General features: G+C 47.5%; 62 protein-coding genes and 2 tRNA genes (2 of these 64 only partly in view). 11 read left to right on the top strand and 53 right to left on the bottom strand.

Going from position 1 to position 57223, the window contains the following annotated elements; all coding sequences use genetic code 11:
• From gltB to CWI78_RS10165, 17 genes are all read right to left on the bottom strand, one after another.
• A protein-coding gene (gene gltB / locus CWI78_RS10245; RefSeq protein ID WP_126782707.1) for a glutamate synthase large subunit crosses the window boundary here: on the bottom strand, nucleotides 1-2128 show its 5' portion. It extends 2339 nt beyond the left edge of the window; 2128 of the gene's 4467 nt are visible here — the first part of the coding sequence; its start codon is at nucleotides 2126-2128; its stop codon lies off the left edge, out of view.
• 139 nt (nucleotides 2129-2267) lie between these two features.
• Nucleotides 2268-3308, bottom strand: coding sequence for a quinolinate synthase NadA (gene nadA, locus CWI78_RS10240; RefSeq protein WP_126782706.1), 1041 nt, complete (start codon nucleotides 3306-3308; stop codon nucleotides 2268-2270).
• A gap of 89 nt (nucleotides 3309-3397) precedes the next feature.
• Nucleotides 3398-3473, bottom strand: a tRNA-Lys gene (locus CWI78_RS10235).
• Between the two features lie 31 nt (nucleotides 3474-3504).
• Nucleotides 3505-3580 (bottom strand) — tRNA-Lys (locus CWI78_RS10230).
• 131 nt (nucleotides 3581-3711) lie between these two features.
• Entirely contained in the window at nucleotides 3712-4422 is a 711-nt protein-coding gene (gene ybgF / locus CWI78_RS10225; RefSeq protein ID WP_244213117.1) for a tol-pal system protein YbgF, read from the bottom strand.
• 69 nt (nucleotides 4423-4491) lie between these two features.
• Entirely contained in the window at nucleotides 4492-5028 is a 537-nt protein-coding gene (gene pal, locus CWI78_RS10220; protein WP_126782704.1) for a peptidoglycan-associated lipoprotein Pal, read from the bottom strand.
• Between the two features lie 50 nt (nucleotides 5029-5078).
• Complete coding sequence (gene tolB / locus CWI78_RS10215) at nucleotides 5079-6428, bottom strand: Tol-Pal system beta propeller repeat protein TolB (protein ID WP_126782703.1); 1350 nt, start codon at nucleotides 6426-6428, stop codon at nucleotides 5079-5081.
• An 11-nt stretch (nucleotides 6429-6439) separates the two neighbouring features.
• A complete protein-coding gene (tolA, locus tag CWI78_RS10210) occupies nucleotides 6440-7357 on the bottom strand; it encodes a cell envelope integrity protein TolA (protein ID WP_244213116.1) in 918 nt (305 codons plus the stop codon).
• A gap of 2 nt (nucleotides 7358-7359) precedes the next feature.
• The gene (gene tolR / locus CWI78_RS10205) at nucleotides 7360-7782 is read right to left on the bottom strand and encodes a protein TolR (protein ID WP_208642048.1); all 423 of its coding nucleotides are present in this window, start codon (nucleotides 7780-7782) and stop codon (nucleotides 7360-7362) included.
• A 2-nt stretch (nucleotides 7783-7784) separates the two neighbouring features.
• Nucleotides 7785-8495 (bottom strand): protein TolQ, encoded by a 711-nt coding sequence (gene tolQ / locus CWI78_RS10200; RefSeq protein WP_126782701.1) that lies wholly within the window; start codon nucleotides 8493-8495, stop codon nucleotides 7785-7787.
• 3 nt (nucleotides 8496-8498) lie between these two features.
• Nucleotides 8499-8909: a tol-pal system-associated acyl-CoA thioesterase gene (gene ybgC, locus CWI78_RS10195; protein ID WP_126782700.1), complete on the bottom strand. Its 411-nt coding sequence runs from the start codon at nucleotides 8907-8909 to the stop codon at nucleotides 8499-8501.
• Between the two features lie 382 nt (nucleotides 8910-9291).
• Nucleotides 9292-10311 carry a Holliday junction branch migration DNA helicase RuvB gene (ruvB, locus tag CWI78_RS10190; RefSeq protein ID WP_126782699.1) on the bottom strand — a complete coding sequence of 340 codons (1020 nt, stop codon included), beginning with the start codon at nucleotides 10309-10311 and terminating at the stop codon, nucleotides 9292-9294.
• Between the two features lie 9 nt (nucleotides 10312-10320).
• Entirely contained in the window at nucleotides 10321-10938 is a 618-nt protein-coding gene (gene ruvA / locus CWI78_RS10185) for a Holliday junction branch migration protein RuvA (RefSeq protein WP_126782698.1), read from the bottom strand.
• A 12-nt stretch (nucleotides 10939-10950) separates the two neighbouring features.
• A complete protein-coding gene (ruvC, locus tag CWI78_RS10180) occupies nucleotides 10951-11487 on the bottom strand; it encodes a crossover junction endodeoxyribonuclease RuvC (RefSeq protein WP_126782697.1) in 537 nt (178 codons plus the stop codon).
• Entirely contained in the window at nucleotides 11488-12237 is a 750-nt protein-coding gene (locus CWI78_RS10175; protein WP_126782696.1) for a YebC/PmpR family DNA-binding transcriptional regulator, read from the bottom strand.
• A 16-nt stretch (nucleotides 12238-12253) separates the two neighbouring features.
• On the bottom strand, nucleotides 12254-14023 hold the full coding sequence (aspS, locus tag CWI78_RS10170) for an aspartate--tRNA ligase (protein ID WP_126782695.1): 1770 nt from the start codon (nucleotides 14021-14023) through the stop codon (nucleotides 12254-12256).
• Between the two features lie 74 nt (nucleotides 14024-14097).
• A complete protein-coding gene (locus CWI78_RS10165; RefSeq protein WP_126782694.1) occupies nucleotides 14098-15528 on the bottom strand; it encodes a diguanylate cyclase domain-containing protein in 1431 nt (476 codons plus the stop codon).
• Nucleotides 15529-15645: 117 nt separating this feature from the next.
• Between CWI78_RS10165 and cmoA the strand changes: the two genes are divergently transcribed.
• From cmoA to CWI78_RS10150, 3 genes are read left to right on the top strand one after another with little or no spacing between them, the layout of a single operon-like run.
• Nucleotides 15646-16377, top strand: coding sequence for a carboxy-S-adenosyl-L-methionine synthase CmoA (gene cmoA / locus CWI78_RS10160; RefSeq protein ID WP_126782693.1), 732 nt, complete (start codon nucleotides 15646-15648; stop codon nucleotides 16375-16377).
• Between the two features lie 8 nt (nucleotides 16378-16385).
• Nucleotides 16386-17357 carry a tRNA 5-methoxyuridine(34)/uridine 5-oxyacetic acid(34) synthase CmoB gene (gene cmoB, locus CWI78_RS10155; protein ID WP_126782692.1) on the top strand — a complete coding sequence of 324 codons (972 nt, stop codon included), beginning with the start codon at nucleotides 16386-16388 and terminating at the stop codon, nucleotides 17355-17357.
• Between the two features lie 21 nt (nucleotides 17358-17378).
• A complete protein-coding gene (locus tag CWI78_RS10150) occupies nucleotides 17379-18272 on the top strand; it encodes a LysR family transcriptional regulator (protein ID WP_126782691.1) in 894 nt (297 codons plus the stop codon).
• Nucleotides 18273-18277: 5 nt separating this feature from the next.
• On the opposite strand, the gene galU is transcribed toward CWI78_RS10150, so the two are convergent.
• Nucleotides 18278-19162, bottom strand: a complete 885-nt coding sequence (gene galU, locus CWI78_RS10145; RefSeq protein WP_126782690.1) for a UTP--glucose-1-phosphate uridylyltransferase GalU — start codon at nucleotides 19160-19162, stop codon at nucleotides 18278-18280.
• Nucleotides 19163-19265: 103 nt separating this feature from the next.
• On the opposite strand from galU, the gene CWI78_RS10140 reads away from it, so the two are divergent.
• Nucleotides 19266-19577, top strand: coding sequence for a DUF6170 family protein (locus tag CWI78_RS10140; protein ID WP_126782689.1), 312 nt, complete (start codon nucleotides 19266-19268; stop codon nucleotides 19575-19577).
• Here the strand turns inward: CWI78_RS10140 and CWI78_RS10135 are convergent.
• Genes CWI78_RS10135 through ccmA form a run of 11 tightly spaced genes read right to left on the bottom strand, consistent with a single transcriptional unit; the run spans nucleotide 19546 to nucleotide 28263 of the window.
• The gene (locus CWI78_RS10135; protein ID WP_126782688.1) at nucleotides 19546-20535 is read right to left on the bottom strand and encodes a response regulator; all 990 of its coding nucleotides are present in this window, start codon (nucleotides 20533-20535) and stop codon (nucleotides 19546-19548) included. The genes CWI78_RS10140 and CWI78_RS10135 overlap by 32 nt on opposite strands.
• Nucleotides 20536-20590: 55 nt before the next feature.
• Nucleotides 20591-21343 carry an MlaA family lipoprotein gene (locus tag CWI78_RS10130; protein ID WP_126782687.1) on the bottom strand — a complete coding sequence of 251 codons (753 nt, stop codon included), beginning with the start codon at nucleotides 21341-21343 and terminating at the stop codon, nucleotides 20591-20593.
• Nucleotides 21340-22548 (bottom strand): c-type cytochrome biogenesis protein CcmI, encoded by a 1209-nt coding sequence (gene ccmI, locus CWI78_RS10125; protein ID WP_126782686.1) that lies wholly within the window; start codon nucleotides 22546-22548, stop codon nucleotides 21340-21342. Before ccmI ends, CWI78_RS10130 begins: the two co-directional genes overlap by 4 nt.
• The gene (locus CWI78_RS10120; protein WP_244213115.1) at nucleotides 22541-22984 is read right to left on the bottom strand and encodes a cytochrome c-type biogenesis protein; all 444 of its coding nucleotides are present in this window, start codon (nucleotides 22982-22984) and stop codon (nucleotides 22541-22543) included. The genes ccmI and CWI78_RS10120 overlap by 8 nt, the downstream gene beginning before the upstream one ends.
• 14 nt (nucleotides 22985-22998) lie before the next feature.
• Nucleotides 22999-23547 (bottom strand): DsbE family thiol:disulfide interchange protein, encoded by a 549-nt coding sequence (locus CWI78_RS10115; RefSeq protein WP_126782684.1) that lies wholly within the window; start codon nucleotides 23545-23547, stop codon nucleotides 22999-23001.
• A complete protein-coding gene (locus CWI78_RS10110) occupies nucleotides 23540-25495 on the bottom strand; it encodes a heme lyase CcmF/NrfE family subunit (protein WP_126782683.1) in 1956 nt (651 codons plus the stop codon). Before CWI78_RS10110 ends, CWI78_RS10115 begins: the two co-directional genes overlap by 8 nt.
• Nucleotides 25492-25974, bottom strand: a complete 483-nt coding sequence (gene ccmE / locus CWI78_RS10105; protein ID WP_126782682.1) for a cytochrome c maturation protein CcmE — start codon at nucleotides 25972-25974, stop codon at nucleotides 25492-25494. Before ccmE ends, CWI78_RS10110 begins: the two co-directional genes overlap by 4 nt.
• Complete coding sequence (ccmD, locus tag CWI78_RS10100) at nucleotides 25958-26188, bottom strand: heme exporter protein CcmD (RefSeq protein WP_126782681.1); 231 nt, start codon at nucleotides 26186-26188, stop codon at nucleotides 25958-25960. Before ccmD ends, ccmE begins: the two co-directional genes overlap by 17 nt.
• Nucleotides 26188-26925, bottom strand: coding sequence for a heme ABC transporter permease (locus CWI78_RS10095; RefSeq protein ID WP_126782680.1), 738 nt, complete (start codon nucleotides 26923-26925; stop codon nucleotides 26188-26190). Before CWI78_RS10095 ends, ccmD begins: the two co-directional genes overlap by 1 nt.
• A gap of 1 nt (nucleotide 26926) precedes the next feature.
• Nucleotides 26927-27610 (bottom strand): heme exporter protein CcmB, encoded by a 684-nt coding sequence (gene ccmB, locus CWI78_RS10090; RefSeq protein ID WP_126782679.1) that lies wholly within the window; start codon nucleotides 27608-27610, stop codon nucleotides 26927-26929.
• A complete protein-coding gene (gene ccmA, locus CWI78_RS10085) occupies nucleotides 27607-28263 on the bottom strand; it encodes a cytochrome c biogenesis heme-transporting ATPase CcmA (RefSeq protein ID WP_126782678.1) in 657 nt (218 codons plus the stop codon). The genes ccmB and ccmA overlap by 4 nt, the downstream gene beginning before the upstream one ends.
• Nucleotides 28264-28341: 78 nt before the next feature.
• Between ccmA and CWI78_RS10080 the strand changes: the two genes are divergently transcribed.
• Nucleotides 28342-29991 carry a YML083C domain-containing protein gene (locus tag CWI78_RS10080; protein ID WP_126782677.1) on the top strand — a complete coding sequence of 550 codons (1650 nt, stop codon included), beginning with the start codon at nucleotides 28342-28344 and terminating at the stop codon, nucleotides 29989-29991.
• Nucleotides 29988-30269, top strand: coding sequence for an EscU/YscU/HrcU family type III secretion system export apparatus switch protein (locus tag CWI78_RS10075; RefSeq protein ID WP_126782676.1), 282 nt, complete (start codon nucleotides 29988-29990; stop codon nucleotides 30267-30269). Before CWI78_RS10080 ends, CWI78_RS10075 begins: the two co-directional genes overlap by 4 nt.
• Before the next feature lie 7 nt (nucleotides 30270-30276).
• Here the strand turns inward: CWI78_RS10075 and CWI78_RS10070 are convergent, their stop codons facing one another.
• From CWI78_RS10070 to flhA, 12 genes are read right to left on the bottom strand one after another with little or no spacing between them, the layout of a single operon-like run.
• Nucleotides 30277-30723: a DUF2802 domain-containing protein gene (locus tag CWI78_RS10070; protein WP_244213114.1), complete on the bottom strand. Its 447-nt coding sequence runs from the start codon at nucleotides 30721-30723 to the stop codon at nucleotides 30277-30279.
• Between the two features lie 3 nt (nucleotides 30724-30726).
• Nucleotides 30727-31230, bottom strand: coding sequence for a chemotaxis protein CheW (locus CWI78_RS10065; protein ID WP_126782674.1), 504 nt, complete (start codon nucleotides 31228-31230; stop codon nucleotides 30727-30729).
• Nucleotides 31231-31251: 21 nt separating this feature from the next.
• Nucleotides 31252-32097, bottom strand: coding sequence for a chemotaxis protein CheW (locus CWI78_RS10060; RefSeq protein WP_126782673.1), 846 nt, complete (start codon nucleotides 32095-32097; stop codon nucleotides 31252-31254).
• 2 nt (nucleotides 32098-32099) lie between these two features.
• A complete protein-coding gene (locus CWI78_RS10055) occupies nucleotides 32100-32876 on the bottom strand; it encodes a ParA family protein (protein WP_126782672.1) in 777 nt (258 codons plus the stop codon).
• A 12-nt stretch (nucleotides 32877-32888) separates the two neighbouring features.
• Nucleotides 32889-34049, bottom strand: a complete 1161-nt coding sequence (locus CWI78_RS10050; protein ID WP_126782671.1) for a protein-glutamate methylesterase/protein-glutamine glutaminase — start codon at nucleotides 34047-34049, stop codon at nucleotides 32889-32891.
• A 15-nt stretch (nucleotides 34050-34064) separates the two neighbouring features.
• Nucleotides 34065-36185, bottom strand: a complete 2121-nt coding sequence (locus CWI78_RS10045; RefSeq protein ID WP_126782670.1) for a chemotaxis protein CheA — start codon at nucleotides 36183-36185, stop codon at nucleotides 34065-34067.
• A gap of 12 nt (nucleotides 36186-36197) precedes the next feature.
• Nucleotides 36198-36947, bottom strand: coding sequence for a protein phosphatase CheZ (locus CWI78_RS10040; RefSeq protein ID WP_126782669.1), 750 nt, complete (start codon nucleotides 36945-36947; stop codon nucleotides 36198-36200).
• A 13-nt stretch (nucleotides 36948-36960) separates the two neighbouring features.
• Nucleotides 36961-37344 carry a chemotaxis response regulator CheY gene (gene cheY, locus CWI78_RS10035; protein WP_126782668.1) on the bottom strand — a complete coding sequence of 128 codons (384 nt, stop codon included), beginning with the start codon at nucleotides 37342-37344 and terminating at the stop codon, nucleotides 36961-36963.
• Nucleotides 37345-37381: 37 nt separating this feature from the next.
• Nucleotides 37382-38107 (bottom strand): RNA polymerase sigma factor FliA, encoded by a 726-nt coding sequence (locus CWI78_RS10030; protein WP_054486787.1) that lies wholly within the window; start codon nucleotides 38105-38107, stop codon nucleotides 37382-37384.
• The gene (locus CWI78_RS10025) at nucleotides 38100-38972 is read right to left on the bottom strand and encodes a MinD/ParA family protein (protein ID WP_126782667.1); all 873 of its coding nucleotides are present in this window, start codon (nucleotides 38970-38972) and stop codon (nucleotides 38100-38102) included. Before CWI78_RS10025 ends, CWI78_RS10030 begins: the two co-directional genes overlap by 8 nt.
• A gap of 57 nt (nucleotides 38973-39029) precedes the next feature.
• Complete coding sequence (gene flhF, locus CWI78_RS10020) at nucleotides 39030-40412, bottom strand: flagellar biosynthesis GTPase FlhF (RefSeq protein ID WP_126782666.1); 1383 nt, start codon at nucleotides 40410-40412, stop codon at nucleotides 39030-39032.
• 12 nt (nucleotides 40413-40424) lie between these two features.
• The gene (gene flhA, locus CWI78_RS10015) at nucleotides 40425-42578 is read right to left on the bottom strand and encodes a flagellar biosynthesis protein FlhA (protein WP_126782665.1); all 2154 of its coding nucleotides are present in this window, start codon (nucleotides 42576-42578) and stop codon (nucleotides 40425-40427) included.
• 169 nt (nucleotides 42579-42747) lie between these two features.
• On the opposite strand from flhA, the gene CWI78_RS10010 reads away from it, so the two are divergent.
• From CWI78_RS10010 to CWI78_RS09995, 4 genes are read left to right on the top strand one after another with little or no spacing between them, the layout of a single operon-like run.
• Nucleotides 42748-43164 carry a prepilin-type N-terminal cleavage/methylation domain-containing protein gene (locus CWI78_RS10010; RefSeq protein WP_244213112.1) on the top strand — a complete coding sequence of 139 codons (417 nt, stop codon included), beginning with the start codon at nucleotides 42748-42750 and terminating at the stop codon, nucleotides 43162-43164.
• Nucleotides 43158-43658, top strand: a complete 501-nt coding sequence (locus tag CWI78_RS10005; protein ID WP_126782664.1) for a prepilin peptidase dependent protein B-like protein — start codon at nucleotides 43158-43160, stop codon at nucleotides 43656-43658. Before CWI78_RS10010 ends, CWI78_RS10005 begins: the two co-directional genes overlap by 7 nt.
• Nucleotides 43659-43675: 17 nt before the next feature.
• Nucleotides 43676-43870, top strand: coding sequence for a Type II secretion pathway-like protein (locus CWI78_RS10000; RefSeq protein WP_126782663.1), 195 nt, complete (start codon nucleotides 43676-43678; stop codon nucleotides 43868-43870).
• Nucleotides 43851-44195: a type IV pilus modification PilV family protein gene (locus tag CWI78_RS09995; protein ID WP_126782662.1), complete on the top strand. Its 345-nt coding sequence runs from the start codon at nucleotides 43851-43853 to the stop codon at nucleotides 44193-44195. The genes CWI78_RS10000 and CWI78_RS09995 overlap by 20 nt, the downstream gene beginning before the upstream one ends.
• A gap of 3 nt (nucleotides 44196-44198) precedes the next feature.
• On the opposite strand, the gene ispH is transcribed toward CWI78_RS09995, so the two are convergent.
• From ispH to murJ, 6 genes are read right to left on the bottom strand one after another with little or no spacing between them, the layout of a single operon-like run.
• Nucleotides 44199-45143 (bottom strand): 4-hydroxy-3-methylbut-2-enyl diphosphate reductase, encoded by a 945-nt coding sequence (gene ispH / locus CWI78_RS09990; RefSeq protein WP_126782770.1) that lies wholly within the window; start codon nucleotides 45141-45143, stop codon nucleotides 44199-44201.
• A gap of 36 nt (nucleotides 45144-45179) precedes the next feature.
• The gene (gene fkpB / locus CWI78_RS09985; protein ID WP_126782661.1) at nucleotides 45180-45620 is read right to left on the bottom strand and encodes an FKBP-type peptidyl-prolyl cis-trans isomerase; all 441 of its coding nucleotides are present in this window, start codon (nucleotides 45618-45620) and stop codon (nucleotides 45180-45182) included.
• A gap of 10 nt (nucleotides 45621-45630) precedes the next feature.
• Nucleotides 45631-46158, bottom strand: a complete 528-nt coding sequence (lspA, locus tag CWI78_RS09980; protein ID WP_126782660.1) for a signal peptidase II — start codon at nucleotides 46156-46158, stop codon at nucleotides 45631-45633.
• Nucleotides 46151-48985 (bottom strand): isoleucine--tRNA ligase, encoded by a 2835-nt coding sequence (gene ileS, locus CWI78_RS09975; protein WP_126782659.1) that lies wholly within the window; start codon nucleotides 48983-48985, stop codon nucleotides 46151-46153. The genes lspA and ileS overlap by 8 nt, the downstream gene beginning before the upstream one ends.
• Before the next feature lie 26 nt (nucleotides 48986-49011).
• Nucleotides 49012-49950 (bottom strand): bifunctional riboflavin kinase/FAD synthetase, encoded by a 939-nt coding sequence (gene ribF / locus CWI78_RS09970; protein ID WP_126782658.1) that lies wholly within the window; start codon nucleotides 49948-49950, stop codon nucleotides 49012-49014.
• 60 nt (nucleotides 49951-50010) lie between these two features.
• Entirely contained in the window at nucleotides 50011-51573 is a 1563-nt protein-coding gene (murJ, locus tag CWI78_RS09965; protein WP_126782657.1) for a murein biosynthesis integral membrane protein MurJ, read from the bottom strand.
• A 193-nt stretch (nucleotides 51574-51766) separates the two neighbouring features.
• Between murJ and rpsT the strand changes: the two genes are divergently transcribed.
• Entirely contained in the window at nucleotides 51767-52027 is a 261-nt protein-coding gene (rpsT, locus tag CWI78_RS09960; RefSeq protein ID WP_126782656.1) for a 30S ribosomal protein S20, read from the top strand.
• 61 nt (nucleotides 52028-52088) lie between these two features.
• Here rpsT and CWI78_RS09955 read toward each other — a convergent pair whose 3' ends face one another.
• From CWI78_RS09955 to flgL, 6 genes are all read right to left on the bottom strand, one after another.
• The gene (locus CWI78_RS09955; RefSeq protein ID WP_126782655.1) at nucleotides 52089-52385 is read right to left on the bottom strand and encodes a hypothetical protein; all 297 of its coding nucleotides are present in this window, start codon (nucleotides 52383-52385) and stop codon (nucleotides 52089-52091) included.
• A gap of 1 nt (nucleotide 52386) precedes the next feature.
• A complete protein-coding gene (gene fliS, locus CWI78_RS09950) occupies nucleotides 52387-52809 on the bottom strand; it encodes a flagellar export chaperone FliS (RefSeq protein ID WP_126782654.1) in 423 nt (140 codons plus the stop codon).
• Between the two features lie 16 nt (nucleotides 52810-52825).
• Nucleotides 52826-54214, bottom strand: coding sequence for a flagellar filament capping protein FliD (gene fliD / locus CWI78_RS09945; protein WP_126782653.1), 1389 nt, complete (start codon nucleotides 54212-54214; stop codon nucleotides 52826-52828).
• A gap of 13 nt (nucleotides 54215-54227) precedes the next feature.
• A complete protein-coding gene (locus CWI78_RS09940; RefSeq protein WP_126782652.1) occupies nucleotides 54228-54629 on the bottom strand; it encodes a flagellar protein FlaG in 402 nt (133 codons plus the stop codon).
• 207 nt (nucleotides 54630-54836) lie between these two features.
• Nucleotides 54837-56294 carry a flagellin gene (locus tag CWI78_RS13000; protein WP_126782651.1) on the bottom strand — a complete coding sequence of 486 codons (1458 nt, stop codon included), beginning with the start codon at nucleotides 56292-56294 and terminating at the stop codon, nucleotides 54837-54839.
• A gap of 240 nt (nucleotides 56295-56534) precedes the next feature.
• On the bottom strand, nucleotides 56535-57223 hold the 3' portion of the coding sequence (flgL, locus tag CWI78_RS09930; RefSeq protein WP_126782650.1) for a flagellar hook-associated protein FlgL. It continues 523 nt past the right edge of the window; the window shows 689 of its 1212 coding nt (coding positions 524-1212); the start codon falls outside the window, past its right edge; the stop codon is at nucleotides 56535-56537.

Genomic DNA, 57223 nt, shown 5'->3' with positions numbered 1-57223 from the left:
TATTCAGACCTTTACGGTAGTTCAGCAACGCTTCTCTAATATCCAGAGTCAATTTACCACAAGCAACCAACTGCTCCACCGTCTCATAAGCCAGATAAGGGTAGACTGCAGTCGCCCCCAAACCCAGCAATACAGCCATGTGATGAGGATCTCTCGCGGAAGCTGTTTCAATAATAATGTTCGAATCGCAGCGCAAGTCATCAGCCACTAAAGCCTGCTGAACAGCACCAACCGCCATAGCAGCCGGTATCATCAGCTGTTCACGCTGCAGACCTCTGTCGCTCAGTATCAGAATAACAGTTTGCTCGTCCTTAACCGCACTTTTTGCATCATCAACAAGGCTTTTTATAGCCTGCTGCAGGTTGTGTTCCTCTGATTTAAACGCCAGCGACAATGTCGTTGCGTGATAATGCTTTTCATCCAGTTCACGTAACTGCTTTAAATCGGTATACATCAGGATAGGTGATTCGAACACCACCCTATCAGCATCACCAGAGGCTTCGTTAAACACATTGTGTTCGCGCCCAATTATGGTCGAAAGAGACATCACGTGCCGCTCGCGAATGGGGTCAATCGCAGGGTTTGTCACCTGCGCAAACTGTTGCCGAAAGTAGTCGTAGAGCAAACGGGGTTGTTTCGAGAGAACCGCGGTCGGTGTATCGTCGCCCATTGAGCCTACAGCTTCCTGACCATCTTTTGCCAAAACGCTGATGATTTGCTGTAATTCTTCTTCTGAGTACAGGTAAGCTTTATGCAAAACCAGCATGGTTTCATCGTCATACAGGCGCTGACCCAGCTTGTCGGCGTGACTGCGTTCAAATGGAATTAAATGACGCCGATGCTGTTCCAGCCACTGCTTATAAGGATGGCGCTGCTTTAACTCATCTTCTATTTCGTCGTTATACCAAATTTTACCGGTATAAGTATCGACCGCCATCATTTGCCCCGGACCTAATCGCCCTTTTTCTACGACTTCCTGTTCGTCGTAATCCCAAATGCCCACTTCAGAAGCAATAGTCAGAACACCAGAACGCGTTAAAACATAGCGGGCCGGCCGCAAACCATTGCGATCCAGGCTACAAGCCACATGTCTGCCGTTACTCATTACCACGCCGGCCGGTCCATCCCAGGGCTCCATGTGCAGCGAGTTAAACTCATAGAAAGCGCGCATTTCATCAGACATTGTCGCGTCGCCTTGCCAGGCAGGTGGAATTAACAGACGCATAGCCCGAAATAGATCCATACCGCCGGCTAACAACAATTCCAGCATATTATCTAACGAAGCAGAGTCGGAGCCAGACAAGCCAACTAACGGTTTGGCATCCTGTAAATCCGGTAGCAAAGGGGTCTGAAATTTATAAGCCCTCGCCTGCGCCCATTGCCGATTGCCCCTTATGGTATTAATTTCGCCGTTATGAGCCAGAAACCGGAAGGGTTGAGCTAAAGGCCAGCGCGGTTCGGTGTTGGTTGAGAAACGTTGATGGAATACGCAGATAGAGGTTTTCATATTGGCATCGGCTAAATCCGCATAGTAGGCGGGCAAATCCGCCGCCATCATCAGTCCTTTATAAACCAGTACCAAACTCGATAACGACGAAATATAGAGCTCTTCCTGGTTAGGAATCAGCTTCTCAATGCGTCTGCGCGCCATGTACAGGCGCCTTTCCAAATCTTTTTTGCGCCAGCCCGGAGGAGCGGACACCAAAACTTGCTCTATAACAGGCTCAGACGATTTAGCACCTTCCCCCAGCACTTGATTGTCGACCGGAACTTTACGCCAACCATTGACGGCTAAGGTCTCTTTCTGAAGTTCCTGCTCAATAAGCTGACGGGCAGTTTCACGCTTATCGTTGTCGCGAGAGAAGAAAACCATACCAACAGCAAATTTTTTGCTCAGTTGCCAGCCTTCTCCTTCTGCAAATTGACGAAAGAACTGTTCAGGCATTTGCAAGAGCAAACCGCAACCATCACCGGTTTTTCCATCCGCACCAATACCACCACGATGTTGCATCCGATCCAAAGCCTTAACCGCTGTGGAAATCAGGCCTTGTTGGGCTTCGCCTTTAACATTAGCAATAATGCCAAAGCCGCAGTTGTCGCGTACTTCAGCCGGATCATAAAACCCCATGAAAATGCCACCCGAATAATTATTCAATAAAGCTAGATTACCATGCAGGCATCTACTTCGGTAGACACCGAGGTTATGATCGTTATAAAAATGTTGTATAGACAGAAAATAAAAAGGCTCCCGAAGGAGCCTGTGTTAATTATTTGAGCGTTGCAGCAAATTCCAGCATTCGATCCAGTGGTACCATAGCTTTTTTACCTAAAGCGTCGTCAACATGGATTTCATGCGCCTCACCGCCATCTTTCAGCGCTTCTTCTATGGCTTTTAGTCCATTCATCGCCATCCAGGGGCAATGTGCACAACTACGGCAAGTTGCACCATTCCCTGCTGTCGGGGCTTCAATAAAGGTTTTGTTCGGTTGCAACTGCTGCATTTTGTAGAAAATACCTTTATCAGTTGCCACAATGAACGTTTCGTTTGACAGCTCCTGGCTCGCTTTAATCAGTTGCGATGTAGAGCCTACCGCATCTGCCATAGCGACAATATTTTCTGGTGATTCAGGGTGCACAAGAATAGCGGCATCCGGATGAAGCTTTTTCATGTCCTCCAGCGCTTTTGCTTTAAACTCATCGTGCACCACACAGGCTCCCTGCCATAACAACATATCTGCGCCGGTTTCACGCGCGATATAACCACCTAAATGACGGTCAGGGGCCCAGAGTATTTTTTCACCTTTAGCATCCAGGTGGTCAACAAGCTCAAGTGCCATACTGGATGTGACCACCCAATCTGCTCGCGCCTTAACAGCTGCAGAGGTATTTGCGTAGACAACGACAGTTCTGTCAGGATGCTGATCACAAAACTCAGCGAACTTCTCAGGGGGACAACCAAGGTCCAGCGAGCACTCAGCTTTTAGCGTTGGCATCAGCACTTGCTTATGAGGCGTTAAAATTTTCGCCGTTTCCCCCATAAAGCGAACACCGGCTACAATCAATTTTTTTGCAGGGTGGTCACGACCAAATCGCGCCATCTCTAATGAATCAGCCACACACCCACCGGTTTCTTCAGCTAATGCTTGAATATCAGGGTCGGTGTAATAATGAGCCACCAAAACAGCTTCTTCATCAATAAGAAGCTGCTTTATGCGTTCAATTGTCTCTGATTTTTCTTCCGCACTTAACGGTTTAGGTTTAAGCGGAAAAGTATAATCAAGGCTATCCAGCGTTTGAATCTCGGTCATGATACTACGGCTTATTTTCCAAGTGTTCTTGATAAGTGGGGCTTATTATAGCTGAATTCAAGATGTGCTTGTAGCTAAGTAATTGGAAGTGGTGGGTTGTGCAGGATTCGAACCTGCGACCAATTGATTAAAAGTCAACTGCTCTACCAACTGAGCTAACAACCCATATTCAGATAGATAATTTTAATTGGCGACGTGGTGGGTTGTGCAGGATTCGAACCTGCGACCAATTGATTAAAAGTCAACTGCTCTACCAACTGAGCTAACAACCCAACGCCAATAATGTTGCCGATTCTGCTTGGCAACGGCGGCATAGTTTACTGAAATAGTGCGCTTATGCAACTTAAAATTGAAAAAAACCGTGCAACTGCTTAATTCACGAACACATGTTGCTGAGTTGTTACTAATTCAGGCGCTGTTTTGCCAAATTAGCTTCGGTACTATCGGGATATTCTTCAATAACTTGCTGGTAATATGCCGTTGCATCTGCCGACTGATCCTGCTCGCTGGCAATAGCACCCAATTTTAATAAACAATCACCACGTTTATTACTGTCGGGATAATCATTTACGACAGTTTCAAACTGTTGTTTTGCTTCGTCGTATTGACGCTTTGCGAAAAACAACTGTCCTAACCAATAGTGAGCATTAGGGGCATACGTCGAATTTGGAAAGTTTTTCAGAAAGGACTGAAATGCAGGTATAGCATCATCATAACGCTTATCTTCAAGCACTAAAGCTATTGCCTTGTCGTAAGCGTCATTCTCACTTAAATTTGGAGAATAACTGCTGCTGTCTGTTTGTGTTGGAACCTGGTTCAGCTCATCGTACTCATCACCAGCATTATTACTCTGGCTATTGTTCTCTTTCAAGTTACTGAAACGACGATCAATTTCCTGATACAGCTCGCGCTGGCGTTCTAACAATTGCTCCAGGCGATATTCATGCTCTTCCGTTATTCCTCTTAATTCAGCAACATCCTGCTGTAGAGAACCTAACTGATTCAGCATTTTCAGCTGAGCATCCGAGCGAGCTTCAAGCATACGCTCAATTTGCTCTAGTCGTTGCTCAACGTCACCTGAAGATGACAATCCAGAAACCGGTGCCTGGGCCATAACAGCTCCAGGCACACACAAACATACAGCTAACAGCGTTTTTCTCATGAACTATCCGTATTTCTTAGATTAGTAAACTAAAACGGCACGACGGTTTTTAGAGTACGCACGTTCGTTTGATTCGTTCACCATCGGCTTCTCTTCACCATATGAAACAGTCGAAGTTTGAGAATCCTGAACACCTAGGTTCTGCAGATAGCTTTCAACCGCTTTAGCACGGCGTTCACCCAGTGCGATGTTGTATTCAGGCGTACCGCGTTCATCGGTATGACCTTCAATAACAACTTTTACAGATGGGTTTTTTACTAAGTAGTCAGCATGCGCTGACAACAGGTCAGTGTATTCTGACTGGATGTTAGATTTATCAAAAGCGAAGTAAATGATGTGTTCTTTACGTAACGCTTCCATTTTTTCCTGACGCTCTTCTTCAGGAGTCTGTGCGCGATCTGCTGCGCCTACTTCAACACCAGAGTCTTGCTCAGCTTGTTGATTGGTCTCTTGACCTGCGCCCGCACCTGAATCGGTTTCTTGGTTTGAGCTACAAGCGGCCAGAGTTGCCATTGGTACAACGATTGCCAGAGCTTTAAAAAGTTTATTAAGCTGCATCCTTTTCGTCCTTATCGTTTTATCGAACAATTCAACCATTCAGGCTTGTTTTACATAAATGGCGACCAAGCTGGTGATTTAACTTCACCATCGGTTGCCGGTAATCGTGCTTTAAAACGTCCATCGATAGAAACCAAAGCCAGTACTTGCATATTGTTATGGGTTGTACTGTAAATGACCATACTGCCATTTGGCGCCACACTGGGTGACTCATCCAATGCCGTTTTAGTTAAAACTTGCATCGTTCCACGCGGGAACTCTTGCTTAGCGATATGATAATTACCACGTGTTCTATTGACTAAAATCATATCTTTGCCAGACGGTGATACTGTACCACCTAAATTCTGTTCACCTTCAAAGGTTAAACGCCGAACCTGACCTGATGATAAATTTACGCTATATAGTTGCGGTCTGCCACCTCTTTCTGAGGTAAACACCAAAGATTCACCATCAGGTGTCCAACTCGGCTCTGTATCAATCCTACGATTACGAGTAATACGTTGCAAGTCCTTAGTATTAATATCAAAGACATAAAGTTCAGGATTCCCATCCTTTGATAAAACCATAGCTAACTTTTCGCCATCTGGCGAGAAAACTGGGCTGCCATTTATTCCTGGAAACGACGTCAGCTTTTCCCGGCGGGTGGTATAAATATCCTGCATGAATATTTCCGCCGTTTTATTTTCAAAGCTGACATACGCAAGCTTACTTCCGTCGGGTGACCATGAAGGTGACATCAAAGGCTCAGGGCTGCGTAAAAGAATTTTCTCATTAGCCCCATCGTAATCCGCTACCGCCAATTTGTACGGATAGCGATCATCGTGGTTCACGGTGACATAAGCAATCTTGGTCATAAAAGCACCGCGCTCTCCCGTTAATGATTCATAAACAACATCCGAAATTCGGTGGGCATATGAGCGGAATTGATCACCATCAATAACACTAGAGCGCGAATCAAGAATATGATCATTACTCTGTACGAGTTCGCCGTTTCGCAGCATTTGCGAATTACCGCCAGTAATTTGACCTCTCAGTACATCAATAACTTCAAACTTGACCATATAGCGATCAACAGAATAAGGTTCTATCGAACCAACCAAAATCGCCTCTACTCCCATTTTAGCCCATGCAGAGTAGTCAATGTCCCCATCGGCTGCAGGCCTTTGTGGCATCGCGCTTGAAGGAATAGGGTTGAACTTGCCGCTGCGCATAAGGTCAGCTGCAATTACATCGGTGAGCTCGCTGGGCGCTTCTCCCTCACCTTTCCACTGAAAAGGCACAACCGCAATTGGACGCGCTGTATCGATACCTTCCGTGATGACGATTTCCAGAACACCCGCGCGAGCAAAAGCCGTTAGCGCGACAAAGAGCAATACGCTGTTAATTAATATTTTTTTCATCGGTCACCTTGTTACAACTGCGGTTTAACAGTCAGTTTTATCGTACTCATCTGTTCATAAATTTCCGGATCTTCAGAAACCGGTAGCGTTGTCGCCTTTAATACCGCGTTTTGCGCGGAGCGGCAGACACTTGCGTCACCACTGCCCGTGTCCACTGACTTAACAAATCCGCTAGGCGCTACGCGGATAGTCAACTCACATGACTTACCCCGCATTGAGTCATCAACATTCCAGTTTCGCTGAATGGTTTGCTGAATTAAAGCCTGATACTTTTCAACTTCGCTTAACACTTGTTGCTGGCGTGCCGCCTGTCGGCGAGCGCGCTCTTCTTCCATTTCTTTTTGCAATTGAGCTTCACGTTCTGCTGCCTCTCGCTGCTCTTGTTCGCGCTTGCGCTGTGCTTCCTCACGCTTACGTCGTTCTTCTTCTGCGCGGCGCTCTGCTTCTTCGGCTTCGCGTTTACGGCGCTCGGCTTCTTTGGCCGCCGCCTCAGCTTTAGCTCGTTCCTGCGCTAAGCGTTCAGCTTCTTTTTTCTCTTGCTGCGCCTGTTTACGAGCTTCCGCAGCTTCTTGTCTTTCTAATTCCTGCTCACGCTCTATTTCTTTTTTGCGCTGCTCTTCGCGTTCACGCGCCTTTCGAGCTTCTGCAGCACGCTGCTCTAGCTGTTCAATTCGACGCTGTTCAGCAGCTTCCTGCTCGGCTTTCTGCTGACGAATCTTATCCGCTTGCTGTTGGACTTTTGATTTATCGACGGTTACCGCACTAACAATTTCGTCCGAGCTATCCAGTTCGCTTTGATCAAGGTTGACTTCCATCGCTTCAGGCGTTGATGGGGTAAACTCAAAACTGATCAGCAACACTCCGGCTATCACAGCGTGTATGACAATCGAATATATCAGCGGTAACGTTAAACTGTCTGATTTTTCCACAACTAATTATCCGACGAGTCTGTCATTAAACCAACGGACGGTACACCTGCTCTTTGCAGTAACACCATCAATTGCACAATTTCATTATAAGACACTGCGCCATCTCCATTGACCATAACCGGCGTGTCCGGTTCAACCTGCAGATGCGCTGCCACTAACGTCGCTAACTCATCCGCCTGCATCGGAGTATCTTTACTATCTCCCTGATTTAAGTAGTACCGACCTTCAGCATCAACAGATGCAACTAAAGGCGGTTTGCTTTCCTCAGAAAGTGGTTCCGCCGTTGCTTTTGGCAAGTCAACTTTAACCCCTTGAGTGATCAAAGGTGCTGTTACCATAAATATGATCAGCAAAACCAACATCACATCGATATAGGGAACCACATTAATTTCCGCAACCGGCTTACGACGCTTGCGCGGCATCACCATCATACCGTTTCACCCTCTGCTTTGCTTTTGCCCGCCTGGGCCGAGGATTGTCGCTGTAAAATCGAGATAAATTCATCAATAAAATTCATATACTGATTATCAACCTTTTCCACACTGGTAGTGAATCGGTTATAAGCAATAACAGCAGGTATCGCAGCGAATAGACCCATAGCGGTTGCTATCAGTGCCTCAGCGATCCCTGGAGCCACCATAGCCAAAGTGGCCTGTTGCACAGCACCTAAAGCGATAAAGGCATTCATAATACCCCAGACGGTCCCAAATAAACCGATGTATGGGCTAATAGAACCGATAGTGGCAAGAATCCCTAAATTGTTATCCAGTTTTTCAGTTTCTCGTGCGTGAGCAACCCGCATGGCGCGAAAGGCGCCTTCCAGCATTGTTTGCGTATTAATAGTGGAGTGATTGCGCAACCGCGCGTACTCTTTAAAGCCTGCGTGAAACAACAGTTCCATCCCACGAGCGTTTTTAGCCCGTGCAGAAATTTCCTGATACAGACGCGCAAGATCAACACCTGACCAGAAGCGATCTTCAAACTTTAACGCGTCATTTCGAGCCTGTTTCAACACTTTTTTGCGCTGAAAAATTAACACCCAGCCCCATACCGACATCGCCAGTAACATAACCATCACCAGCTTGACCAATAAGCTGGCCTGCATGAATAAATCAATAAACGATAATTCTGCTTGCACGCTTTAAACCCCTGACTGAATACGCGAAATTATCGGTTCCGGAATTGCGATAGCCCGCATTGCCTGATTATCAACACAGGCAGCTAACACCGTCGCCTGGCAGTGCACACTGCCATCCTTCGCCAAAACTTGTTGTTCGAAAACCAATGAGGCTTTCTTTATTTTCTGAACTTTGACCGTTACCGTTAGTTCAGCATTAAACTTGGCAGCCTGCCGTAAATCCAATTCAACCTTACGGACAACAAAGGCTATATTGTGAGCCAACCAGGTATCCTGTTCAATCCCTAACGATCTTAACCACTCTGTTCGAGCCCTTTCAATAAACTTGAGATAGTTTGCATAATAAACGATACCACCAGCATCCGTATCTTCGTAGTAAACACGAATAGGCCATTCAAAGTCACAGTGAGACATTACCACCTCAAGTAAAGTTCCGAAAAGTTACAGTTGTGTAATATTTTGTAAAGAAGCCCCTAAAACTGTCACTGGTTACTTTATCAACAGACTTTTTTTTATGACAGAATTGAAACACTAAAATAACAACACAATGTTTTTCATAAACTTTTTTATTTTGTTATAAATATGTTGTGCTTTTTTTAACCGAAAAAAATTGCCGCCGGATTACTTTTAGTAATGCGAACATCTAATTTTTCTTGTTTGATCAGAATCCTATTAGCCTTATAATACCCAGCATATCAGAGACGAAGAGATTGGTTGTCACTTCTTCTTAGATTGTTCCCTGGATTTAACTTCCTTCTTGTTGTTCTATTTGCCCGCACATTGTGCGGGCTTTTTTTTACTTCTCAGGCTGTAACCCAAAATGTTGGTAAGCTCGGGGTGTGGCAATTCGTCCACGCGGCGTACGCTGAAGGAATCCCTGCTGAATAAGGTAAGGTTCCAGCACATCCTCTATTGTGTCTTTTTCTTCACCAATAGCTGCCGCCAAATTATCTAATCCTACAGGCCCACCCATGAATTTTTCCATTATCGCCAATAACAGTTTCCGATCCATATAATCAAAACCGGCCTGATCAACATCCACCATGGTCAAAGCCGCATTTGCGGTGGCTTCATCGACATCTCCATTACCTCTAACCTCAGCATAATCCCTTACTCGGCGCAAAAGCCGATTCGCTATTCGGGGCGTGCCTCTGGAGCGACGCGCGATTTCTCGCGCACCACCGTCAAGCATTCGAACATTCATAAAATGTGCCGACCGTGCCACGATATCCGTCAGTTCGTTCACGTCGTAAAATTCAAGTCGCTGCACTATCCCGAAGCGATCCCGCAACGGCGACGTCAAAGCTCCGGCCCGGGTGGTGGCACCAATCAGCGTAAAAGGCGGTAAATCCAATTTAATGGATCGTGCGGCCGGCCCCTCTCCTATCATAATATCCAGTTGGTAATCTTCCATGGCCGGATACAGGATTTCTTCAACAACGGGGCTTAATCGGTGAATTTCATCAATAAACAACACATCGTGCGCTTCAAGGTTGGTCAATAAAGCCGCTAAATCACCCGCCTTTTCGAGAACCGGACCAGAGGTTGTTTTAATACTAACGTTCAGCTCATTGGCAACAATATTCGCCAGAGTCGTCTTACCCAAGCCCGGAGGGCCAAATATTAAAAGATGGTCGAGTGCTTCCTGACGTTTCCGCGCAGCCTCAATGAAAATGCCCATTTGCTCAACAACGTGCTTCTGGCCTGTATAGTCCGCCAGAGCTTTAGGCCGTATGGCGCGATCAACCGCTTCATCTTCACCCTGTACATCGGGTTCGATGAGCCGCTGAGTTGGTATTTGGTCGGCTTCTATCATCAGGCTTCCTTACGACAGCTGCTTTAACGCCAGTCGAATCAAAGTCTCACTGTTATGCTCTGCAGAGTACACTTTTTGCAGGGCTTTTTCAGCTTGATTTTCTTTATAGCCAAGTGACTGTAAAGCACTGATGGCATCACTTCGTGCATCGGCTGGGTGTTCTCTTGCATCCAATCCCTGATTATCAACCGGAGCTTTATCAGTAAATGGTGTAGACGGCTGCCAGTCTTTAAGTCGGTCGCGCATTTCAATCACCAGCCGTTCGGCGGTTTTCTTACCCACACCGGGTAACTTCACCAGCCGGGTGACATCGTTCTGGTTCACCGCCAGAACAAACTCATCTGCCGACATCCCCGATAAAATAGCCAGAGCCAGTTTCGGACCGACCCCCTGAGTTTTCAGTAGTAACCGAAACAGCGAACGTTCTGAAGCAGAAATAAAACCATACAATAGCTGAGCATCTTCGCGTACAACAAAATGCGTGATTAATTTTATCGTTTCACCCACCGGCGGTAATTGATAGAAGCAGGTCATTGGCAATTGAATTTCATAACCAATACCTTGTACATCTAGAACCACTTCTGGCGGCTGCTTGCTGGTAAGTACGCCCTGAATATGACCTATCACTTTTGTACTCCGTTAACGCAAACGCCCGCGAACTGTTTTACGCGCTGCACCTGCCATTTTAATCAGATTTTGTGAACTGTGAGCATGACATAAGGCAACCGCTAACGCATCTGCCGCATCTTCCTGTGGGCAACGTTGCAAATCCAATAAAGCCATTACCATATGCTGTACCTGGGACTTTTCAGCCCCTCCATTGCCAACCACCGACTGTTTGATTTGGCGCGCTGAATATTCCGCTACCGGAAGCTCCGCGCAAGCGGCAGCAACAATAGCCGCCCCGCGCGCCTGACCCAGTTTTAATGCCGAATCAGGGTTCTTTGCCATAAACACTTGTTCTATCGCGAATTCGTCAGGTTTAAACTGAGTAATCAATTCGCTGACGCTGTCGTGTATACGACGCAGCTTTTCGGCTAGGGTTAAAGGCTCTTTAGTGGTACCAATAACCTTTATACAACCGCTACCAAGGTAACTTAACTGTCGGCCTCGCTGCTCTATAACACCATAACCCGTTAGTCGTGAACCCGGGTCAATACCCAGAATAATAGCCACTTAATCGTCCAGTCGCGCAATAATCTCATCGGAGATATCGGCGTTATGATAGACATTCTGGACGTCATCCAAATCTTCCAAAGCATCGAGTAATTTTAAAAAGGTTCGCGCTGATTCTTCATCCAAGTCAACCCGGGTGTCGGGTACCTGAGTTACTTCAGCGTTACTGGCCTCTAGCTCTTTAGTGTCCAGGGCATCTTTAACTGAACCAAAATTTTCCGGTGATGTAATGACATCAATGCTACCGTCGTCATAAGCAAGAATATCTTCCGCGCCAGCTTCCAGCGCCGGTTCCATAACCTGCTCTTCGGACACGCCATCAGAGTAGCTAATAACGCCTTTCTTATTAAATAAGTAGGCAACAGAGCCGTCGGTACCTAAGTTACCACCTAATTTACTAAACGCATGACGGACATCTGACACCGTCCGGTTGCGATTATCCGTCATACATTCAAGCAGGACTGCTACACCATTGGGGCCATAACCTTCATAAGTCAGCTCATCTACGTTCTCACCTTCAAGGTCACCAGAGCCACGTTTGACGGCAGTATCTATGGTGTCGCGCTTCATATTATTCGACAGGGCTTTATCGATAGCCGCACGTAAACGCGGGTTGGTTTCAGGGTCTCCGCCGCCTTCGCGGGCAGAGACCGTGATTTCACGAATTAACTTGGTAAAAATTTTACCGCGCTTAGCGTCCTGCGCGGCTTTTCGGTGTTTAATATTAGACCATTTAGAATGACCAGCCATATTTCACCTCAGTTGATTACTCGTCTTCCTTCACAATACTTTTTACGCCCAACTCTTGCAATGCAAGCGGGTTGGCAGCGCTCGGAGCATCGGTCAAAACACAGGCCGCAGTGGTCGTTTTCGGGAAGGCAATAACGTCGCGAATTGAGCTTGCACCTACCATCAGCATAACCAGACGGTCTAAACCGAAAGCTAGGCCGGCATGTGGCGGTGTACCGTATTTTAAAGCCTCTAACAGGAATCCGAACTTTTCTTGCGCTTCGTCTTTCTCTATACCCAATACTTCAAACACGGCTTGTTGCATTGCATTCTCGTGGATACGAACCGAACCACCACCTAACTCAACACCATTCAATACCATGTCATAGGCATTTGAAATGGCGGCGGCCGGGTTGGCTTTTAACTCTTCCGGAGTCACATTGACCGGTGCGGTGAAAGGGTGGTGTAACGCGGCCAGGCTGCCGTCGTCTGCAACTTCGAACATTGGGAAGTCTACAACCCATAGCGGTTTCCACTCGTTACTGACCAGTTCAAAGTCTTTACCTAACTTCAGGCGTAAAGCACCCAAAGCTTCAGCAACAACGTTCGCTTTATCGGCACCAAAGAACAGGACATCGCCAGTTTGCGCTTCAGTGCGCTCTAATAATGGCTCAATAACTTCGTCCGGCAGGAACTTAAGAACAGGTGACTGCAATCCGTCCCGGCCTGCACTGCGGTCGTTTACTTTGATCCAGGCTAAACCTTTTGCGCCATAAATGCCGACAAATTGTGTGTATTCGTCAATCATCTTGCGTGAAACGTTCTCAGCCTGTCCCGGTAAACGAATAGCAGCAACACGGCCATCTTCGTCATTCGCCGGGCCAGAAAAGACTTTAAACTCAACGTCTTTTAAAACATCAGCAACATCAACCAGCTCTAATGGGTTACGTAGGTCGGGTTTATCACTACCAAAGCGGCGCATGGCTTCGTGCCAGGTCATGCTGGGGAATTCACCCAGGTCCACATCAAGTAGTTGCTTGAAGAGGTCACGAGCCATTTGCTCGGTAATTTGCATGACCTGCTCAGCCGTCATGAAAGAAGTTTCAATATCGATTTGAGTGAATTCAGGTTGACGATCAGCACGTAAGTCTTCGTCGCGGAAGCACTTAACAATTTGGTAGTAACGGTCAAAGCCCGACATCATAAGCAGCTGCTTAAAGAGCTGAGGACTTTGTGGCAGCGCGAAAAAACGACCTTTGTGGGTACGGCTTGGCACCAGATAGTCCCGCGCGCCTTCCGGTGTTGCGCGGGTCAACATTGGCGTTTCAATATCAAGAAAACCGCTGTCATCCAGAAACCGACGTACTGCGCTGGTTACTTTAGCGCGAAACTGAAGTTTTTCGTTCATTTGCGGACGACGTAAATCAAGGTAGCGATAACGCAAGCGGGCTTCTTCGCTCACTTGCTGATTGAAGTCGATTGGAAGCGGTTCAGAACGGCTCAAGATTTCTAAGTCGGTTGCCAGCAGTTCAACTTCGCCGGTCGTCATGTTTTTATTCACCTGACTTTCCGGGCGACGGTTAACTTTACCGCTTAAGCGCACGCAGAATTCCTGGCGCAGGCTGTTCGCTGTATCAAATAACGCTTTTTGATCGGGGTCAAAAACAACCTGCAACAACCCTTCCCGGTCGCGCAAATCGATAAAAATCAAGCCGCCTAAGTCACGACGTTTATTAACCCAACCACACAGCGTAACGTCTTGTCCCGCCAGTTCAGCATTTATTTGTCCACAGTAATGAGTTCGCATGCGCGTTTATCCTGCTAGCTGTTGCAATGAATGTTTTCACGAAGCGCAACATTATAGCGGACTGACGCCGAATGTCATCCATCGTCGCCAGCCAGACGCACATCATTTTTACCCGCCGCTTTAGCGGTATACATCGCCTTATCGGCAGAACGAAGTAAGTCGTCAGTATTTTTCCCGTGCTTTGGATAAACCGCCACACCAATAGAAACACTGATTTCCAGTGTCTTTTTCTTAACTTTGTACGGCTTAGCTAGCTGAACCACTAATTTCCGCGACACAGCTAAAGCCGATCCGATCGTATTGGCGGTAGGCAAGATAATGACAAACTCATCACCACCATGACGACAAACTGTATCAGAGCGCCGTAAAAGGCTATTCATTCTGTGCGCCGCATGAATTAGGAGTTCATCACCACAATTATGACCAAAATCATCGTTAATCTTTTTAAAACCATCAAGATCCAAAAACAAAACAGCAAAAGGTCTGCCTGTTCTCTCGTTTTGACTTAACGTCTGCTCCAGCCGGTCTTGCATTAAATTTCGATTAGGTAACCCTGTCAGTTCATCATGAGTCGCTATGTGTCTAATTCTGCGCTCTGCGGCTTTACGTAATTTAATTTCCTTACGTAACCGGCTATTCCAAACAGCGAAACCGACAATAACGAGTAACACAACCGAGCCGGCTTTCATGGCAATATCGAGCAATTCTTCATTACTCCAGCCCTGCTCAAGCTCAAAACCATACCATTTTTGTTTTAATTGATTGTGTTCGCTGTCGCCAACAGCGTCAATTCCTCGGTTTAACGCCATAACTAAGGGCTTCCAGTCATCGCGGACGGCCAAATAAAGTTCTTCCCCTTTTGCATCATCAATAACGGAGAGTTTTGCCGTGGGTAGGGGGCGTTGTTGCAACTCATGCACCAACATCGGCAAGCCGTCGACATAGTAATCGACTGTTCTGCCGCGTAACACGCTCATGCCTTCGCGAATACCTTTAACCCGGATGAGTTGAATACCACTCAACTGGGAAATCTGCGATTCGATACTGTAGCCTTCGACCACCCCAACGTTACTATCACTTAGCTGCTCTAAAGCAATACTGCCGCTGCTGACCTGTTGATTTTCCAGGGAAATTGCCGCCCAGGGCATTGACCAATAGCTTTGAGTAAAGTCCATGAACTGATTGCGTTCAACGGAATAGGAAACACTGGTTAATACATCAATTTCTTTATTTTTTATAGCATCCAGGCAATCGGCCCACTGTCCACAAGGTTTCCAGACTATTTTCGCAGAAAACTCGCTGGTGAATTTTTTCAGTAAATCGACATCCAACCCTTTAGCTTCACCATCTTCTATTGAAACTAACGGAGCGAGTTGTTCAGGCACGCCTACACGAACTTCTTCATAGTCCTCCAGCCAGCCCTCTGGCTGACTGGCATAACTATTCGATAATGAAAAAGCTACCATGACTGACATGGCACTGACTATCGCTAAAGCTCGGTTCAACGTTTTTCCCTCCAGTAATCGTGCGTGGATTTTAATCTAATATTACCTGTGCGTCAGTATCATTTATCGGTAAAATACCAACAAATATGAGCCGTTTATCTGACAAAGCTGATTTTTATGACGCAACACGACACAATATTTTCAAAGCCTCTTCCCAGCATTTCCGATTTTTGTTTTGATCAGCAAGTGGTTGAGGTATTCCCTGATATGATCAACCGATCAGTTCCCGGGTATTCAAGTATTCTGCAGACACTACCGCAGTTAGTTACTCAGTATGTGCAGCCAAATAGCCATTTGTATGATCTTGGTTGCTCTCTTGGCGCAGCTACCCTTGCTATGCGCAAAGGGTGCGAACAGACAAAGAACTGTAAAATCATTGGTATAGATAACGCTCAACCCATGATCGAACGTGCGCAGTTGCATTTAGACGGTTACAGAAGTGACGTACCCGTTGAGCTAATTTGTCAGGATTTAGCGGCAACTAAGATAGAGAACGCATCGGTTGTCGTATTGAACTTTACCTTACAGTTTATTCCCGAAAATAAACGAGATGAGGTTATTCAAAACATTTATAACGGTATGAATAAAGGCGGAGCTTTATTAATTGCAGAGAAAATCCGTCACTCTGACTCCCAAATGAATGACGTACTCATCGACCTACATCACGATTTCAAACGGGCTAATGGCTACAGTGAACTTGAGATTAGCCAGAAACGCGCCGCTATCGAAAATGTGATGAAAGTCGATACGCTTGAAGTTCATCAACAACGCTTTAACAAGGCCGGTTTTCGACACAGTGCGGTCTGGTTTCAATGTTTCAACTTCGCCGCCATGCTGGCCGTTAAATAAGGGATACCATGGTTGACTTCAGTAAAGAACTTTCGGCTCTTCTACACAGCCCGCACGCGCCATGGCTGGACACTCTGGCGCCACAGCTGACGGCATTTAAAAATAACCCTCACGGTAATTTAAAACGCTGGCAACGTATCTTAACGCAGTTGCCTGAACTCACCGCAAGGCACGTGGCGTTATCCGATACGGTTCAGGTTGGTAGCCCAAATGAAGCCTCTGATGCTGACAGAGCTCGTTTAACGGGGCTTTTGCAGCAACTTCAGCCATGGCGTAAAGGCCCTTTCAATTTATTTGGCGTCTCTATCGATACTGAATGGCGCTCTGACTGGAAGTGGCAACGTGTTGCACCGCATTTAGATGATCTCAGCGGCCGTCAGGTACTGGATGTTGGTTGCGGCAGTGGCTATCACTTGTGGCGTATGCTGGAAGCCGGCGCAGACACTGTTTGGGGAATCGACCCTGGTGAACTTTTTCTGATGCAGTTTCGGGCAATCCGCCAGTTAATGCCATTAGCATGGCAGCAACGCGCGCACTTCTTCCCGGTAGGTATTGAACATATGCCGGAGCTGAAAAGCTTCGATACGGTGTTTAGCATGGGCGTACTTTATCACCGCCGTTCACCAGTCGAGTTTTTACAGCAATTGAAGTCTTTAATTCGTCCCGGAGGTCAGTTGGTGCTGGAGACCATTGTTGTAGAAGGCGATGAAACCACAGTAATGATGCCGGGCGAACGCTACGCACAAATGAGAAATGTCTGGTTTTTACCCAGCGCCCGCGCACTGTCAGTTTGGCTAGAACGATTAGGCTTCACAGATATCTGTGTTGTCGACCATAATACAACTTCAACAGAGGAACAAAGACGAACGGATTGGATGACTGGGGAGTCCTTAGCAAATTTTCTTGATCCAAATGACGCTACAAAGACTATTGAAGGTTACCAAGCACCAATTCGAGCCGTTATTACCGCTCGGGTTTAATACCCACCGGAGTGGACCAAAATGAGCGTTTATCGACCTAAGTCTACCATTGAACAATGGCGTATTCTGCAGGCGGTCGTCGACTGCGGCGGTTATGCACATGCAGCAGATGCTTTGAATAAAAGTCAGTCGTCTCTCAACCACGCTGTGGCTAAACTGCAGCAAGTCGTCGGTGTTCAATTATTAGAAGTCAGAGGTCGTAAAGCGCACTTAACGGCCGCTGGCGAGGTTTTACTCCGTCGATCCCGGCAGTTAACCAGTTTAACTAAAGAGATAGAGCAATTGGCGGATAACCTGGAACAAGGCTGGGAACCTGAGATACAACTTGCTTTAGAAATGGTGTTTGACCGCAACCAGTTAGCTCCGGTTCTAAACGAGTTTCAGCAACAGAGTCGGGGAAGCCGCTTAATTATTAATGACACGGTCTTAACCGGCACAGTTGAACAAATTCAACAACAAAGTGCAGATGTGGTTATCACCCACCATTTACCTCGTGGTTTTATCGGCGAACCCATCAGTCAATACAGTATGGACTTGGTCTGTCACCCAGATCATCCTCTGGCACAGCTGCAACAACCGATTGATCAGAATGAACTGTCACAGTACTTGCAGATTGTTATTCAGGATACCGGGAGTCAGCCTGTGGAAGACGAAGGCTGGCTAAAAGCAGAACAACGCTGGACTGTCAGTCACTTTGACGAAGCTCTAAGGTTGATTCGTAACGGTTTGGGGTTTTGCTGGTTACCTGGCTACGTCGCACAAGAGGACTTAGATTCGGGCAGACTCAGTCGTATAGAAGTTGAAGGAAGCAGCTCGCGTAAAGGCAGTCTATATATGGTTTTACCCAAAGCAGAACAGACCGGCCCCTGTGCGAAAACGTTAGCAGAGCTGATACTTAAGCATCAGCCCCGCTAAACAGCTTACTTCAAAGATTGAATATAGGCTTTCATATCAGCACCCAAGTCAGGGTGGCGTAAAGCATGTTCAACAAAGGCCTGGGCGTATCCCAGTTTGTTGCCGCAATCATGGCTTTTACCTTTCATGTAATAAGCTTTGACTGGCTGTTTTTCCAGCAGCATGGCCATAGCGTCTGTCAATTGAACTTCATTGCCGGCACCGACCGGCGTCTTTTCCAGCAGAGACCACAAGTCTGCTGAAAACACATAGCGTCCAACCACCGCCAAATCCGACGGCGCATCTTTAACTGAAGGCTTTTCAACTAACTGTGTAATACCAGCTTGCTCACCTGGGTTTAATTCAACACCGTTAATGTCTGCGATACCATAATTACTCACATCCTGCTGTGGTACCTTTTCGACCATAACTTGCGAATGGCCGCTTTCATCAAAATTCCTGACCATTTCCGCCAAATTGTCTTTATTCAGTTTACAGCTGGCCTCGTCCACCAGAACGTCAGGCAAAACCACCGCAAAAGGCTCATCGCCAATTAAAGGACGAGCACACAAAACAGCATGACCCAAGCCTTTCGCCACACCCTGACGGACATGCATTATAGTCGTACTCTCCGGGCAAATAGCTTTAACTTCGGCCAACAATTGACGCTTCACCCGCTGCTCAAGCGTCGTTTCCAACTCGAAACTGGTATCAAAATGATTTTCTATCGAGTTTTTACTCGAATGAGTAACCAGAATGACATCCGTTAAACCCGCAGCAGCACACTCTTCAACAATGTACTGAATAAGTGGGCGGTCCACCAATGGCAACATTTCTTTAGGAATGGCTTTGGTAGCGGGTAACATCCGAGTTCCAAGTCCGGCTACCGGAATAACGACTTTTTTGACCATAACAGCTGTCCTTAAATTCTGTTCACTTCAGAAGCGGAAGTTTATAACCTTTTCCCATGTTATAATGCAACCCAATTAACAAAATTCAAATGAAAGACTGACTATGGCTTTGTATTTTTCTTCGCGTAATATTCCGCAATTATCCCAGTACAGCTTTACTGAACGCGCTATGATTTTGTCCATGGCACAGCAAAAAATGCCGGTACCCCGTCGCCTCATTTGTAATATGGCCAAACTGGTACCTATCTGTCTTATTTTCTTCTTTATTGTCGAAGTTGAAGGATGGTGGAAAGTTCCGGCCTTGCTGGCAGCAGGTATTGGTTATCCTTTATTCACTCAACCTATTAACCTGAATATGTCATTGCCCTATCTGGATCAGGCCATTAAGCAGTTTGAGGCACAGCGGTCACAATAAGCTCAGTGCCTTTAAAAGCACAATGTATCTTATGTAAGTGCTCCATTTTGTGCTCCCGGAAGTTCGCATGTTGCCATATGCCTAACGCTAGATCAGGCTTAGCTCCCGGCTCGGGCTGAAACTTGTCTCCCGCCTGAGCCCAGAGCCAGTTGTGCTTCATCGTATCAACAACACCGACTAACGTATCGAATGCCGTCCTGACCTGAGAATGACAAAGTTCATGATTCAAATGACTCAGTAGAGCTCCGGGTGAAAGCAAAGTGTTGTCATGCCCAGATAAATGCTGTCGTATCAGTGGATCTATCATCGTTTTTAATACCAGCAAAGGCAGTAAGTCTTGTTCTGTTGCGTTCTGCGCGGCGGCCATAATAACCAACACCTTACCCTCTGTCAGAGGTCGATAATCGATCCAGAGCGGCGTTTGACCGGCGTCATTGATACAGCACTCAAACCGATAATTGTTTAACCTTAACTCACCTTCAGGAAGCAGCTCTTCCACCAGACGTCCGACAATTAAGTCATCCTGGTACAGAATGTCGATGTGTGCATCAAGCTCCCACACATCATGTACATAGGTTTCCTCAAGCTGATAGCGTTGCAGACAATGCTCTACTGCATTTTCAATCACATCGAGACTTTGAATCGGTTTCACCAGGTAGTCCCAGGCTCCCAAACGGACAGCTTCACGGATATCAGACATTTTTTCGGAGGCAGAAATAACGATAATAGGCGTATGGGCACATACTTTGAGAAGTTTCTCTATAACTTCAAGACCATCAATATCAGGCAGTTTTAAATCACACAGAACAATATCCGGGCATTCAGTGCGGCATATTTCAATACCTTTTCGCCCGCTGTCTGCACAGCACACATCGTAACCGGTATTCAGCAGATACTGCCTGACGACAGACTGAAATACCGGATCATCTTCAATTAAAGCGATGTGAGCTCGGGGCATCGTCAACTCTTAATTATGACTCATACCCTAAGCATCGTTCAGGAATGCCTAATCGTCAATAAGACTCAGTTTCAGAGTCATCTGTGTCGTCGAATTCATCGTCCCATTCGTCGAAATTTTCTTCTTCCTGCGGAGGGTTACCATCAAAGACCTGATCCTGCCAACGCTGATAATAAACATCCTTAACAAAGGAGTAAGGGTCAAGCGAGTTCTCCAGTACTCGTTCCTGTTCACGCAAGCGTAAGCGCATTTCAAGACCTTTTATCGCATAACGAGCTATATCTATAGGCCAGCTTAACGACGGATATGGAAAATATTGGCCATCGGCATAGTCACCGCCACGGTCAACCACCACAGTGGGACCCATAAGCGGCAACATCAGGTAAGGGCCTTCAGGCACGCCCCAAACGGCTAACGTCTGGCCAAAACTCTCTTCCCGCTTGGTCAGACCCATAGGGGTAGCGACATCAAATAAGCCAACTAAACCGACCGTAGAGTTAACCACAAAACGCCCCAGAGAAATGCCGGCATCCGCAATTTTCCATTGCAGCAGATTATTGACAAAAGAAGAGGGTTCTTCCAGGTTTTCTACCGCTTGATATAAGGAGGTCCGGATGGGCTGCGGCACATATTCATAGGTTTCGGCCGCAGGTTTGATTACCGCTTTATCCACGTCGCGGTTAAACTCCCACATATCCCGGTTAAAATCTTCGAACGGGTCACGTGGGTCAGCATAAGAGTCATCGGGTGTTGATGAGCATCCTGCCATAAACACAGAAACTAGCAGTAACAATCCATATTTTTTCATTCGTTAATCCGGGTTGATAAAGTCAAAGTTAAATCAGTCGAACCATTAGCTTTTATAGTGACCGTTTCAGCTTCGAGATCACCAGCTTGGCTATCTATTTTTTCATCCTGCGAAATTCTCGCATGGACTAACCATTGCTCTAAGTCACTTAATTTATAGTCCGGCAACATCGCATTTTGATTCGACAAGGTTACAGTAACGGGAAACTCACTAAGCGGTTGCCTAACCACGGCCGCCGGCATAGGTTGCTCAGCTCCGGTTACATAAACAAAAAGAGTACCGTCAGTTGGCAGGTGATGGCGCATGCTATCACTTAACTCAACAGTCACTTGTAGCTGCACCTGCGCCTTCTGTTGTTGTTCTTTTGCACGCTCTAACGCATTGGCTACCGCCTGATAGCGCTCAGAACTTTGGGGCAAACGCTCTTTTAATAGCTGCCAGGCACTTACTGCCTGTTCCCAGTCCTGACGTTCAAATGCAACGAAACCCAGTAAGGATAAAGCTTCAATATTACCAGGATCTTGCTGCAACGCATGAGCCAACAAACGAGCGGCTTTAGGCTGATCCTCTTCGGCGCCCGACACCAATAAGAAGCGACTGTAACTGACTAAAGTGTTGACCCTATCGGGTTCAAGCTGCAATGCTTTCTGAAAAGCTTCGTTCGCTTCTTCCTGAGCGCCAAGATCAACCATTATCCCGGCATAAATCCACCAAGCAACCGCATCGTCGGGCTCTCGCATTAATTTTTGACGCAAGCCTAAAGCGAAGGTATTTAAATCTTCACGGTCAGCTTGCTGGTTCTGTTGCTGTAACAAAGTTTTCCCTAGCTCGGGTAGCTGCTTACGCGCATCTTCTGCTTGCAGCTGTAACTGCCAGCTACCAAAAGCCCAATACAATACCGCAGATACAACAACCAGCAAGACAATAGGAACAGTAACCGGCGCTCGTTGCCACTTAATATCTTCTTCGACATCCTGGCTATCGTTCAAAAAGGTTTTATCCAGCTCTTGCTTCGCGTGCTGATAATCTTCTTCCGGTAAACCAAACTGAGAACGTTCTTCTTCTAGCTCTGCCAAACGTTGCTCGTACCAACGTTGGTTTTCATCCTGGCGTCTTTGATACCGCCGTTGTTTCCCGGTTGCCAGCAAGACAAATACCACCGCAACGAGTAACATCAATAACATTAGTAACCACAAACTACTCATCGCCGGACTTCCTCAGTTGCTCTAGACGCTGACGCTCTTCCTGCGTTAATTCTACAGCCGCCTTTTTCTTTCTGGTTAAGCCCACTGCAGTGCCAATGCCAATAATGACAATGAATAAAGGCCCCCACCATAAAATGCTGGTTATCGTCGTAAATGGCGGTTGGTAATGCACAAAGTCACCATAACGAGCAACCATGAACTCAATTATTGCTTCTCGCGACTGGCCTTCTTTTAACATCTGATAAGTACGATCGCGCATATCTTCAGCCAATGGCGCATTCGAATCAGCAATATTTTGATTCTGACACTTAGGACAACGAAGTTCTTTTATCAGTTGCCGATAAGTTGCACGTTGCTGTTCGTTCTCAAACTGATAACTGTTTTCATTTTCTGCTGACGCAGTGAAAACCAACATGAAGACAGCAGAAAAAGCCACTAGCAAACCCCGTATCATTTGGCTTCCTCCACTAGCTGCTGATAAATTCCTTGCAGTTTATTTGACCAATTGCGTTGATTGACATCACCCACATGGCGATAGCGAATAACGCCCTTGTGATCAATAAAATAGGTTTCCGGAGCACCGTAGACGCCAAACTCAAAAGCAATTTTTCCTTTTGGGTCAAATAAATTAATAACGTAGGGGTCACCCAGTGTATTTAACCACTTAACCGCTTTTTGTCTGGAATCATCTTTATAGTTAAGACCAACAATGGGAACGCCTCTCGATGCCAGTTCATTCAGAAACTCATGCTCGGCACGGCACGTAGGGCACCAGGTCGCCCATACATTCATTAAAACCGGACCTTCCTGCAGTATCGACTGGTCGTAAAGCACTTCGGTATCATAAAGATCACTGGCCTCAAACTGAGGCACAGGCTCATCTATCAACGCCGAGTCCAACTCGGTTGGATCACTGCCTAGCCCTTTCAGTAAAAACACAACCAATGCAGCAAATAAAACCAGTGGTCCGAACAAGATTAACCAGCGAAATTTAGTCATTGGCAATCTCCTTCTTACCGCGTTTACGGTATCGCTTGTCGGCCAATGCCATAACACCGCCTACGGCCATAATGATGGCACCCAGCCAAATCCAGCGCACAAAAGGCTTAATATAGAAACGGATAGCCCAGGTTTCGTTATCTAAGGGTTCCCCCATAGCAATATAAACATCGCGCAACAAACTGGCATCCAAGCCAACTTCCGTCATACTGGTTCGCTGAACTCGGTAGAAACGTTTTTCACTGGTTAACTGAGTAACTCTCTGTCCATCTTTGTAGACAGTAAATACCCCTTCGTCGGCATCGTAGTTAGGCCCTTCGCGGTGCTGCAGGCTCTCAAACACGACATTGTAATCCATGACCTCAACTGACTCCCCGGGCGCCAGCGCAATGTCTCTCTCTTGCTCGTAGTGAGACACTAAGGTAATACCAATTAGGGTTACGGCAAATCCTAAATGCCCCAGCACCATCCCCCAGTGACTACCAGAAATTTTCTTCAGACCGGACCAGCCCTGCTTACGCTGTTGGACGCTTTGCTGCACTTCCGTTAAGGTGGCCAGCGCCACCCAGAACGCCAGAAACAGAGCAATGACAACCATTGCAGGCAACTCGTCTGCCCAGATTTTAGGCAAGGTATAAGCCAACACTATTGCTAACGCCAGTGCCAATGCCACTGGCTTTAAAAGTGGTTTCATGGCTTGCCGGCGCCAACGCATTAACGGTCCCATGCCAAGCATTAACGCAAATGGAATTACCAGCCAGCTGTAAAGTTCGTTAAAGAAAGGTTCGCCAATTGAAATCGTTCCAAGCCCAATTTCCTTATGAACCAAAGGCAGCATCGTTCCTAAAAACACCACCACCATAGCTGCCATTAACAGCACATTATTGCCTAGCAGCATAACTTCTCGGGAAAGCAATTCGTAGCGACTGTAACTCTGCATTTTCCCGGCACGCAGACCATAAAGAATCAAAGATCCACCAACCACCAGACCCAGAAGAATCAGAATAAACAGTCCCCGGGTTGGGTCAGAAGCAAACGCGTGCACAGAAACCAGGACACCGGAACGTACCAGGAAAGTACCCAGTAAGCTCAAACTAAAGGCAGATATTGCCAACAAAACAGTCCAGGACTTGAAGCTCCCCCGCTTCTCTGTCACCGCCAGAGAGTGCAATAATGCGGTTCCCACCAGCCAGGGCATAAAGCTCGCATTTTCCACCGGGTCCCAGAACCACCAGCCACCCCAGCCAAGCTCGTAGTAAGCCCACCAGCTACCAATAGCAATGCCCAGCGTCAGAAAAATCCAAGCGGCAAGAGTCCACGGACGAGACCAACGCGCCCAGGCTGCATCAAGCTTGCCGGACAATAACGCGGCAATCGCAAAAGCAAAGGCTACAGAAAACCCGACGTAGCCCATGTACAGCAATGGCGGATGAATGATCATCCCGGGGTCTTGTAACAGCGGATTGAGATCCCTTCCGTCAACCGGAATCATGGGCAAACTTCGGTCAAATGGATTAGAGACCGTCAGCATAAACAAATAAAAACCAATGCTTATCAGCCCCAGAATCGCCAACACGCGGGCTATCATTGGTAATGGCATTGATCGGGAGAATATCGCTACTGCCGCTATCCAGCCTGCCTGCATCAACATCCACAGCAGAAACGATCCTTCATGCGAGCCCCAGACAGCCGTAACCCTGTACACTACTGGCAACTGACTGTTTGAGTTTGCAGCAACGTAAGCAATACTAAAGTCGTTGCTGACAAAGCCCCAGACTAATAAGCCAAAAGCAATAGCGGTAAAAAAGAACTGACCATAGGCAAACGGCCTGGCTAATGCCATCATACCGCCGTTTCCTTTGGCCGCGCCCCATAATGGGTAAACAGCCAGCAATACAGAAAAAGCCAGCGCAATCGCTATGGCAAGGTGTCCTGCTTCAGCAATCATTTCCCGTCACCGTATTCAACGTCGTTTGGGTTTACGTGTTTTATTCCTTTCATCTGCTCAGCCAGTTCCGGCGGCATATACTCTTCATCGTGCTTAGCTAAGACCTCACTGGCTTTTAACACCGTAGGTTCTATCAACTCGCCCTGAGCAACAATACCCTGCCCTTCACGGAACAAGTCCGGCAGAATACCTTGATAAAGCACCGTGACCTCTGGCCCGATATCCGTGACTTTAAAGGAAACTTCGAGCGTGTCGCGATTACGTTCTACCGAGCCTTCAACCACCATGCCGCCGACTCTCATACGCTGGCCGACCTGAGGCTTTTGCTTATCGTCACCTTTGCCTTCCACCAATTCGCTTGGTGTATAAAACAGGTCAATGCTCTGGCTCAACGCATACAGCATTAGCCCAGAAGCAATAGACACCCCGATGACTAAAACCGCAACCCAGGTTAACCGTTGTTTACGTCTTGGATTCATTACCGTCTCCTACTGCTGCACGGCTTGCTTTGCGTCTCGCCAAGCGTTGTTGGCGCTGTTGTAACTGCTTACTTTTCTTAACCAATTGCCGTTTTGCTAATAAGGTTTCTAACGCCACCCCGGCAAGCACAACAAAACTTAAAAAGAATGACAACCACACATAAAGTCCATAACCACCCATCGAAACGAAGTCGGTAAAACTGTCAAAGGCCATTAGTCTTGCTCCAGTTTCTGCTGTGCCCACGGACGGTGTAATTCCTGCCTGAGTATCTCATTTTTTAGGCGCATCATCACTAGCGATACCGTCAAAAAAGCAAAACCTGTCAGACAGATTAATAAAGGAATTAACATACTGGTCGCAATTGACGGACGTTCAAATTTTGTAATCGTTGCACCCTGGTGAAGCGTATTCCACCACTCAACCGAAAAATGAATAATCGGTAAGTTAATCACCCCAACCAACGATAAAATAGCCGCAGCTTTAGCACCGGTTCTGGCATCATCAAACGCAAAATACAACGCCATGACACCCACATAAAGAAACAATAGGATAAGTTCTGATGTTAGCCGCGCATCCCACACCCACCAGGTGCCCCACATGGGCTTGCCCCAAATAGCCCCGGTTAATAAGGCAACAATGGTTAGTGCCGCCCCCACAGGCGCAATAGCAGGAATCGACCATTCCGCGGTTTTAATTTGCCAGATAAGTGCGACGGCTCCCATGATAGCCATACCCATATAGGCACCCATGGAAAAAATAGCCGCGGGCACATGCAGGAAAATGATCCGGTAGCTGTCGCCCTGTTGGTAATCGCCCGGAGCAAAAGCCAGCCCCCAAACGACGCCTGTGACAAGCGTGACTAACGTTAATGCCACAAACCAGGGCAGAAGCTTTTGCAACAAGTTATAGGTTGCTTCGGGTTTCGCGTACGGATGTAACCATCGCCACATATTAATTCACACTCATTCTAATGCCAGCAGCTACAGCCAGCGGAGCCAATGTTACGGTTAACACAGAAATTGCCGCCAGTATCGCCAACTGGCCGTGAACTGCAAGTCCCATTGAGGCATTTTCCACCGCAGCGGTGGCAAATATAAGCAACGGAATAAACAGTGGAATAAGGATCAAGCTTACTAAAGAGTTTCCGCGCTGAACCTGCAAGGTAAGAGCTGCGCCAATAGCGCCCAGAGCACTTAAAGCCGGGGTTCCTAACAATAACGTTAAAGCCAGCGCCCACCACCCTTGTACGGGTAAACTCAGTAGCAACGCCAGCAAAGGCGATAAAATAACTAACGGTAAACCACTTAACAACCAGTGCGCCATCATTTTTGCGGTCACATTGAAAGCCAGAGGTTGCGGCAACAAACACATCTGCTCCAGCGTACCGTCCTGAAAGTCATCGCGAAATAATCGTTCCAGCCCCAGTAAGCTGGCGAGTAAAGCGGCGACCCAAATGATACCGGGCGCTATGCGAGCCAATATATCCGGTCCCGGACCAATTCCTAACGGAAATAAAGTCACAACCATGAGTAAAAACAGCAGAGGGTTCAACGCGTCGCTGCGGCGGCGAGCTGCTATACGCAAGTCTCTCTTGAGCAGTGTCAGCCAGGTTTGTCCGCCAGATAGCTGACTCATAACGACTCTCCCTGATATTCTAAAATGAGCTTTTCAGGGGTTAAATCTGACAACGTCAGTGACTGATGCGAAGTGAAAATGATGGTTCCGCCAGCGCGTAAATGTTCAACCAAGCGCTGCTGTAACAGGGCAATGCCCTGAACATCGAGAGCCGTGAAAGGTTCATCCAGAATCCAAAGTGACGCTTTCGTCGCCCACAACCGGGTTAATGCAACCCGGCGCTGCTGTCCGGCAGACAATCTCGCCGTTAGCTCATCTTCTAATCCCAGTAACCCCAGCTTTTCCAGCAGTTCCCAGGCATCTACGTTTTTGACAGAGGATAATTGCTGTTGCCAGTGAAAGTTCTCCAGCGCACTTAATTCGCCCTTCACTGCCGCTTTATGTCCAATAAACAGCAACTGCTGACAAAACTCTGACCAATTTTGATTCCGCGGCTGGCCATTAAAATAGACAGCTCCGCTGGAAGGTTCTAGCAACCCCGTTAAAATTCTTAATAATGATGACTTACCGGCACCATTAGGTCCACTGACTTGCCACAGCTGGCCGACACTTACCGAAAAGTTGAGGTTTTCAAACAATACTCGCCCACCACGGATTGAGCTTAGCTGCTCTGCGTGCAATAGTGAGCTATTGGTGGAAGTAACTTGTGTCATGCGGATTTTACAACCGAAACCTTACTGGTAAGCTGACGCAAATGCCCAAGATTCTACCATAAAAATTAGGTAAAGCGCATGGCTGATATTAAGCAACTATTACAACAAATGATGGCGTCTCCGGAACGAACCTTAGCTCGCGCCGAACAGCAGCAATTATCCAGCCTGATGCGAATTTTTACGAGTACAACTAACACTTCTAGTGCTAGTAGTTTATCAACCGGGTCCCCCCAGATAAGCCAACCAAACCAGATAAACCCGACGCCTGGAAGTAGTACACCTACTATTCAACCAAACACCGCAAAATTACTCTCAAAGCTATTGGTTCAAATCAGTTTACCGATAACTTACGAGCCGGCTAAAGGTCAGCAACCACCACGTATTCAGGGAAATAACTGGCAGTGGCCTAATCCACCCAAAAATATGCAGCCTCAGTTGGCTGCCCCCGCCAAACTGCAACTAACGGTTAGCCTGCCGGATCCGAAACTGCCGGTTGTACAATTAAGTCTTAACGCAGGCAATGCAAAACCTGTTGCGGTGGCAGAGGTGCCATTAACTCAGTTGCCAGCGAAGCTGGTTAAAGCCTTTGTTGAACAGGGACGAGTTGCAACCGTGCCGTCGCCACCTTTACCGTCTTCACAATCATCAACACCTTTGGCAAACGCGACGAAACTCAATGCACAACCAATTTCTCAAACGAATACTCCCGCTCAACCAGCGCAGAAACTGTCGACTCCAGTGGCTAGTGGGCTGGCAATAAAGCAGGCTCAGCAAATAACACCGAAGCAATTTCAACAAGTACTACAAAATTTCATTCCTGAAAACATCAAACCAAAACCCTCTTCAACCGCCCCCGTTGAAGGAGCCCAGCAAGCACCAAATCGATTATCTGCTGATGCCGCCCGGGAGGCGATGCAATCTCCGCCTAAAGCCCTGCAACAACTGTTAATTAAGGTATTGCAACAGATGCCCGCAGCTGAATCTATGCAACGCCCACAAGCGTTGCAAAGCTGGGTCAGTGACTGGTTTGCGGCACGCCCTGTCAGTGCACAACCGAGCCAGCAAATGGGAGGGCTGGGGCAAATGCTAATGACCTTATTAGGTCTGGCCATGCAGAAGCCCGAAACAACAACCAGTCAATCTGCACCCAGAACGTTACCTACTCAGTTTACTCAGGCGCTGATCCAGCAAGTACTCAATCCGGCGCCTGAAAATTCAGGCGAGGTCAGGGAAAGAATAAACGCTTTGTTACAACAGTTACCTCAGCAGCAGTTACAGCGGCTATTACAACTTTTTACCGGTATGCTTAATTCAGCCCAGAATAGTCAGGCCAGATTGCAAGATTCTGCACCTCAACAGCCGGAATATTACATACTGTTACCTGCTGACTCTCAAAAGCCTCAACAGCACGAGCTTCTTATTCGTAGGGAAGAGGACAACAGTAATAAAGAGAACAATGGCCGGACCTTATGGTTGTTTACTTTGCGGTTTGAGCTGGACAGCACGGGTCCGCTGCTGGTCAAAGGACGCTATCATCCACACGGCTCGTCAATTGACTTCTACACAGAAACAAAAGCGGCACAGAAGGTTGTCGAGAGCAACGTAGAAAAACTGGAAAAAAGACTGGAGGAATTAGAGGTTAACGGCGTTAAACTGAGAGTGCAGCAGGGGAAAATTCCGGATAATCTGGCACAACAACACAGCGGTATCATTCGGGTGACAGTATGAGTGATAAAAAGGAAAAGCAAGCTATCGGTCTGTCTTACGACGGTTTCAATGCACCAAAAGTTATCGCCCGGGGGTTTGATGAGCTTGCTGAAGAGATTATCGCGGTCGCCAAAGAGTACGGCGTGTTAGTGCACGAAGATCCTTTATTGTCGGATTCACTGGCAAAACTGAATGTTGGCGATGAAATTCCAAGAGAGCTTTACATTATTATCGCTGAGATTATCGCTTTCGCGTACTTACTGGATGGCAAGTTTCCAAGACAATGGGAAGAAGGTTAAGAAGTGGCTAAGCGCCCTTTTTATGTAACGAAATAAGCAGTTCCGCTTCAGCCTGCGGTAAGTCGCACTCTTGCATGAGTTCTTCTACACTAGCGCCACTGGCAACCAATTTAGCTGCTCGTTGGTACAATTTACTGCCAGGGTCCTGCTCAGACACTTCCTGCAGTTTCTGCTGCAACTGTTGTTGCTCATCGTTTAATTGGGCGACCTGCTGTTGTAGCTGAGCAACAACTTGCTGCTGGGCATAATCGACTTTAGATGAGGGGTCAGGCTGCTGTTTGAACTGATCTCGTAGCGACAAAACTTCACTGGCGGTTTCCGTCAGCATAAGCAAACGTTGCTGTTGGCGTTCAATCAGCTCAGCCTGTCGCCGTGAAGTGATAACCACCGCCACTAAAGCAATAAGCGCCAGCCCAAGAGCCAGCGCCGAAATAACAAATAACCAATTCGTCATCATTTAACCCAGGCGGGAAATTTCATCCCACTCTTCATCGGTCAGCATCTTATCCAGGTCGACTAAAATAAGCAGCTCGTCATCGCGGTTACTGACCCCCTGAATAAAGCGCGCGCTTTCGTCAGTGCCTACGTTTGGCGCACTGTCAATTTCTGAGGTTTTCAGATAGACAACCTCAGCGACGCTATCAACAAGTATTCCAATCACCTGCTGTTCAGACTCGATGATCACGATACGAGAGTTATCTGTCACTTCTGTTGTCTGCAAACCAAAACGCAGGCGAGTGTCAATAACCGTCACAACGTTACCGCGCAAGTTAATAATACCTAAAACATAACTCGGTGCACCCGGTACTGGAGCAATTTCACTGTAACGCAAAACTTCCTGAACCTGCATTACATTGATACCGTAAGTTTCCTGTTCCAGTTGGAAAGTGACCCACTGCAGAACTTCGTCATTACTATCAACGTCAGTTTCATTCTTGATAGCGCGATTGTCTTTACTCATGTATTACTCCGCCATGCGTTATTAATCCTGCTGGATATGTCCCAGACCTTTATCCAGAAGTGTAATCAATGCGTTAACATCGAGCAATGCACACATTCTGTCACGGACAACCCCGGCAAGCCAGGGTCGCTTATTATTCGTCTCTTTACGCCACTGAATCGATTGTGGCTGCAGTGGTTCGCTGGTCACCAGTTCTTCACACAACAATCCCCAGGGACTGTCATTCAGTGTTATCAAATACTGATAGTCCAGGCTCTCTTCCAGCTCTGGTGTACACTTTTCCGGCATGACCCAACGTGCGGTATCAACCACCTGAAGTTTATTATCCCGCTCAGTCATAATACCGCGAAACCATTTAGGTTTTCCCATTAAGGGACTGATCTTACCCAGTTGATGAATACCACCCAGGCTTTTTAATGGTACCGCCAGTGTTAATCCTGCCACCTTAAAAAACAACGCCTGGAAGTCATGCTCCATGTACTCAGACATAGCATCTGGCAAGGACTCTTCGGGCACTTCAACTTGTTCCGACGTTGTCGCTTGCCTTACCGTTTCGGTCTCTTCTGCGATGTCAGCTTCGACTTCTTCAACTTCTAAGCTGTCTATTTCTGTTTCCGTTTTCTGAACGGTTTCAACGTCCGGCTCTTTATAGCTATCGTCCGCTTTTACAGAAACTAAAGGTAATAAATCCTGTTCACGGTTTAAACTTACTCTCTCTTCCTGAGCTACCGCTTGAATTTTCGGAGCCGCTTGTTCGAGCAACCGCTTAACCGGTTCATTATCAAACTCAACCGTTTCCTCCTCGAGCAATAACGCATCGAGGTACTCTGCCATGGCGGCTTCACTGTGGTCACGTTTAATGTTCATAATCAACCTGCTGCCAACTGCTGTAAATTGGTCAGTAATGATTGGTAAGCCAATACGCCACGCGACTTCGCCGCGTAAACGCTAGGTGGCTGTTGCTCATTAGACGCATCCCGAAATTTGGTATCTATCGGAATCATGCCATTCCACACTGAACGCCCATAACGAGCAATGAGCTTTTTATAGGTTTGCAAAGAAGCGTTGGTTCGTTTGTCATAAAGCGTTGGTATGATCGTATAAGCGTAATTTTCACCACGCGATTTATGAATAAGTGTCAATGTCCGCATCATGCGATCCAGACCCTTAAGTGCCAGAAACTCCGTCTGAACCGGAATCAGTACTCGCTGACAGCAAGCGAGTGCATTCACCATAAGAACCCCCAGCACAGGTGGAACATCAATCAATACGTAGTCGAAGTCATCGGCCACCATTGCCAGGCCACGCTTTAGCACCAAACCCATACCATCCTGCGTCCCTAATTTACGATCCAACGTTGCCAGAGCCATGGTGGCAGGCATAACACTCAGATTCTTAAACTCGGTTGGCAGAATGCTGCGTCGCATTATGTCAGCAGTGACTGCTTTACCGGCACTAAAGACTTCAAACGCACTGGATTCCAGTTCTTCAGAGTCAATACCAAAATAATAAGTCAATGAGGCATGGGGATCGGTATCAATACAAAGCACCCGCTTACCCTGTTCAGCCAGAAGGCCGGCCAGAGCTACGGTTGTGGTGGTCTTACCGACCCCACCCTTTTGATTAGCTACCGTCCATACGATCATTCACTCATCCTGTTACAAGCCGCTGTAACCGACTTCTTTCATAATCGCCTTAGCCATTGTGTCAAGGCTGATACTGCGGGTTGAAATTCCGGCCTGAGTCACAGCTTGCGGCATACCATAGACGACACAACTGGCCTGATCCTGAGCCCAAATTGTTGCGCCTTGCTCCTTGAGCATACGCGCTCCGTCACGGCCATCAGCCCCCATACCAGTTAAAATGACACCAAGGACTTTTCCCATATAGGATTTTGATATACTGGCAAACGTTAAATCGACACTGGGCTTATAAGTAATGCGTCCACTGACATCATCTTTTACCCGTAATCGTGCACTACCGGACCGTCCTTCTACCATTAACTGCTTCCCGCCTGGCGCTAAATACGCTGTGCCAGCTCTGAGTACATCTCCGTCTTCTGCTTCTTTCACATTCACCTGACACAAGCCATTCAGACGCTGCGCAAAAGCTTTAGTGAATGCTGCCGGCATATGCTGAACCATAACAATAGGGTAGGGGAAATTCGCTGGTAGCTGAGTCAGTATTTTTTGCAGAGCCACAGGGCCGCCCGTTGAGGTACCTATTGCCAAAATTTGATATGCCCGGTTAATCGTTATTGAACCAACAGACCGAGCGGTGCGCGCATCACTTTCACGCTGACTTTGTAATTCCTGGTTGCGCTGACGAATACGCTCAAGCGCTGTCGTTGGCTCACCCTGACGTTCTGTTGGCTTCTTTATTGCAGGTGCTGGTGAAGGCCGCGTGGGCGTGCGGCTAACGGACTGACGAGCAATGGCCAACACGCGGTCTTGCAGCGTTTTCACCGCTTCGTCACGGTTGCGCGCGATATCTTCAAATTTCTTCGGGAGAAAGTCAGCTGCACCGGCTTCCAGCGCATTCAGCGTCGCTGTTGCGCCTTCGTGAGTCAGCGAGCTAAACATCAAAATGGGACAAGGGTTACTGCTCATTATCGCTTTAACAGCGTCAATGCCGTTCATTACCGGCATTTCGATGTCCATGGTAATCACATCCGGTTTCAAGGCGCGACTTTGTGCGACAGCCTCTTCACCATTATTAGCACTACCAATCACTTTAATGTTGGCATTGTCTTCTAAAATCTCAGTAACCCGACGTCGGAAAAACGCCGAGTCATCTACCACGAGAACTTTTACAGTCATGAACGGTTTGTCCCGTTATCGTTTTGCGTAATACTTAAGCATGCTTGGTACGTCCACTATCAGAGCAATACCGCCATCACTGGTAATAGTTGCTCCGGCCATTCCCGGCGTACCCTGCAATAACTTATCTAATGGTTTTATAACCACTTCTTCCTGACCAATAAGTGCGTTCACCACAAAACCAACTTGTTGGTTGCCTATTTGCACAACCACCACATGACCTTGTTCTTTGCGACTCGAGCCATCAGGATTACGCACCAGCCATTTCTCTAAGAAGAACAGCGGAATGGCGCGGTTACGTACAATCAGGGTCAACTGGCCATCAACGGTATTAGTCCGCTTCATATCCAGATCGATAATTTCGCTAACAACCGCCAGTGGTAAGGCGAATGTCTGATCTCTTACAGCAACCATCAGTGTTGGCAGTATCGCCAAAGTTAACGGTACTTTTATCAGAAGCTCGGTACCTTTACCTAACTCAGACTGAATTTTGACGCTGCCGTTAAGTTGAGCAATTTTGGTTTTCACCACATCCATGCCAACACCACGACCCGAAATATCCGAAACTTCTTCTTTGGTCGAGAAGCCTGCGGCAAAAATTAAGTTATAAGCGTCTTCATCGCTTAAGCGCGCAGCAGCATCGGTATCCAGAATACCTTTACTGATAGCAATCCCTTTCAGCTTCTCTGCGTCCATGCCCGCACCATCGTCTTTAATAGACAACATGATATGGTCGCCTTCCTGAGAAGCCGATAAAGTGACGGTTCCCGCACGCGGTTTACCGTTTGCCTCTCGTACATCCGGCATTTCAATACCGTGGTCAACCGAGTTACGAACCAAGTGCACCAAAGGATCCGCAAGGGCTTCAACCAGGTTTTTGTCCAAATCGGTGTCTTCACCGTACATCTCAAGATTAATTTCTTTCTTCAAACTGCGGGCTAAGTCCCGCACAACCCGGGGGAATCGTCCAAAGACTTTCTTAATGGGTTGCATGCGGGTCTTCATCACCGCGCCTTGCAAGTCTCCAGTAACAACATCCAGATTAGAAATGGCTTTACCCATTTCATCACTGTCTGATTCTTCAGAATTACTAAGGCTTAGTAGACGGTTCCGAACCAGAACTAACTCGCCGACCATATTCATAATTTCATCTAAGCGCTTAGTATCAACCCGGACAGTTGTTTCGGCTGCTGCCGGTGCCGGGGCAGCAGCTTTTTTATCAGCTGCTTTAGCTGCCGAAGGTTTATCCTCTGATTTTGCCTTAGGTTCTGGCTTCGGCTTGGGCTTAGGCTTCGGTTCAGGTTTTGGCTCTGGTTTCTTGACCGGAGTTTCATTGGCTGGCTTATCATCTTTTGGCGTTGGCGCTTTGCCACTGCCGTGCAACTCATCCAGCAATGACTCAAATTCGTCATCCGTAATTTCGTCGTCTTTCGTAGGCTCTTTTTGCTTTTCTTGCGTTTTTTCAGCACTTTGAGGCGCTTTGCCACTACCATGCAACTCATCCAGTAATGACTCAAACTCGTCATCAGTTATTTCATCACTGTCATCATTTTCCGCAGATTTATCCGCCGCTGCTTCGCTTTCTTCTTGCTTACCAGGTCCCTTGCCTTCACCATGCAATTCATCCAGTAACGCTTCAAACTCGTCATCCTGAATTTCATCAATACCTTCGCTGCCGGTGTTCGTAGCTTCTGGTGCAGGTTCTTCTTCTGGTTCCGGCGCTTTTATCGGTTCTTCATCTTCCGATTCCGGCTGACTGAGTTTATGGAGCAACTCCAGTAATTCCGGCGATGCCGCTTCAGGTTCTTCTTTAGCACGCACCTGCGCAAATTGAACATTAATCGTATCTAACGACTGCAGAATAACATCCATCAAATCTGAAGTGACGCTGCGTTGACCATTACGCAACGTGTCGAACACATTCTCCGCACCATGGCAGGTATCAACCAAGGCACCTAGCGACAGAAAGCCTGCGCCGCCTTTAACGGTATGGAAACCACGGAAAATAGCATTCAACAGGTCTTTGTTGTTTGGATCGTTTTCCAGTTCAACTAACTGTTCAGATAGTTGTTCGAGGATTTCTCCGGCCTCGATCAAAAAATCCTGCAGAATGTCTTCGTCCATATCAAAGCTCATCGACTGATGCTCCTAGAAACCTAAGCTGGACAACAAATCGTCCACTTCGTCTTGTCCGCCAACCACGTCATCGCGTTGATCAGCATCGATAATTGGGCCTTCAGCAACCCCTTCATCTTTCTTGGCCGAAGAACTCGCTTTTGCTTCATTGCGACGCTCTTCTTCTTTTCCGAATATTTTGAGTAACTCAATCAGATTTTTCTCAACGTCTTCAACTAACTGAATCACGCGACGAATGACTTGCCCGGTAATATCCTGGAAGTCTTGCGCCATGAGCACTTCAGTCATCAACCCATGCACTTGTGGCATATTTTCACCACAGCGTTTAAGTACATCATCGACCTCATGGCATAAAGACTTGAATTCATTTATCTCAATATCGTTACTCATCAACCGATTCCAGGCTGGCATGACTTTCTCCACCCGCTGATGCATCTCATCAGCCAGGGGCAGACAAGCTTCTACCGCATCCATTGTGCGATTGGCTGCGTCTTCCGTTTTTTCAATGACATACAGCAAACGGTTTTGCGCATCGGGAAGCTCGTCTTGTGTCATTTGCACAATACGAGGGTCAACCTGAAAGTCCTGAAGCGCTTCGTGGAGATCTCGTGTTAACTGGCCTACAGAGGTAAACAATTTGTCATTTCGACGGTTGTAGACATCTTCCAGCAGCTGGTTAGCCTGTTGTTGTTTCCCGTCTTCAAGCAAGGCTACGAGCTCCTGAGCTTGCTCCAGAGAAATATCATGGGCGTTGTCAGACATAGTCATTCGCCCTTTAGCTAATACGTTCGAAAATCTTATCGAGCTTTTCTTTCAACGTTACGGCGGTAAACGGTTTTACAATATAACCATTTACACCTGCCTGAGCTGCCATAATGATCTGCTCACGTTTGGCTTCAGCCGTTACCATTAGAACCGGTAAATGTGCCAGGTTATCGTCCTTGCGAATTTCCTTCAGCAAGTCAATTCCCTGCATACCCGGCATATTCCAGTCGGTTACGACAAAGTCGAAATCACCGTTCTGCAACATGGGCAATGCCGTATTACCATCATCAGCTTCCTGTATGTTGGTAAAGCCAAGATCACGAAGTAAGTTCTTAATGATTCGTCTCATTGTAGAAAAGTCATCCACAACAAGAATTTTCATATTTTTATCCAAAGCACCCTCCACTGAGGCTCTCGATTACCACCAAAGTTTATTCAACCCAATTTTGCATTCGCGACTTCAGTCGCAACATTGCCTGACTGTGAATCTGACTGACACGTGATTCACTCACGCTCAGCACTTCACCTATCTCTTTCAAATTTAATTCTTCGTCATAATACAACGAAAGCACCAAGGCTTCACGCTCTGGTAACGATGAAATTGTTGAAACCAGTGCTTTGTGAAACGCAGCGTTCTCAACATCTCGTTGTGGCTCATAAGCTGAACCCGTTACCTGCTCTGGCATTAACGCATCTTCCGAAACGCCAAGATCTTCAATACCAACAATTCGTCCAGAGCTTACGTCCCGCAAAATATGGTGGTACTCATCCATTCCCATATTCAGTTTCGCAGCAACTTCCGTATCTTTTGCATCACGTCCGGTTTCATTTTCGACCTGACGAATCGCTTCCAACACACGTCGATGATTACGGTGTACTGATCGAGGAGCCCAATCTCCACGACGAATTTCATCCAACATCGCACCACGAATGCGAATGCCAGCAAAGGTTTCAAAACTGGCACCTTTACTGTTATCAAAGTTGCGCGCCGCTTCCAATAAGCCAATCATGCCAGCCTGGATCAAATCATCCACTTGCACACTGGCTGGTAATCTAGCCATCATGTGGTGTGCAATACGCTTAACCAGGCCGGTATGCTGTTCAATAATCGCATTCCGGTTGTCAGCAGTAGCGGCATAGACGGCAGCTTTATTCATTGGCAACATCCCGCGTAATCTCGTTATCGGCAGAAGTTATCAATTGTTCAAGGAAAAATTCTAAATGACCGCCAGCTTGTGCTGGAACAGGCCAATCAATCGCTTTCTTAGCAAGCGCTTTTATCGCTAATGACGCTGGCGATTTTGGGTAAGCCATGACGAAAGACTGTTGTTTTCGAACAGCCAAACGCAGATTCTCATCAAAGGGTATGATCGCAGCCAGCTCTAAAGCAACGTCTAAAAACCGATCCGTTACTTTGGTTAACTTATTAAATAGTACTTGCCCGTCACGCATATTGCGCACCATATTGGCAACGACTTTAAATTTAAATAGACCCTGCTCACGACTCAATACTTTGATTAATGCGTAAGCATCGGTAATCGATGTTGGTTCATCACAAACCACAACCAACACATCCTGCGAGGCTCGGGCAAAACTAACAACGGTATTGCCGATACCGGCGGCTGTATCAACAATCAATACGTCGTAATTGCCCTGCAATTGGCTGAACGCTCTAATCAAACCGGCATGTTCAGATTCACTCAGGTCGACCATAGAGCGAGTACCTGACGTTGCCGGAACAATTTTTATTCCAGCCGGGCCTTCTATCAGAATATCTTCCAGTTCGCATTGACCACTCAACACATGGGAGAGATTGCGCTCAACACGAAGACCTAACATGACATCCACGTTAGCCAAACCTAAGTCGGCATCCAGTACCAATACTCGCTTGCCCTGTTTTGCCATTGCAATAGCCATGTTTAGCGACACGTTGGTTTTACCCACGCCACCTTTACCGCCGGTTACCGCAATCACTTTTACTTTTGATTGTTTCATTCTTCGCAGACCGCTTGCTTGATCCATCGGGCGTATCTCTTTTTCTGACTAAATTGACAACAGCTTCATATGATATCGGCTCGTTCAGCGAGAAAACGCCGCATTCCAGTACGATTTTGGCACGTCTGGCACTGAGGAACAAATGCTTTTATCAAGCAACCGTTCTGCCTCCGCGACCATAAAGTTCGCATCGGCTACCCGAATGTCTTCTGGCACTTGCTGACCATTCGTTAAGTAGCCTATTGGCAACCCGTGTTCAATTGCCACGCTGATACTTTCCCCTAAACTCAAACACTCGTCCAGTTTAGTAAAAATACACCCAGATAAAGGTAATGTTTTGAACTGCTTAACCGCATCCATGAGCACCTGGTTCTGTGAGGTTGCAGAGAGTACTAAATAAGGACGAATACGTAAGCGGGAGTTCTGGATAAGCTGACCTAACTGCTCGTTCAGACGCTTATCTCTTTGGCCCATGCCGGCCGTATCGATCAGAATCAGGCTTTTTTGACGTAATGCCAACAGCGCATCTGCCAGCTCTTGTGCATTTTTAGCGACTTTTACCGGACAGCCTATTATACGGCCGTAAGTCTGTAATTGTTCACTGGCACCAATACGGAAAGTATCGGTCGTAATTAATGCCACTTTATCAGCACCATGGCGCTGAGCGTAACGAGCAGCCAGTTTCGCAATAGTAGTGGTTTTACCCACGCCGGTTGGGCCGACTAAAGCAACCGCACCGCCGCGTGTCAAAATATCGTCGGAGGTCGTATTTAACTGACCTTCCAACAAATGCAGAGTTTGTTCCCAAGCTTCATCATCTGAGCCACCTTCGGGAATAAAGCAGGCAATCTGGTCTGCAACCCGCTCACTTAAGCCCATTGCCATCAACCGATTCATCAGCATAGCCCGAGTCGGTTCTTCGCGATCCATTTCCTGTTTCATCAAACCACTTAACTGATGCTCCAGTAAGTGACGAATACCGTTTACCTGAGAGCGCAGTTCAGCAATGGCTTGGGAGTCGTCCGCTGCTGGTGCGTTCATTTGTTCCGGAAAGATATCGTCGTTTAACTGAGAATCGGCGAACTCTTGTGGCTCTGGTTTACGTTCAGGCTGAGGCGCTGGCTCCGCGAGCGCCTGTGCAGCGGCGCTTTGTGCAGGCTGAGGCGCTGGCTCCGCGAGCGCCTGTGCAGCGGCGCTTTGTGCAGGCTGTTCAGCCTGAGCCTGACGCTGTAACAACTCTTGCAAAGACTCTGCCGGCACTTCTGGTGTCTTTGACGCGGCCGGCTCATTCGGTGCCTGCTCAGCCATTGGCTGTGGCTGTTGCGCATCGGGGTCAATAGCTGCAACCAGCTCAATACCACCGTTTACCTTCTTATTAGAAAGGATAATAGCATCCGGACCTAAAGTTTCTTTAACCTGCTGCAAACCACGGCGCATATCTTCGGCAAAAAAGCGTTTAATCTTCACAAGCGACTCCCGTTACTCTTGTGTGGCGGTTTGTTCACCACCGTTTTGTTGTCCACCAATTGAGCTGACAATGCGAATTTGTTTATCATCCGGTACTTCCTGATAGGACAACACTCGCATACCGTCGGTAGCGTGACGCGCAAAACGCGCCATGGTTGACCGTAGAAGCCCGGAAGTCAGCAGTACTGAAGGTTCCCCGTTCATTTCCTGCTGCTGATGCACTTCGCGTAATGACTGTTGCAGGCGTTCGGCCAAACCAGGTTCGATTCCGGCGCCTTGCTGATTTCCGTCATTACCAGCCATTTGCAATGACTGATGCAACATCTGTTCCAACTCTGGTGCCAAAGTTATGACAGGCAGTTCCGCCGCCCCTTCAGCAATGTCCTGAACAATTAAACGCCGTAGTGAGATTCTGACCGCAGCCGTTAATACTTCTGGGTCCTGACTACGCCCCGCGTACTCAACCAGGGTTTGTACAATGGTGCGCATGTCACGAATCGCGATGCCTTCATCCAATAGGTTTTGCAGTACTTTCACAAAATTGCCCAATGACAGCAGATCCGGAATCAAGCCTTCAACCAGCTTAGGATGAGTGCGGCCCAGGCGATCCAGCAACTCTTGCGCTTCCTCATGCCCCAGCAGCTGTGACGCATGGTTTGTCACTATCTGGCTTAAATGCGTGGCGACAACAGTGGCAGCATCAACCACGGTGTAACCCAGGGTTTGCGCATGCTCTCGTTGTTCTGGGCGGATCCAGACCGCATCCAGACCAAAGGCTGGGTCGGTTGTTTTCTCACCTTCCAGTTCACCGAAAACCTGACCCGGGTTAATCGCCATTTCCCAGTCATGGCGAATTTCAGCTTCGCCCATAGTCACACCCATTAGGGTAATTCGGTAACTGTTGGGGCCTAAGTCCAGGTTGTCTCTGATATGAACAGCGGGCACCAGGAAACCAAATTCCTGTGACTGCTTCTTACGCACGCCTTTTATGCGTGACAGGAGCTCGCCGCCCTGCTGCTTATCCACCAGTGGAATTAAGCGGTAGCCGACTTCAAGGCCAATGGTGTCGACATGGCGTACATCGTCCCAACTAAGCTCTTTTTGCTGTGCTTGCTGAACTTGTTGCTCTTGCTCTTTTTCAACCAGTTCGCCTTCCTCGGCTTTTGATTTTTTCAGCTTGAAGTAAGCGGCACCAGCCAGCACGCCTGACATGCTTAAGAAAGCCAGGTGCGGCATGCCAGGGATAACTCCCATAGCAAACAGTACAGAACTGGTAATAACTAAAACTTTCGGATTGTCCAGCAGTTGCAGTACAACCGCATCGCCCATGTCTTTGCTGTCGTTTTCGCGAGTAATGATAATGGCGGTCGCAACTGACAATAACAACGATGGAATTTGCGCAACCAGGCCGTCGCCAATGGTTAATAGCGTATAAACCTCAACCGCCTCATTAAATGTCAGGCCGTACTGGATCATACCAATCAACAGCCCGCCAATAATATTAATAAAGAGAATAAGGATACCGGCTATAGCATCCCCTTTAACAAACTTACTGGCACCATCCATAGAGCCGTAGAAGTCGGCTTCACGGGTCACGTCACTGCGTCGGGCTTTGGCTTCTTCCTGGTTGATTAGACCCGCGTTAAGGTCAGCATCAATGGCCATCTGTTTACCCGGCATAGCGTCGAGAGTAAAGCGAGCGGTGACTTCAGAGATACGCCCGGCACCTTTGGTGATAACCACAAAGTTGATAATAACCAGTATAGCGAACACCACCAGACCCACAGTGTAGTTACCCCCTATGACCACGCTACCGAAAGCTTCAATCACAGAGCCCGCAGCGCCGGGTCCGTTATGACCTTCCAGCAAAACAATACGAGTTGAGGCAACGTTAAGACTTAATCGTAAGACCGTGGCAATAAGCAATACCGTTGGAAACGCGGCGAAGTCGAGCGGACGCTGGGTATAAACCGCCACCAGCATTACCACCAGTGACAGAGTAATTGAAAACGAGAACAGAATGTCCAGCACCATGGCCGGAATGGGCAGAACCACCATTGCCAAAATGGCCATAATGGCCACCGGCGTCCCGAATCCCTTAATCAGATGCGCATTGTTCTGCGTGAAATTTCTAAAATTTACTAACTTTTCGGCACCGCCCGCCATACATCTTCCTGTTGCGTCAAAAAGTTGAACCTGCGGTGTTTTATTCAAGAATCGAGCCAGCTTTCAATTTATTTTTCTGTTATCTGACACTCGCTTAATCTGCGGCTTACAGACAAGACTCAGGGAGACTCTATACTCGTTTGTCACTGACATTCACCATGAAATCTTTATGCGCGGTTATTCACTTATCGAACTGCTGGTGGCACTGGCAATTAGCGCAGCGCTGGGGGTTTTTGCTGTACCGACTTTTCATCAGCAAACATCCTCATTACTGCTTCAACAGGAGGCTGGGCGATGGCTGTCTTATTTGCAACAAATACAGGCGAAATCTCAAAGCAGTAACGAGAGTATCGATGCCGATTTATCTCATTTAATCAGTGACTCCGGCAAAGCAGGGGTCGTTGCCAGTTCCACCTACAGCTTATCATCGCCTCTCACGTTTTATGGACGGACCGCAGCAGCTGTTCCGGGCCATATAAAACTCAATAAGCGCGATCAGCAGATAAAAGTGATCATCAGCAGTAAGGGCCGCATTCGTAGTTGCTTGAGTAAAGGTCATTCGCTACCAGGAGTAGCAACATGTTAAATCACTCAGTACGCGGCAGCACTTTAGTTGAGGTGCTTATTGCCTCCGCCATGGGTGCTCTCATTATTCTCGCCGTTCAGCAGCAACTGCAATGGCAGACTGGATTGCAGTACCGAAAAGTATCGCAAGCGGCTTTCTTACTCAACGCTCAGGCAACGGCTAATCAGTTTTTCAAAGCATTGCAAAGCACTGTGGTCACACAAGTTTCTAACCCTGCAGAAAGCTGCTATTTGTTCTCTCAACAGAACGGTGGATCGGTTGGTTTCAGAGTCAGAAATAAGCAGTTACAGCACAACTCCATGACGCTCAATTGCTCTGGTTATGGCTGGCAGTCACTTACAGATAGATCTCAGTTTGAAATGACTCATTTCGCCGCTGACGCCTACCTCCCTGGTTCTGGTAATGGATTATCGAAACTGTTTGTCACCTTAACCGTCACTCGCCGCGAGCAGACACACATGTTCAAACGCTTAGTCACTCTTAAGCCCGGTTAACCACAAAGGAAATTGTTATGAACGCAAAAGGCTTTGCTTTGATACTGACTTTAGTAACGCTTATCAGCCTGAGCTCGGCAAGCTTAGCGGCATTATTCTTCTACGCACAAATGATTGAGGCTCAGCAACAGCATCAATGGCAACAGCTTTCTGAACAACTCCAGCAGGACTTTCAGGCACAGAAGGAAGCTTATGAACTGGCACAAGAATAAAGGCTTTTCTTTGATTGAGGTTCTCGCAGGTGCCGCATTAGTGTCTGTTTGGTCCGTAACCAGTCTGCAGCTTTTACAAACCAGCTTATCGGCAATTGAAAGAGCTTCCCAAAAAGCACAAGCAGCAGAGCTTATGATGACTTACACGAGTGATGCTCAACGAGCCTGGAGCCAAGAAAACGGGCTGCCTTCTGTTGTCGAAGTTGATTCATTTCTTATCGAATCAGAACTCATCCCCATGGATCAATTCACTGCGACTGCCGAAGTCACCGTGTCCTGGGGAAATGAGAGCAAACTGAGACAACAGCTCTGGCTTTCCCGATAACGGTTAAGCAGCCGGATGCGGTCTTAATTCTGGCGGAATTGAAAAGGTAATATTTTCTTCGCGGCCACTGAGTTCTACTGCTGTTTTACCGCCCCACTCCTGCAGCTTAGCAATCACTTCTTTTACCAACACTTCTGGTGCAGAGGCGCCGGCAGTTACCGCGACTTTGTCGTGCCTTTCTAACCAGGCTTTGTCGATGCAACTGGCGTCGTCAATCAAGTAAGCCGGGGTTCCCATTTTCTCTGAAAGCTCGCGTAAGCGGTTCGAGTTTGAGCTATTGCGTGCACCCACTACCAACATCACATCAGCATCACTGGCTAACTCACGCACAGCATCCTGGCGGTTTTGGGTCGCGTAGCAAATATCATCTTTACGCGGACCATTAATGTCAGGAAATTTCTGACGCAAGGCTTCTATCACATCGGCTGTGTCATCAACCGACAAGGTTGTCTGGCTCATGTAATGCAGGTTCTTGGAATCTTTTACCTCAAGCTGACTCACATCTTCAGGCGACTCAACCAGATAGATACCGCCATCATCGTTTTTATACTGGCCCATGGTGCCTTCAACTTCCGGATGTCCGGCATGACCAATAAGGATGCATTCGTGCCCTTTGCGGCTGGCACGAGTCACTTCCATATGAACTTTGGTCACCAATGGGCAAGTGGCATCAAACACTCGTAAACCGCGGTCTTTGGCTTCTTGTCTTACCGCCTGAGAAACGCCGTGTGCGCTGAAAATTACAATTTGATCGTCCGGTACTTCGTGTAATTCTTCGACAAATACCGCTCCAGCGTCGCGCAGTTTACTGACCACATATTTGTTGTGGACCACTTCATGACGCACATAAATCGGCGGCTCAAAAATTTCTAAAGCCCGCTCTACAATAGTAATCGCGCGATCAACTCCGGCACAAAAGCCACGTGGGTTCGCCAACAAAATCTGCATCATTTCCTCCTGCGCTCAGCCGGGTTCATTAACCTGTCACGGCTCAACACTGATAATCTCTACTTCAAAAACCACCGTTTGTCCGGCCAACGGGTGATTAAAATCAATGGTCACTGTTGGACCTTCAATTTTACGAACAATTCCCGGTAAATCGGTACCGTCCGGTTGGGTAAAAGCCAGAATAGCGCCAACTTCCGGTTTGGTTTCATCGCTAAACTTTGCCGAGTCCACATAATAGTAATTGTCCGGATTCGGCTCACCAAAAGCGTCTTTAGGCTCTAGAGTAAACTCTCGCTCGGTGCCTTCACGTAAGCCCACCAGACAAGCTTCGAAGTTTTCCGTTAGGTTACCATCACCCATACGAAACTTAGCAGGCTTGCCTGACATTTTGGTGCTGTCGGCGACCGAGCCATCGGCCAGTTTTATGGTGAAGTGCATGACCACTTCCCGTCCATGCTCAATAGGTAAACGACTCAAACAAAACTCCTTACTGCTCTTGACCGTTCTCGGCTTTATCCCGACGGTTATCGAAAAAAGCTTCCAGCAACATAAGTGCCGCACCAATAGTGATAGCCATATCCGCTACGTTAAAAGCCGGCCAGTGCCAGCCCTGATAGTGCACGTCAAAAAAGTCGATAACATAGCCATACATTAAACGATCAGCCACATTACCAATAGCACCAGCTAAAATCAGTGAAAAGGCTAAATTCTGACGCCATAAACTGACTGGGTTACGGCGCATCCAGATAAGCAGAACGACACTGATAGCTATAGCAATAGCCGTAAAGAACCAACGCTGCCAGCCGCCACTATCGCTTAGAAAGCTAAATGCAGCGCCGTAGTTATGCACATAGGTAAAATTAAACAAGCCTTCAATGATAACCCGGCTTTCATAAAGCTCAAATTCACCTGCAACCCAAATCTTCGTAATCTGATCGACAACTACCAAAAACAACGTCAGCCACAAAAAACGCAGCCCGGTTGCACGGTTAGTCTGGTTAGCAAAATCAGGCAAAACGACGCTCCTCACCTTCACCTTCAATATTGGTTACACAACGCTGGCATAAATCGTCATGGCTTTCTAACGTGCCAACCTCTTCACGATGATGCCAACAACGCTCACACTTCTTATGTTCCGACTTAGCGACACTAACAGCCAGTGACAGCTTCTCAGCTTTCACCGCATTGTCTGGTGCGTCGTTAATGGATGCCACTTGTGCTTCTGATGTCAGCAGTGCAAAGCGCAACTCCTCGCCCAAACGATTCAGAGAGGTGGCCAGCTTGTCTTCAGCATACAAGGTCACTTCAGCCTGAAGTGAGCCGCCAATGACATCATCACGGCGGGACTGCTCCAGCGCCTGGTTAACGACATCACGAATTTCCAGCAGTTGCATCCAGAACGCGTTTTCATCGTCTTTAACGCCGGCAAACTCATGAAAGCCCTGGTACCAGCTTTCGGTAAAGACATACCGGCTGCGCTCATTGGGCAACAAGTCCCAAATTTCCTGAGCAGTAAAGCTGCAAATTGGGGCCATCCAGCGCACGAGTGCCTCAGCAATATGGTACAACGCCGTCTGACATGAACGACGAGCCAGTCCTTCAGATTTCGCGGTGTACTGGCGATCTTTAATGATATCCAGATAAAAGCTGCCCAGTTCAATTGAGCAAAAATGCATGAGCTTCTGCACCACACTATGGAACTGGTAGTTATCGTAAGCTTCCAGCAGTTCTTTCTGTAAATCGGCCGCACGACCCACAATCCAGCGATCCAGTTCAACCATATCTTCTCTGGCAACTAAGTCAGTTTTAGGGTCAAAACCACTTAAGTTGGCCAGTAAAAAGCGCGAAGTATTACGAATGCGACGGTACGCATCCGCTGAACGCTTAAGAATTTCATCGGAAACCGTCATTTCACCAGAGTAATCCGCCGAAGCAACCCACAAGCGAAGAATATCGCCACCCAGTTTGTTCATCACGTCCTGCGGAGCCACTACGTTACCGATAGACTTCGACATCTTCCGGCCCTGTGCGTCCACCGTAAAGCCGTGCGTTAATACCTGGTGATATGGCGCCTCCTCATACATAGCCACACCAGTGACTAATGAACTCTGGAACCAGCCCCGGTGTTGATCAGAACCTTCTAGGTATAAGTCGGCAGGCCAACGCAAACCGTCAAATTCACGTAAGACACAGTGATGCGTGACACCGGAGTCAAACCAGACATCTAAGGTGTCAGTCACTTTACGGTACTTGTCAGCCTCGTCACCCAGCAGCGTTTCAGGTTCTAAGTCGAACCAGGCCTGAACGCCGTCTTTTTCAATCAATTGAGCGACTTTTTCCATCAACTCCAGCGTGTTCGGGTGCAGTTCTTCCGTTTCACGGTTGACGAAAATAGCAATCGGGTTACCCCAGGTGCGTTGACGCGAAATACACCAGTCAGGGCGCCCTTCTACCATCGACTCTATGCGGCTTTGCCCCCACTCAGGGAACCAGCCCACTTTCTTAATTTGCTCTAAAGCACCTGCGCGCAGACCTTTCTTGTCCATGCTGATAAACCACTGCGGCGTAGCACGGAAAATAATGGGGGTTTTATGGCGCCAGCAATGCGGGTAAGAATGGCGGTAACTTTCTGCATGCATTAAGTTACCCACTTCACGTAGCGTGTCGACGATAGGCTCGTTCGCTTTAAACACATGCTGTCCGGCAAACAGCGGCGTATCGTCTTTGTACACGCCGTTATCACCAACCGGATTATAAACTTCAATACCGTATTTCTGACCGACTAAGAAGTCATCAACACCATGGCCTGGCGCGGTATGCACACAACCCGTACCGCTTTCGGTCGTTACGTGGTCCCCTAAAATAACGGGTACTTGCAACTCAAACAGAGGATGCTGCAATTGCAAACCTTCCAGGTCTTTACCTTTGCAGAAACCCAGCTTGTGATAATGGGTAATATTCCAGCGTTCCATGCAGTCGCTAACCAAATCGTCAGCCAAAATTACACGCTCTGCAGGCTGATCATCACCGGCTTCAACTTGCACTAAAGTATACTCAAGCCCTTCTGCCAAAGTCACCGCGCGGTTAGCCGGAATGGTCCACGGCGTGGTGGTCCAGATAACCATGCTGACATTACCTTCACCCACATGCCCTTCCGGGGTACTGAAACGTTCGACCGTTTCAGCCACTGCAGCAACCGGCAGACGCACATCAATAGCTGGTGAGTTTTTGTCTTGATATTCCACTTCCGCTTCAGCTAGCGCGGAGCCACAGTCAGTACACCAGTGAACCGGCTTAAACCCTTGATGCAAATGGCCATTATCAATGATTTTTGCCAAAGCCCGCACACTGTCTGCTTCCTGCTTAAAGTTCATAGTCAGGTAGGGATTATCCCAGTCACCTAACACGCCTAAACGTTTAAAGTCTGTGCGTTGCTGATCAATTTGCGTCATTGCGTATTCGCGGCACTTTTCACGAAACTCCGCTAAATTCAGTTTCTTGCCCGGCTTGCCGTGCTTTTTTTCTACCTGCAACTCAATGGGCAGACCATGGCAGTCCCAGCCAGGTACATACGGTGCGTCAAAGTCGCTTAATGTTTTCGCTTTAACAATAACGTCTTTCAAAATTTTATTTACGGCGTGACCAATGTGAATTTGCCCATTTGCGTACGGAGGGCCGTCGTGCAGAATAAATTTTGGCTTGCCCGCTTTGGCTTCACGAATTTGACCGTACAGGTCAGTTGCATACCATTGCTCCAGCATTTTTGGCTCGCGCTGAGCCAGGTTGCCGCGCATTGGAAATGCTGTTTCTGGCAAGTTTAAGGTGTGTTTGTAATCACTCATGGGTCACTGTTTCCATTTCCGCATAGTTACTGACTCCGGCACGCTAATGCATCACGTGCGCGGGCGGCATCTTTTTCAATTTGTTCTTGTAAGTGCTGTAACGACGCAAACCGTTGCTCGTTACGCAATTTGGCCACTGGCGTGACCGTCATCTGCTGACCGTACAGATTGCCTGAAAACTCAAACAAATGCACCTCCAGCTGTACTTCGTCGCCATTTAATGTCGGCCGGGTTCCCAGGTTAGCAACTCCGGAATAAGTTTCTCCGTTCTGACCAAGCTGAGCGGTTACCGCGAAAACCCCATGTAATGGACTTTTTAAACGTTTTAGCGGTACGTTTGCAGTCGGAAATCCAATAGTTCGGCCATTTTTACGTCCGTGTACGACTTTTCCACATATTTGATAAGGACGACCCAACATATGTTCCGCTTGCGCAAAATCGCCTTCATCTAATGCCTGACGGATAGCTGTACTGCTGACACGTTGTTGTTGCTGGCGGTAACTGCGAGTATCCACCACTTCGAAGCCCAGTTCGTTACCGGCCTTTTGCAACAGGTCGAAATCACCTTCTCGTTTATAGCCAAAGCGGAAGTCGTCGCCCACCACTAAAAATTTAATGCCTAACTTCCCAACCAGGGTCTGCTCGATAAACTCACGCGCGGGTTGGCTGGCAAACTTCTTATTAAATTCAATGACAATATGTCGGTCGACATTTTGAGCCTGTAAAGCCAGGTACTTCTCACGCCAATTGGTTAAACGCGCCGGTGCTTCTTCTGGCTGAAATAACTCTTGCGGCTGCGGCTCAAAGGTCATAACCGCCGAGGGGACACCTAACTGCATTGCTTGCTCACGAACCTGACTCAACACCGCCTGATGCCCTAGGTGAACGCCATCAAAGTTACCTATGGTCAATACACAGCCGTGATGCTCAGCTCTGAGGTTATGAGTACCGCGAATCAGTTCCATGCCCGCACAATCTTACTAGTTTCCGGAAAAACGCGATTATAACTGATACTGAGCCGATAATCAGTACTCACGCGCACGGAAATGTCGTGGTCTCATTCCTGTGATGAAGAGAACACCAACATAAACCAGGGCACCGAACCCAATCACCTGCGCCAAAAGCCAGGGCCGTTCCACTAACGAGCTGGTTCGCCAGGTGGCAATATCGGGACTCAGCCACAGCACACCGGCTATCATCAAAACTGTCGCGAAAAGCACCTGCAAAATAAAACGTCCGGTACCGGGCTGTCTTTTTAATACGCCTTCGCGCCACAATGTCACTCCCAACAAGCCGGCATTAATAGCCGCGGAAGCCGCCGTTGCCAAGGCGAGTCCAACGTAGCTGTACGGAATTGCCAGCGTAATGTTAAACACCATGTTCGCTGCCATGGCAATGATGCCGTATTTCACCGGTCGCTTAGTGTCCTGCCGCGAGTAAAAGCCTGTTGCTAACACCTTCACCATCATAAAACTCAACAAGCCGGTGGAGTACGCCATAAGACTGTACGACGCCATACGCGCATCGTCCGGACTGAAGGCGCCATGCATGAACAGCACCATGAGCATGGGCTCTGCTAATACAAAAAGGCCCGCCATGGCCGGTACACCCAACAACAGCACCATACGAATGCCCCAGTCGAGCGTTGCACTGAAGTTCTCTTTAGATTGATCCACATGGCGTGATGAAAGCGCTGGCAGAATGACCGTTGCAATGGCAATACCGAACAAACCCAGCGGAAACTCCAGCAAACGGTCTGAGTAATAGAGCCAGCTTATGGAGCCGGTCATTAAAAAGCTGGCAATGAGCGTATCCAGCAGTAAGTTAATTTGACTGACCGACACCCCAAAAATAGCCGGTAGCATCAGTTTGCGAATTTTAGTTACGCCGGGATCTTTCCAGCCCCACTTGGGTTTAACCAGCAGTCCCGCTTTTTTAAGAAACGGCAGTTGGAATAAAAGCTGAATCAAGCCACCAAAAAATACGCCCCAGGCCAGTCCGTATTCTGGTTGCTCCAGTTGCGGCGCCAACCAGATAGCCGCCGCAATAATGGCGACATTCAGAAAGACTGGGGTGAAAGCCGCCACCGCAAACTTGCCCAGCGTATTAAGTATGGCACCGGCCATGGCGGTAAAACTAATAAACCATAAGTAGGGAAAAGTAATGCGGAGTAAGTCACTGGCTAGCACGAATTTGTCTCCTTGCGGACCATCATTCCACCAGTCTAAAAACCAACCCATACCAAAAAGCGCAGCGACCACCGGAGACGCAACCACACCGAATAGGGTTACCACAGTAACAATGGTGCCTAAAGTGCCCGAAACTCGGGCAATCAGCAGTTGCTGTTCAGGTAGTTCTTTCCCTTGCTTGTATTCAGTCAATACCGGCACAAACGCCTGCGCGAAAGCGCCTTCGGCAAAAAGCCTGCGTAAAAAATTAGGGATTTTATTCGCAAAGAAGAAAACATCCGCTGCAGCACCGGCCCCCATCAGGTTTGCAATGACCACATCGCGTACCAAACCCAATACGCGCGAAATCAGGGTCATAGCGCTGACAATAAATCCTGAGCGGAGCAAAGCTTTTGACACGAGAGATCCTTTCGGCTGACAGCTAAGTTTCTGTTTTTGATTGTAACTGAGACCAATGATGGATGCTATTTTATCAAAACCACCGTTAAAGCACTGAGTTTTTCCCTTTTCACTGTTGACTTTTACAGCAGAAAAGGCATAATCTGCGGCCTTTATAAGAGAAGCGTTCTGTTAATGAATTTAGGAGTTCACCTTGGCTAACATTAAGTCTGCTAAAAAGCGTGCGATTCAGGCCGAGAAAAATCGCCGCCACAATGCAAGCCGTCGTTCAATGATGCGTACTTACCTTAAACGTGTAAACGCAGCAATTGAGACAAAAGACAAAGAAGCAGCAAACACTGCAATGAAAGACGTAACCCCAATGCTGGATCGTTACGCGACTAAAGGTCTTATCAGCAAAAACAAAGCGGCACGTCACAAAAGCCGTTTGAATGCTAAGATCAAAGCACTGTAAGAAGAATTACTGACCTGTGCTTAGGCGCAGGGAAAGAAAAACCGGCTATTAGCCGGTTTTTTTATTTGGTATAAGCCTTAACGCCTTTTTTACTTTTACCTATTTTGGTAATCGCTGCGTTAGTTTCTTTTTGAACACTCTCCAGCTCTGGTTGCAGTTCATTGAGGTAGTCGTCAACTGCAGCAACAACAGTAATCCACTCACGAGATTCCGTCCAATCATCAGGTAGCTGTTCTAGAAAAGAAAGTATTTTAGGTAGAGTATCGGCAGCAGACTCATACTCTGAGTCTGCCACTTGTTGTTTTAGCTGCTCGTAGAGCGCGTTTAACTGTTCTGGTGAGCGTTGCTCTTTTGACAAGTTACGCTCCGGAAGCCTGCTGCATTTGGTTCATAGCAACGTCACGCTGATCAACAGGAATTTGATCCCATGCGCCTTTAATGTCCAGCATTAAACGTGCTACTTCATCAATCGCATCTACATCCATATCAATAGAGGCGTCAGCAATACGCGCACTCATGTACATATACAATTCGCGTAGGTTCCCAGTCGCCTGCGCTCCAGCCGTGTCATCTAAGCTGTAACGCAGAGAGTCAACAATAGCCTGCGCTTTACTTAAATAATGACTCTTTTTCTCAAGGTCTTTACGCTGAATCGCTCCTTTGGCGTAATTCAGGTTCTCTAACACACCCGCCATCAGCATTTGTACCAACTGGTAAGGGTCTGCACCCGCTACCCGGGTTTCTAGTGAGCCTTTGGTGTAGCCTTTAAGTTTTGCGTTCATACGTAATTACCTCTAATTAGTCATTGTCCCGAGTAAAGCCCGGGAGGTTTGCAAGCTGTGCACTGACTTGATTACCGCGGCTTTGTAACTGACCAACTAGCGAGTCCAGTGCCTGGTATTTTGAGTTCAGTGTTTCCCGCAGTGATTCCATACGCAGTGCCAGTGATTCTCGGCTTTCTTCGACACGGTCCAAGCTTTCATTGATAGAGTCGCGACGCAGTTGCAGGGAGCCACCAGCACCAGCATAACCGTCTAGTAAAGTTTCCATGCGCGACGCCATACCGTTTTCGCCACCAATCACATTTTGCAATGCCGATGGATCAGCAGCCAAAACGTCCTTAACATTAGTCACAGGGTTTTCCTGCTGCAACCGGCCTTCGTTATCTAAACCAAAACCTAGATCAAATAAGGTTTGCCCTTCACCAAAGGTGCTGGTTAATACGTTGTTTAACTGGCTTTTCAAACTACGAACCGTTGCGTCGCCCTGCATCATGCTGTCTTCGCCACCAATTTCACTGAGCAAGTCAACCGTGCTGTTATAGGCTTTTACAAAGCTGTCTATGGACTTTTGAACACCGGCGTCGTCACGAGCTATCGACAACTGCGCCTTTTCAGTGCCCTCTGACTCCTTCAGTGCTGTAATGGTCGAGCCCTGAATAACATCGGTAAAGGTGTTGGTGTCGTTGGTCGCCTGAATACCATCGATTTCAATAACGGCATCTGTAGCCTGATCATTGGCAGCTATGGTCATGCCACCCGCTCCGCCACCGTTTGCCTGCGTTGAAATCGCGTCAAACTCAGCGCTGTCATTAGTGACCGTTAAGTCATTACCCGCACCACTCACATTTGAACGGAAGACTAACTTCGCTTCTGTACCGGTATTGATAATATCGGCAGTTACACCGAAGTTATCCTCAGCAGAGTTCACGGCTTTACGAATATCTTCCAGCGTTGAACCCGCCTCAATATTCAGCGTGAAACTCTCGTCACCGGCTCCAAAAGTTAAAGCGCCTGCGTTGGTGTTAACTTCGTCATCCGCACTGGCAAAAGCGCCATCTGCAGACACTGCGCGACTACCTTTTGCGAGCTGTTGAACAAACAGTTCAAAGTTACCCGAGTTGGCTTCTTCCGAGCTTTCAACACTAACGATGTCGCCAGAGCTTGGTTGAGTGACTGACGCTTTCATGGCACTAAACAAGCTGCCTTCGGTCAGTTTTTCTGCGCTGTCCTGAAGTTTTGATAGTGCCGAACGCATTTCACCAACAGCCGATAGCTCCACTGTCAAGCGGCCTTCCTGTTGGTCCAAGCGGTTTTTCTTAGGGGTACGCTCAGCCTCTAATGTAGCATCTATAATGCCTTGTAGGTCTAAACCTGAACGTGCACCTGTCGATGAAACTAATGGCATATCATCACCTCACTTAAATCTGGTTGTCGAATAAAAAACCCATCCGACTGTTCTCGTTATCGGCCATTTCGTCAATAGCTTTAGATAACTTCACAACCAATTCTGACGGAATTTGACGAATCATTTCACCGTTGTCGGTATCAATAACCTTAACCACCGGTGGTTCGCCTTTTTCGTCGAACACAAATTGCAAGCTGGTATTACGAATCGTCGATGACTGATTCATTTCTTCTACCTTGTCTGCAACGCTCTCACTGCTCGCTTGCTTTTCCACTTTATCAGCGGTGCGCTCCTGAACTTGGCTGACGGCATCCATGACCTTTTGGTCCTGCGGCCGTTCTGCCTTGTTCGATGAACCACTCGCTGCACTACTTAAGGGACTTAACGCGCGGCTTTCAACTGACATGTCTGCCATGATACTCACCTTTTCCTTAGTTATTATGCAGTTTAGCACTAAAACAATTATCCATGTATGTTATCGGCAAGCCTTGCTGAAAACTTTAGCGTTTAATCGAAGTTTTTTTAAGCGGTATCGTTTTTATTGTTAAATCATTGAGTTATAGACATAAAAAAACCGGAGCCAAAGCTCCGGTTTTTAGTAACGGTTAAGTTAGTTGAGCTATTAGCCCAGTAACTGCAGTGCCGCCTGTGGACGCTGGTTCGCCTGCGCCAATATAGTCTGAGACGCCTGCTGCAGAATCTGAGACTGAGTCAGTTTTGCAGTTTCAGCGGCAAAGTCCGCATCTTTGATTCGAGACTTCGCACCTTCCAGGTTCTCTGCGATGTTCGACTGGTTACGAATAGTCGCCTGGAAGCGGTTCTGAACGGCACCTAAATCGGCACGTTGCGAGTCGATGCGAGAGATTGCGGCATCTATCGTAGCAAGTGCATCTTGCGAGCCTTCATAATTAGAAATGTCAACTGAAGCAACATCTGACAACGTTCCTGAAGTTGCACCTAACGAATTTGCGATATCTTGAGCTCCACCTGAATTATCGACAACAGCGAAATCATTATTAGATGTCAATTGAAGCTCGGCATTAACAACGCCCGCGTTATCAGCAGTAGCAAAGTCAACTTCGTTTGCTGTGCCATCAGAGCCAGCTAAATCTACTGTTCCAGTATCACCACCAGAAACTTTTACTCCATTAACCCCTTCAGCAGTAATTTCAAGTGAATCATCGTCGTTTACTGTGTTGCGAATTCCTGCCTTACCAAGATCTTCCGATAGTTTACTTAAATCACCACCGTAAGCTTCTAAATTGAAGGTTTTATCACCTACTTCTAGGACACCATTAGCATCGGTACTTAGATCAGACAACGTAGCGGTAACCTTGGTAGTTGCTGTAACTCCTGTATCTGCCGATTTAGCATTAATAGCTTCCGCTTTATCGGTAGCTGTTACAGCAGCTCCATTAAGAGTATAGTCTGCAGTTCCTTCCGAACCTTGTATCGAGAAGTCAAAAGCATCACCCGATGCATCTACAGAAGCATAGTCTTCAGCAGGACCATCGCTAACTTGAGAAGTAGTACCAGAGTAGTTAGTAGATGCGCCATCAGCTTTATAACTACCAATCGCGTCAGCCGACATATTACCTAACTGAACAGAGATAGTTTCGTTCGCGTTTGCTCCAACTTGATACTGCTCAGTACCAAAAGAACCATCTAGTAAGTTTTTACCACCAAAACTGGTAGTCTCAGCTATTCGAGTAAGCTCTTGCTGCAAGTTACCGATTTCTTTCTGCAGCGCTGCACGGTCTGTATCAGAGTTTGAACCGTTAGCCGACTGGATAGACAGTGTACGCATACGCTGCAGGATGTTGGTTGATTCGTCCAACGCACCTTCAGCGGTCTGAGCCATAGAGATACCGTCATTCGCATTACGGTTACCCTGGTTCAACCCATTGATTTGAGAACCTAAACGGTTTGAGATTTGTAAGCCTGCAGCATCATCTGCAGCGCTGTTGATACGGAAGCCTGACGACAAACGTTCGAATGCTTGGTCAAGCGAGTTACCTGAGCCCATCAGCTGACGCTGTGCGTTCAGTGAGCTGACGTTAGTGTTTACATATAGTGCCATGGTATTGCTCCTCAGTTTCTAGCCTAAGCTTGGATTCAATCGTTGTTGCCAAGCCGGAGGAAGTGTTCGGCTTCGTGTTTCGCCTGGTTAAAATTTCCTCTCACAAAGGGTATCGGCAGGGGTTTTGGGAGCTTTAGGATTTTTTTGAAAAATTTTGAAGTCTTTTAATCGGTTTGAGTTGCGGTGTGCACAATGGACTCGCATCTCGCCTGCCGTAATAACGGCAGGCTACATTACACATTATAAGTAATCGAACAGACTCAAGCGGCTGACACGAGTAAAGACCTGCTGGGCCGCTGAATAAATTGTTTCATTTTTGACTAAGTCAGTAACAGCCTCTGAATAGTCAACGTCGGAAATATCTGCCCGCGCTTTCTTATTGACTATTTCAATATCCGCATTACTCAGTTTAGCGTTGTCCATAACATTTAACCTTGCGCCGACCGAAGCCTGGGTGTCCGTTAAATCCCCAACAACGGTATTAAAATCATCTAGCGCAAACGCAATTTCACTTTCATGGAAATTTTTGCTTTCTGGGCCTGACTCTTCCAGTGCGGTTGCCAAGTCTCGAATTTGCGTTAACAAATTGCGCGATACCGGCTCGCCAACAGAGTAACTGAACGAGTCACCAGTTGTTGGCATATTGTCTGGGTTTAATTCCAGTGTCATGCCGTTGTATTCAACTTTGCCGTCAGTTACGGTCCCCGTTACCGTATTAGTGCCGTCTGTAATTTCATAATCGTTTGGCCCGGTAAAATTCACAGTAAAGTCTGTCGAATCGCCTGCATCGATACGCGCTTCAGTATCCGCAATTAACGCGTTTCTGTCGGTTACTTCTACTTTTTCAATAAAGTTGTTTCCGCCCGTTAGCTCAAAGTCCACCCGCTTAGACACATTTGAAAACGCGCGGCTGCCCGGGTCGTTAGCGG

Source organism: Idiomarina ramblicola (assembly GCF_003987255.1).
Classification (GTDB): Bacteria; Pseudomonadota; Gammaproteobacteria; order Enterobacterales; family Alteromonadaceae; genus Idiomarina; species Idiomarina ramblicola.
This window is presented reverse-complemented; position numbering and strand designations above follow the sequence as displayed.

Bases quoted from the DNA above. Each gene is read 5' to 3' on its own strand.
- nadA (WP_126782706.1), bottom strand. From the start codon at position 3,308: ATGACCGAGATTCAAACGCTGGATAGCCTTGATTATACTTTTCCGCTT.
- ybgF (WP_244213117.1), bottom strand. From the start codon at position 4,422: ATGGCCCAGGCACCGGTTTCTGGATTGTCATCTTCAGGTGACGTTGAG.
- pal (WP_126782704.1), bottom strand. From the start codon at position 5,028: ATGCAGCTTAATAAACTTTTTAAAGCTCTGGCAATCGTTGTACCAATG.
- tolB (WP_126782703.1), bottom strand. From the start codon at position 6,428: ATGAAAAAAATATTAATTAACAGCGTATTGCTCTTTGTCGCGCTAACG.
- ybgC (WP_126782700.1), bottom strand. From the start codon at position 8,909: ATGTCTCACTGTGACTTTGAATGGCCTATTCGTGTTTACTACGAAGAT.
- ruvB (WP_126782699.1), bottom strand. From the start codon at position 10,311: ATGATAGAAGCCGACCAAATACCAACTCAGCGGCTCATCGAACCCGAT.
- CWI78_RS10175 (WP_126782696.1), bottom strand. From the start codon at position 12,237: ATGGCTGGTCATTCTAAATGGTCTAATATTAAACACCGAAAAGCCGCG.
- aspS (WP_126782695.1), bottom strand. From the start codon at position 14,023: ATGCGAACTCATTACTGTGGACAAATAAATGCTGAACTGGCGGGACAA.
- cmoA (WP_126782693.1), top strand. From the start codon at position 15,646: ATGACGCAACACGACACAATATTTTCAAAGCCTCTTCCCAGCATTTCC.
- cmoB (WP_126782692.1), top strand. From the start codon at position 16,386: ATGGTTGACTTCAGTAAAGAACTTTCGGCTCTTCTACACAGCCCGCAC.
- CWI78_RS10150 (WP_126782691.1), top strand. From the start codon at position 17,379: ATGAGCGTTTATCGACCTAAGTCTACCATTGAACAATGGCGTATTCTG.
- galU (WP_126782690.1), bottom strand. From the start codon at position 19,162: ATGGTCAAAAAAGTCGTTATTCCGGTAGCCGGACTTGGAACTCGGATG.
- CWI78_RS10140 (WP_126782689.1), top strand. From the start codon at position 19,266: ATGGCTTTGTATTTTTCTTCGCGTAATATTCCGCAATTATCCCAGTAC.
- CWI78_RS10135 (WP_126782688.1), bottom strand. From the start codon at position 20,535: ATGCCCCGAGCTCACATCGCTTTAATTGAAGATGATCCGGTATTTCAG.
- CWI78_RS10130 (WP_126782687.1), bottom strand. From the start codon at position 21,343: ATGAAAAAATATGGATTGTTACTGCTAGTTTCTGTGTTTATGGCAGGA.
- ccmI (WP_126782686.1), bottom strand. From the start codon at position 22,548: ATGAGTAGTTTGTGGTTACTAATGTTATTGATGTTACTCGTTGCGGTG.
- CWI78_RS10115 (WP_126782684.1), bottom strand. From the start codon at position 23,547: ATGACTAAATTTCGCTGGTTAATCTTGTTCGGACCACTGGTTTTATTT.
- CWI78_RS10110 (WP_126782683.1), bottom strand. From the start codon at position 25,495: ATGATTGCTGAAGCAGGACACCTTGCCATAGCGATTGCGCTGGCTTTT.
- ccmE (WP_126782682.1), bottom strand. From the start codon at position 25,974: ATGAATCCAAGACGTAAACAACGGTTAACCTGGGTTGCGGTTTTAGTC.
- ccmD (WP_126782681.1), bottom strand. From the start codon at position 26,188: ATGGCCTTTGACAGTTTTACCGACTTCGTTTCGATGGGTGGTTATGGA.
- CWI78_RS10095 (WP_126782680.1), bottom strand. From the start codon at position 26,925: ATGTGGCGATGGTTACATCCGTACGCGAAACCCGAAGCAACCTATAAC.
- ccmB (WP_126782679.1), bottom strand. From the start codon at position 27,610: ATGAGTCAGCTATCTGGCGGACAAACCTGGCTGACACTGCTCAAGAGA.
- ccmA (WP_126782678.1), bottom strand. From the start codon at position 28,263: ATGACACAAGTTACTTCCACCAATAGCTCACTATTGCACGCAGAGCAG.
- CWI78_RS10080 (WP_126782677.1), top strand. From the start codon at position 28,342: ATGGCTGATATTAAGCAACTATTACAACAAATGATGGCGTCTCCGGAA.
- CWI78_RS10075 (WP_126782676.1), top strand. From the start codon at position 29,988: ATGAGTGATAAAAAGGAAAAGCAAGCTATCGGTCTGTCTTACGACGGT.
- CWI78_RS10070 (WP_244213114.1), bottom strand. From the start codon at position 30,723: ATGACGAATTGGTTATTTGTTATTTCGGCGCTGGCTCTTGGGCTGGCG.
- CWI78_RS10065 (WP_126782674.1), bottom strand. From the start codon at position 31,230: ATGAGTAAAGACAATCGCGCTATCAAGAATGAAACTGACGTTGATAGT.
- CWI78_RS10060 (WP_126782673.1), bottom strand. From the start codon at position 32,097: ATGAACATTAAACGTGACCACAGTGAAGCCGCCATGGCAGAGTACCTC.
- CWI78_RS10055 (WP_126782672.1), bottom strand. From the start codon at position 32,876: ATGATCGTATGGACGGTAGCTAATCAAAAGGGTGGGGTCGGTAAGACC.
- CWI78_RS10050 (WP_126782671.1), bottom strand. From the start codon at position 34,049: ATGACTGTAAAAGTTCTCGTGGTAGATGACTCGGCGTTTTTCCGACGT.
- CWI78_RS10045 (WP_126782670.1), bottom strand. From the start codon at position 36,185: ATGAGCTTTGATATGGACGAAGACATTCTGCAGGATTTTTTGATCGAG.
- CWI78_RS10040 (WP_126782669.1), bottom strand. From the start codon at position 36,947: ATGTCTGACAACGCCCATGATATTTCTCTGGAGCAAGCTCAGGAGCTC.
- CWI78_RS10030 (WP_054486787.1), bottom strand. From the start codon at position 38,107: ATGAATAAAGCTGCCGTCTATGCCGCTACTGCTGACAACCGGAATGCG.
- CWI78_RS10025 (WP_126782667.1), bottom strand. From the start codon at position 38,972: ATGGATCAAGCAAGCGGTCTGCGAAGAATGAAACAATCAAAAGTAAAA.
- flhA (WP_126782665.1), bottom strand. From the start codon at position 42,578: ATGGCGGGCGGTGCCGAAAAGTTAGTAAATTTTAGAAATTTCACGCAG.
- CWI78_RS10010 (WP_244213112.1), top strand. From the start codon at position 42,748: ATGCGCGGTTATTCACTTATCGAACTGCTGGTGGCACTGGCAATTAGC.
- CWI78_RS10005 (WP_126782664.1), top strand. From the start codon at position 43,158: ATGTTAAATCACTCAGTACGCGGCAGCACTTTAGTTGAGGTGCTTATT.
- CWI78_RS10000 (WP_126782663.1), top strand. From the start codon at position 43,676: ATGAACGCAAAAGGCTTTGCTTTGATACTGACTTTAGTAACGCTTATC.
- CWI78_RS09995 (WP_126782662.1), top strand. From the start codon at position 43,851: ATGAACTGGCACAAGAATAAAGGCTTTTCTTTGATTGAGGTTCTCGCA.
- ispH (WP_126782770.1), bottom strand. From the start codon at position 45,143: ATGCAGATTTTGTTGGCGAACCCACGTGGCTTTTGTGCCGGAGTTGAT.
- ileS (WP_126782659.1), bottom strand. From the start codon at position 48,985: ATGAGTGATTACAAACACACCTTAAACTTGCCAGAAACAGCATTTCCA.
- ribF (WP_126782658.1), bottom strand. From the start codon at position 49,950: ATGGAACTGATTCGCGGTACTCATAACCTCAGAGCTGAGCATCACGGC.
- fliS (WP_126782654.1), bottom strand. From the start codon at position 52,809: ATGAACGCAAAACTTAAAGGCTACACCAAAGGCTCACTAGAAACCCGG.
- fliD (WP_126782653.1), bottom strand. From the start codon at position 54,214: ATGCCATTAGTTTCATCGACAGGTGCACGTTCAGGTTTAGACCTACAA.
- CWI78_RS09940 (WP_126782652.1), bottom strand. From the start codon at position 54,629: ATGGCAGACATGTCAGTTGAAAGCCGCGCGTTAAGTCCCTTAAGTAGT.
- CWI78_RS13000 (WP_126782651.1), bottom strand. From the start codon at position 56,294: ATGGCACTATATGTAAACACTAACGTCAGCTCACTGAACGCACAGCGT.